The organism is Acetobacter sp. DmW_125128 (assembly GCF_008704325.1).
GTDB lineage: Bacteria > Pseudomonadota > Alphaproteobacteria > Acetobacterales > Acetobacteraceae > Acetobacter > Acetobacter oryzifermentans.
This window is the reverse complement of the sequence record NZ_VHOP01000020.1, coordinates 1-57,671: the sequence shown is the minus strand read 5'-3', so window position 1 is coordinate 57,671 and position 57,671 is coordinate 1. Positions and strand designations below refer to the sequence as shown.

General features: G+C 51.2%; 54 protein-coding genes and 3 tRNA genes. 24 read left to right on the top strand and 33 right to left on the bottom strand.

Annotated elements, in window-relative coordinates; all coding sequences use genetic code 11:
- Positions 1–141 precede the first annotated feature (141 nt).
- The 16 genes from glmM to secA all read right to left on the bottom strand — a co-directional run bounded on the left by glmM (position 142) and on the right by secA (position 17,642).
- Positions 142–1,500: a phosphoglucosamine mutase gene (gene glmM, locus FKW19_RS08525; protein ID WP_006115634.1), complete on the bottom strand. Its 1,359-nt coding sequence runs from the start codon at positions 1,498–1,500 to the stop codon at positions 142–144.
- Positions 1,501–1,633: 133 nt separating this feature from the next.
- Positions 1,634–2,668: a dihydropteroate synthase gene (folP, locus tag FKW19_RS08520; RefSeq protein ID WP_006115635.1), complete on the bottom strand. Its 1,035-nt coding sequence runs from the start codon at positions 2,666–2,668 to the stop codon at positions 1,634–1,636.
- Between the two features lie 74 nt (positions 2,669–2,742).
- A complete protein-coding gene (gene ftsH, locus FKW19_RS08515) occupies positions 2,743–4,680 on the bottom strand; it encodes an ATP-dependent zinc metalloprotease FtsH (RefSeq protein ID WP_089179806.1) in 1,938 nt (645 codons plus the stop codon).
- Positions 4,681–4,817: 137 nt separating this feature from the next.
- On the bottom strand, positions 4,818–6,125 hold the full coding sequence (gene tilS, locus FKW19_RS08510; protein ID WP_089179807.1) for a tRNA lysidine(34) synthetase TilS: 1,308 nt from the start codon (positions 6,123–6,125) through the stop codon (positions 4,818–4,820).
- A gap of 8 nt (positions 6,126–6,133) precedes the next feature.
- Positions 6,134–6,898, bottom strand: coding sequence for a tol-pal system YbgF family protein (locus FKW19_RS08505; RefSeq protein WP_039891593.1), 765 nt, complete (start codon positions 6,896–6,898; stop codon positions 6,134–6,136).
- A gap of 118 nt (positions 6,899–7,016) precedes the next feature.
- A complete protein-coding gene (pal, locus tag FKW19_RS08500) occupies positions 7,017–7,499 on the bottom strand; it encodes a peptidoglycan-associated lipoprotein Pal (RefSeq protein WP_006115640.1) in 483 nt (160 codons plus the stop codon).
- 323 nt (positions 7,500–7,822) lie between these two features.
- On the bottom strand, positions 7,823–9,187 hold the full coding sequence (gene tolB, locus FKW19_RS08495; RefSeq protein WP_089179808.1) for a Tol-Pal system beta propeller repeat protein TolB: 1,365 nt from the start codon (positions 9,185–9,187) through the stop codon (positions 7,823–7,825).
- A 23-nt stretch (positions 9,188–9,210) separates the two neighbouring features.
- Entirely contained in the window at positions 9,211–10,218 is a 1,008-nt protein-coding gene (locus tag FKW19_RS08490; RefSeq protein WP_089179809.1) for an energy transducer TonB, read from the bottom strand.
- A gap of 30 nt (positions 10,219–10,248) precedes the next feature.
- Positions 10,249–10,680 carry a protein TolR gene (tolR, locus tag FKW19_RS08485; protein WP_006115643.1) on the bottom strand — a complete coding sequence of 144 codons (432 nt, stop codon included), beginning with the start codon at positions 10,678–10,680 and terminating at the stop codon, positions 10,249–10,251.
- Between the two features lie 3 nt (positions 10,681–10,683).
- Positions 10,684–11,424, bottom strand: coding sequence for a protein TolQ (tolQ, locus tag FKW19_RS08480; RefSeq protein ID WP_006115644.1), 741 nt, complete (start codon positions 11,422–11,424; stop codon positions 10,684–10,686).
- 98 nt (positions 11,425–11,522) lie between these two features.
- Positions 11,523–11,936 carry a tol-pal system-associated acyl-CoA thioesterase gene (gene ybgC / locus FKW19_RS08475; RefSeq protein ID WP_006115645.1) on the bottom strand — a complete coding sequence of 138 codons (414 nt, stop codon included), beginning with the start codon at positions 11,934–11,936 and terminating at the stop codon, positions 11,523–11,525.
- The gene (gene ruvB / locus FKW19_RS08470) at positions 11,933–13,009 is read right to left on the bottom strand and encodes a Holliday junction branch migration DNA helicase RuvB (RefSeq protein WP_006115646.1); all 1,077 of its coding nucleotides are present in this window, start codon (positions 13,007–13,009) and stop codon (positions 11,933–11,935) included. The genes ybgC and ruvB overlap by 4 nt, the downstream gene beginning before the upstream one ends.
- On the bottom strand, positions 13,006–13,617 hold the full coding sequence (ruvA, locus tag FKW19_RS08465; RefSeq protein WP_063354778.1) for a Holliday junction branch migration protein RuvA: 612 nt from the start codon (positions 13,615–13,617) through the stop codon (positions 13,006–13,008). The genes ruvB and ruvA overlap by 4 nt, the downstream gene beginning before the upstream one ends.
- Positions 13,614–14,120, bottom strand: a complete 507-nt coding sequence (gene ruvC / locus FKW19_RS08460) for a crossover junction endodeoxyribonuclease RuvC (protein WP_006115648.1) — start codon at positions 14,118–14,120, stop codon at positions 13,614–13,616. The genes ruvA and ruvC overlap by 4 nt, the downstream gene beginning before the upstream one ends.
- Before the next feature lie 6 nt (positions 14,121–14,126).
- Positions 14,127–14,876, bottom strand: a complete 750-nt coding sequence (locus tag FKW19_RS08455; protein ID WP_006115649.1) for a YebC/PmpR family DNA-binding transcriptional regulator — start codon at positions 14,874–14,876, stop codon at positions 14,127–14,129.
- A 39-nt stretch (positions 14,877–14,915) separates the two neighbouring features.
- Complete coding sequence (gene secA, locus FKW19_RS08450) at positions 14,916–17,642, bottom strand: preprotein translocase subunit SecA (RefSeq protein ID WP_089179810.1); 2,727 nt, start codon at positions 17,640–17,642, stop codon at positions 14,916–14,918.
- A gap of 226 nt (positions 17,643–17,868) precedes the next feature.
- Here secA and FKW19_RS08445 point away from each other — a divergent pair, with 226 nt between their 5' ends.
- The 5 genes from FKW19_RS08445 to FKW19_RS08425 all read left to right on the top strand — a co-directional run bounded on the left by FKW19_RS08445 (position 17,869) and on the right by FKW19_RS08425 (position 24,220).
- The gene (locus FKW19_RS08445; RefSeq protein ID WP_089179981.1) at positions 17,869–18,789 is read left to right on the top strand and encodes a peptidylprolyl isomerase; all 921 of its coding nucleotides are present in this window, start codon (positions 17,869–17,871) and stop codon (positions 18,787–18,789) included.
- Between the two features lie 78 nt (positions 18,790–18,867).
- Positions 18,868–20,115, top strand: coding sequence for a bifunctional glutamate N-acetyltransferase/amino-acid acetyltransferase ArgJ (gene argJ / locus FKW19_RS08440; protein ID WP_089179811.1), 1,248 nt, complete (start codon positions 18,868–18,870; stop codon positions 20,113–20,115).
- Between the two features lie 57 nt (positions 20,116–20,172).
- Positions 20,173–20,802, top strand: a complete 630-nt coding sequence (locus tag FKW19_RS08435) for an RDD family protein (protein ID WP_006115654.1) — start codon at positions 20,173–20,175, stop codon at positions 20,800–20,802.
- Positions 20,803–20,952: 150 nt separating this feature from the next.
- Positions 20,953–23,475, top strand: a complete 2,523-nt coding sequence (locus FKW19_RS08430) for a mechanosensitive ion channel family protein (protein ID WP_039891599.1) — start codon at positions 20,953–20,955, stop codon at positions 23,473–23,475.
- Entirely contained in the window at positions 23,468–24,220 is a 753-nt protein-coding gene (locus FKW19_RS08425) for a 2OG-Fe dioxygenase family protein (protein WP_089179812.1), read from the top strand. The genes FKW19_RS08430 and FKW19_RS08425 overlap by 8 nt, the downstream gene beginning before the upstream one ends.
- A gap of 30 nt (positions 24,221–24,250) precedes the next feature.
- Here the strand turns inward: FKW19_RS08425 and FKW19_RS15425 are convergent, their stop codons facing one another.
- The gene (locus tag FKW19_RS15425) at positions 24,251–24,415 is read right to left on the bottom strand and encodes a hypothetical protein (protein ID WP_006115656.1); all 165 of its coding nucleotides are present in this window, start codon (positions 24,413–24,415) and stop codon (positions 24,251–24,253) included.
- A 167-nt stretch (positions 24,416–24,582) separates the two neighbouring features.
- Between FKW19_RS15425 and FKW19_RS08420 the strand changes: the two genes are divergently transcribed.
- On the top strand, positions 24,583–24,996 hold the full coding sequence (locus FKW19_RS08420; RefSeq protein WP_089179813.1) for a hypothetical protein: 414 nt from the start codon (positions 24,583–24,585) through the stop codon (positions 24,994–24,996).
- Between the two features lie 66 nt (positions 24,997–25,062).
- Here the strand turns inward: FKW19_RS08420 and FKW19_RS08415 are convergent, their stop codons facing one another.
- A complete protein-coding gene (locus tag FKW19_RS08415) occupies positions 25,063–25,995 on the bottom strand; it encodes a DnaJ C-terminal domain-containing protein (RefSeq protein WP_150150551.1) in 933 nt (310 codons plus the stop codon).
- Positions 25,992–26,162, bottom strand: a complete 171-nt coding sequence (locus tag FKW19_RS15420) for a hypothetical protein (RefSeq protein WP_162853384.1) — start codon at positions 26,160–26,162, stop codon at positions 25,992–25,994. Before FKW19_RS15420 ends, FKW19_RS08415 begins: the two co-directional genes overlap by 4 nt.
- A 279-nt stretch (positions 26,163–26,441) precedes the next feature.
- On the opposite strand from FKW19_RS15420, the gene FKW19_RS08410 reads away from it, so the two are divergent.
- The 6 genes from FKW19_RS08410 (at position 26,442) to FKW19_RS08385 (ending at position 30,531) form a co-directional block, all read left to right on the top strand.
- A complete protein-coding gene (locus tag FKW19_RS08410; RefSeq protein ID WP_089179982.1) occupies positions 26,442–26,744 on the top strand; it encodes an accessory factor UbiK family protein in 303 nt (100 codons plus the stop codon).
- Between the two features lie 57 nt (positions 26,745–26,801).
- On the top strand, positions 26,802–27,302 hold the full coding sequence (locus FKW19_RS08405; protein ID WP_035353015.1) for a YbjN domain-containing protein: 501 nt from the start codon (positions 26,802–26,804) through the stop codon (positions 27,300–27,302).
- A complete protein-coding gene (gene proC / locus FKW19_RS08400; RefSeq protein ID WP_089179814.1) occupies positions 27,302–28,123 on the top strand; it encodes a pyrroline-5-carboxylate reductase in 822 nt (273 codons plus the stop codon). Before FKW19_RS08405 ends, proC begins: the two co-directional genes overlap by 1 nt.
- Before the next feature lie 57 nt (positions 28,124–28,180).
- On the top strand, positions 28,181–28,822 hold the full coding sequence (locus FKW19_RS08395) for a TetR family transcriptional regulator (protein ID WP_089179815.1): 642 nt from the start codon (positions 28,181–28,183) through the stop codon (positions 28,820–28,822).
- An 89-nt stretch (positions 28,823–28,911) separates the two neighbouring features.
- Positions 28,912–28,986, top strand: a tRNA-Gln gene (locus tag FKW19_RS08390).
- 264 nt (positions 28,987–29,250) lie between these two features.
- Complete coding sequence (locus tag FKW19_RS08385; RefSeq protein ID WP_089179816.1) at positions 29,251–30,531, top strand: MFS transporter; 1,281 nt, start codon at positions 29,251–29,253, stop codon at positions 30,529–30,531.
- Between the two features lie 72 nt (positions 30,532–30,603).
- Here FKW19_RS08385 and FKW19_RS08380 read toward each other — a convergent pair whose 3' ends face one another.
- On the bottom strand, positions 30,604–30,873 hold the full coding sequence (locus FKW19_RS08380; RefSeq protein ID WP_003623313.1) for an HU family DNA-binding protein: 270 nt from the start codon (positions 30,871–30,873) through the stop codon (positions 30,604–30,606).
- 111 nt (positions 30,874–30,984) lie between these two features.
- On the opposite strand from FKW19_RS08380, the gene FKW19_RS08375 reads away from it, so the two are divergent.
- Positions 30,985–31,944 carry a rhamnan synthesis F family protein gene (locus FKW19_RS08375; RefSeq protein WP_089179817.1) on the top strand — a complete coding sequence of 320 codons (960 nt, stop codon included), beginning with the start codon at positions 30,985–30,987 and terminating at the stop codon, positions 31,942–31,944.
- On the opposite strand, the gene FKW19_RS08370 is transcribed toward FKW19_RS08375, so the two are convergent.
- Entirely contained in the window at positions 31,941–34,760 is a 2,820-nt protein-coding gene (locus FKW19_RS08370; RefSeq protein ID WP_089179818.1) for a glycosyltransferase, read from the bottom strand. The two genes, FKW19_RS08375 and FKW19_RS08370, sit on opposite strands and share 4 nt — an antisense overlap.
- 130 nt (positions 34,761–34,890) lie before the next feature.
- A complete protein-coding gene (locus FKW19_RS08365; protein WP_089179819.1) occupies positions 34,891–36,312 on the bottom strand; it encodes a hypothetical protein in 1,422 nt (473 codons plus the stop codon).
- Between the two features lie 318 nt (positions 36,313–36,630).
- Between FKW19_RS08365 and FKW19_RS08360 the strand changes: the two genes are divergently transcribed.
- Complete coding sequence (locus FKW19_RS08360) at positions 36,631–39,828, top strand: glycosyltransferase (protein ID WP_089179820.1); 3,198 nt, start codon at positions 36,631–36,633, stop codon at positions 39,826–39,828.
- A gap of 139 nt (positions 39,829–39,967) precedes the next feature.
- On the opposite strand, the gene FKW19_RS08355 is transcribed toward FKW19_RS08360, so the two are convergent.
- Positions 39,968–40,042 (bottom strand) — tRNA-Gly (locus FKW19_RS08355).
- A 196-nt stretch (positions 40,043–40,238) separates the two neighbouring features.
- On the opposite strand from FKW19_RS08355, the gene FKW19_RS08350 reads away from it, so the two are divergent.
- From FKW19_RS08350 to ubiM, 9 genes are all read left to right on the top strand, one after another.
- Positions 40,239–42,266: an NAD(+) synthase gene (locus FKW19_RS08350; protein ID WP_089179821.1), complete on the top strand. Its 2,028-nt coding sequence runs from the start codon at positions 40,239–40,241 to the stop codon at positions 42,264–42,266.
- 75 nt (positions 42,267–42,341) lie between these two features.
- Complete coding sequence (hisB, locus tag FKW19_RS08345; RefSeq protein WP_006115677.1) at positions 42,342–42,938, top strand: imidazoleglycerol-phosphate dehydratase HisB; 597 nt, start codon at positions 42,342–42,344, stop codon at positions 42,936–42,938.
- 154 nt (positions 42,939–43,092) lie between these two features.
- Positions 43,093–43,749, top strand: coding sequence for an imidazole glycerol phosphate synthase subunit HisH (hisH, locus tag FKW19_RS08340; protein WP_063354791.1), 657 nt, complete (start codon positions 43,093–43,095; stop codon positions 43,747–43,749).
- Positions 43,749–45,074 (top strand): 1-(5-phosphoribosyl)-5-[(5-phosphoribosylamino)methylideneamino]imidazole-4-carboxamide isomerase, encoded by a 1,326-nt coding sequence (hisA, locus tag FKW19_RS08335; protein WP_089179822.1) that lies wholly within the window; start codon positions 43,749–43,751, stop codon positions 45,072–45,074. Before hisH ends, hisA begins: the two co-directional genes overlap by 1 nt.
- Positions 45,074–45,850, top strand: a complete 777-nt coding sequence (gene hisF, locus FKW19_RS08330; protein WP_089179823.1) for an imidazole glycerol phosphate synthase subunit HisF — start codon at positions 45,074–45,076, stop codon at positions 45,848–45,850. The genes hisA and hisF overlap by 1 nt, the downstream gene beginning before the upstream one ends.
- A gap of 8 nt (positions 45,851–45,858) precedes the next feature.
- The gene (locus tag FKW19_RS08325; RefSeq protein WP_089179824.1) at positions 45,859–46,293 is read left to right on the top strand and encodes a phosphoribosyl-ATP diphosphatase; all 435 of its coding nucleotides are present in this window, start codon (positions 45,859–45,861) and stop codon (positions 46,291–46,293) included.
- Between the two features lie 6 nt (positions 46,294–46,299).
- Positions 46,300–46,674 (top strand): histidine triad nucleotide-binding protein, encoded by a 375-nt coding sequence (locus FKW19_RS08320; protein ID WP_089179825.1) that lies wholly within the window; start codon positions 46,300–46,302, stop codon positions 46,672–46,674.
- Between the two features lie 33 nt (positions 46,675–46,707).
- On the top strand, positions 46,708–47,304 hold the full coding sequence (locus FKW19_RS08315) for a nitroreductase (RefSeq protein WP_089179826.1): 597 nt from the start codon (positions 46,708–46,710) through the stop codon (positions 47,302–47,304).
- Positions 47,301–48,485: a 5-demethoxyubiquinol-8 5-hydroxylase UbiM gene (ubiM, locus tag FKW19_RS08310; RefSeq protein WP_089179827.1), complete on the top strand. Its 1,185-nt coding sequence runs from the start codon at positions 47,301–47,303 to the stop codon at positions 48,483–48,485. The genes FKW19_RS08315 and ubiM overlap by 4 nt, the downstream gene beginning before the upstream one ends.
- A 19-nt stretch (positions 48,486–48,504) precedes the next feature.
- Here the strand turns inward: ubiM and FKW19_RS08305 are convergent, their stop codons facing one another.
- The 9 genes from FKW19_RS08305 to mnmE all read right to left on the bottom strand — a co-directional run bounded on the left by FKW19_RS08305 (position 48,505) and on the right by mnmE (position 56,471).
- Entirely contained in the window at positions 48,505–48,921 is a 417-nt protein-coding gene (locus FKW19_RS08305; protein ID WP_089179828.1) for a DUF4186 domain-containing protein, read from the bottom strand.
- 47 nt (positions 48,922–48,968) lie between these two features.
- Positions 48,969–49,523: a phosphate-starvation-inducible PsiE family protein gene (locus FKW19_RS08300; protein ID WP_006115687.1), complete on the bottom strand. Its 555-nt coding sequence runs from the start codon at positions 49,521–49,523 to the stop codon at positions 48,969–48,971.
- A gap of 206 nt (positions 49,524–49,729) precedes the next feature.
- Positions 49,730–50,425 (bottom strand): glutathione S-transferase, encoded by a 696-nt coding sequence (locus tag FKW19_RS08295; protein WP_089179829.1) that lies wholly within the window; start codon positions 50,423–50,425, stop codon positions 49,730–49,732.
- A 377-nt stretch (positions 50,426–50,802) separates the two neighbouring features.
- Positions 50,803–50,878: transfer RNA gene (locus tag FKW19_RS08290), tRNA-Lys, on the bottom strand.
- A gap of 69 nt (positions 50,879–50,947) precedes the next feature.
- Entirely contained in the window at positions 50,948–51,871 is a 924-nt protein-coding gene (locus FKW19_RS08285) for a ParB/RepB/Spo0J family partition protein (RefSeq protein WP_089179830.1), read from the bottom strand.
- The gene (locus FKW19_RS08280) at positions 51,868–52,665 is read right to left on the bottom strand and encodes a ParA family protein (RefSeq protein WP_006115701.1); all 798 of its coding nucleotides are present in this window, start codon (positions 52,663–52,665) and stop codon (positions 51,868–51,870) included. Before FKW19_RS08280 ends, FKW19_RS08285 begins: the two co-directional genes overlap by 4 nt.
- Complete coding sequence (gene rsmG / locus FKW19_RS08275) at positions 52,658–53,254, bottom strand: 16S rRNA (guanine(527)-N(7))-methyltransferase RsmG (RefSeq protein ID WP_006115702.1); 597 nt, start codon at positions 53,252–53,254, stop codon at positions 52,658–52,660. Before rsmG ends, FKW19_RS08280 begins: the two co-directional genes overlap by 8 nt.
- Positions 53,238–55,118: a tRNA uridine-5-carboxymethylaminomethyl(34) synthesis enzyme MnmG gene (gene mnmG / locus FKW19_RS08270; protein WP_089179831.1), complete on the bottom strand. Its 1,881-nt coding sequence runs from the start codon at positions 55,116–55,118 to the stop codon at positions 53,238–53,240. The genes rsmG and mnmG overlap by 17 nt, the downstream gene beginning before the upstream one ends.
- A 21-nt stretch (positions 55,119–55,139) precedes the next feature.
- Positions 55,140–56,471 carry a tRNA uridine-5-carboxymethylaminomethyl(34) synthesis GTPase MnmE gene (mnmE, locus tag FKW19_RS08265; protein WP_089179832.1) on the bottom strand — a complete coding sequence of 444 codons (1,332 nt, stop codon included), beginning with the start codon at positions 56,469–56,471 and terminating at the stop codon, positions 55,140–55,142.
- Between the two features lie 161 nt (positions 56,472–56,632).
- Here mnmE and FKW19_RS08260 point away from each other — a divergent pair, with 161 nt between their 5' ends.
- Positions 56,633–57,097 (top strand): methylated-DNA--[protein]-cysteine S-methyltransferase, encoded by a 465-nt coding sequence (locus tag FKW19_RS08260; RefSeq protein WP_089179833.1) that lies wholly within the window; start codon positions 56,633–56,635, stop codon positions 57,095–57,097.
- A 46-nt stretch (positions 57,098–57,143) separates the two neighbouring features.
- Here the strand turns inward: FKW19_RS08260 and FKW19_RS08255 are convergent.
- On the bottom strand, positions 57,144–57,671 hold a 528-nt coding region (locus tag FKW19_RS08255; RefSeq protein WP_150395943.1), incomplete at its 5' end, for a hypothetical protein.

The following is a 57,671-nucleotide window of genomic DNA, read 5'->3' as shown; positions in this document are numbered from 1 at the left end:
TATTTTGGTAATTTATAAGAATAAAAGACGCTCGATTGTTGCTGTGCAAAATGAAGCATGGTTGTTCAAACATGCCCCAAATTTTGACATGCACATTCTAGGGAAAAGAATTTTCAAAAACTCCTTTCCCTATAGTGTATTTTATGCAGGAACACGCACCTGCTCAAGCACATCGCACATCTGATCAACAACCTCATCAACCAGATTTGCGTCTTCTGCTTCTGCCATCACTCGTACCAAAGGTTCTGTACCGCTTTTACGCAGCACCAAACGCCCTCGGCCAGCTAATTTGCGCTCTACATCAGCCTGACGACTTTTTACTTCATCAACATCAAGCGGGCAGACACCTTTGTATCGAACGTTTTTTAGCTTTTGGGGAAACGGTTGAAACAACCGGCAAACTTCACTAGCTGGGCGACCATCCTGCACAAGCACCGCCAGAATCTGCAAAGCGGCAATCAGCCCATCTCCTGTTGTTGCAAAATCTGTCAGCACCATATGGCCAGACTGTTCACCGCCTATATTAGCTTGCCGTTCCAACATGCGTTCTACAACGTAGCGATCCCCCACTGCCGTACGTTCCAGATTTAAGCCCAGATTTTCAAGAAACCGTTCCAGCCCCATATTGGACATAACGGTTGCCACAACAGCCTTGCCTACCAAGCGCCCTTCACGCGCCCAAGACTGGGCAATAAGAGCGAGAATCTGGTCACCATCAATCAGGCGGCCAGTTTCATCTGCAATCAGCACACGGTCTGCATCTCCATCCAGGGCAATACCCAAATCCGCCTTATGTTTTACAACTGCGGCGCATAGGGCTTCAGGATGTGTTGAACCACATTTTTCATTAATGTTTACGCCGTTAGGTTCACAACCTATCCGGATAACTTCTGCGCCCAGCTCCCACAATGCGGTTGGCGCAACCCGATAGGCAGAGCCATTGGCACAATCAATAACAATCTTCATGCCATCCAGCCGCAATTTACGCGGGAAGGATGCTTTGGCACTTTCTATATACCGACCAGCAGCATCATTCAGCCGAGAAGCTCGGCCAATATGTTCAGGCGTTGCCAGATATGCGGTAAGATCTTTTTCCATCAGGGCTTCAATTTCGCTTTCATCCTGATCAGAAAGCTTAAAGCCATCTGGGCCAAACAGTTTGATGCCGTTATCCCCAAAAGGATTATGAGAGGCAGAAATCATAACACCCAGATCTGCTCTAAGAGAGCGCGTGAGCATGGCAATCGCAGGGGTTGGGAGCGGACCAACCAGCGTGACATCCATGCCAGCAGACAAAAAGCCCGAAACCATGGCGCTTTCGATCATATATCCAGAAAGCCGCGTATCCTTCCCCAACAGAACGCTATGCCGGTGATCCCCCCGCTTAAAATGCAACCCCGCAGCTTGCCCCAGCTTTTGGGCAATTTCCACCGTCATCGGTGCAACGTTAGCAGTGCCACGAATACCGTCTGTTCCGAAAAAACGCTTCATTCTGCTCATTCCATTCTGTCCGCCTCAGACAGAAAAAGCCCATCCTGCATAAAGAACGGAACTGCCTTCTTGCGGTTTTCTTTTATTTCCTAAAACGGTTTCAGGCTGGAAGAAACCTTGTTCAGCCCGGAAACTTACTTTTTTAGCTCTGATATATTTCTCGCCATACGTTTACAGCCTGCATCATGCCTTTAACATCATGCACGCGCAAAACCGTGCTACCCAAAGCCATAGCAGGAAAAGATGCCGCCTGCGTTCCGGCATCACGCAAATGTGGCGTAGTTTCTCCCGTAAGGTTTCCAATCATCCGCTTGCGGGACACACCAAATACAACCCGGCAGCCCAAATTGGTCAGAAGCAGAATATGCCGCAATAATTGCTTATTCTGTTCAAAGTTTTTTGCAAAACCAAACCCCGGATCTACCATAATCCGATGTCGTGCAATGCCTCCTTTCACGGCAACCTCAATCCGTTGTGCGAGTTCACGCACCACGTCTATACTCACATCTTCGTACACGGCATGTTCTGCCATGGTTTGAGGTGTGCCGCGCATATGCATCAGCACAACACCACAATCTTGTACAGCCAGAAGCGGCAAAGCTGCCGCATCATGCACAAGAGCTGTCACATCATTGATAATATGCGCCCCAGCCGCCAAAGCTTGCTGCATGACATAACTATTCCGCGTATCTACAGAAACAGCCACGCTTGGCAATTCTGCCTTTAAAGCCACAAGAACCGGGCCAATACGCTTCCATTCTTCTACTGGTGTAACTGTCGCTGAACCGGGCCGTGTACTTTCTCCCCCTATGTCCAGCACGGTTGCGCCAGCGCGCACCATTTCATGCGCTTTTAAAATTGCCTCATCAGCGCTTGCCAGTTTACCGCCATCGCTAAAGCTATCTGGCGTGATATTCAGGATACCCATAATCTGAAGACCTGCTGGTAATCCAACTGATGGTACAGAACGTGTTATCCGCTCAAGTTCCAGCGCCCATTCCTGCGGTACTTTCTGCACAGGCATCAAGCCGATTGTCTGGTATCCCTCTATCAAACGCACATACGTAAATGCCACAGGACCACCGCATAAAGGTAAAGCATCACCCTGCTTGATAGCTGCTTGCGCTATGTTGCCATAGACAAGCCCCAAAGGTTCAACCAGCCGTACATACGTCATCTTATCTGCCTATCCCAAACAAAAAGAGGCGGCATTTCTGCCGCCTCTTTCCACTCTACATCTTTATTAGAAAGTTAGCTTGGCTGAGGCACAGGAGCTGGGCCCCCGTTTTCATTTTGCGGTTTATCCAAACCCTGCGCATCTGACCCACCAACCTGAGGCACAGAAGAACGCCTGTTAACTGGCCCGCTTTCTTCCTCTTCCTTACGTTCGATAGGCTGCCCCCGCATGATCTGACGAATTTCTTCACCGCTGAGGGTTTCATATTCCAGCAGGGCTTCTGCCAGACGGCGCAGTTCATCAATATGATCATGCAGATAGTTCCGAGCCTGCACATAGGCTTCATCTACAAGCCGGCGAACTTCCTCATCAATCTCACGGGCTGTTTCCTCCGAGAAGTTGCGAGAGGCCCCGGCAAAGAAACCACCATTCTGATCATCATCTGCGTAGGCAATCATGCCCAGCTTGTCACTCATCCCCCATTCGGTCACCATGCTGCGGGCCACGCGGGTTGCCATTTTAATGTCACCCATTGCGCCGTTGCAGACGTTATCCTTACCGTAGATAACTTCCTCCGCAACACGGCCACCCATAGCCACTACAAGATGCGCAAATGCGTTTTTCTTGCTCATGGACAGGCGATCATCTTCTGGCAGACGCATCACCATACCCAGCGCACGACCACGCGGGATAATGGTTGCCTTATGAATGGGCTCACTTTCCGGAACCAGAACAGCCGTAATAGCATGCCCTGCCTCATGGTAAGCTGTGCGCCGCTTTTCATCATCGCTCATAACAAGGGAGCGACGTTCAACACCCATCAGCACCTTGTCTTTGGCATCTTCAAACTCACGCATGGAAACAGTGCGACGCCCCAGACGTGCAGCAGATAGCGCGGCTTCGTTTACCAGATTGGCAAGATCAGCACCGGAGAAACCAGGGGTACCACGTGCAATAATGCGTGGATCCACATCGGATGCCAGTGGCACTTTGCGCATATGCACACGCAGAATTTTCTCACGGCCAGACACATCAGGGTTTGGCACTACAACCTGACGGTCGAAACGACCGGGGCGCAGCAATGCCGGGTCAAGCACATCCGGACGGTTGGTGGCGGCAATCAGGATCACACCTTCATTGCTTTCAAAACCATCCATCTCAACCAGCATCTGGTTCAGTGTCTGCTCGCGTTCATCATTGCCGCCACCCATACCTGCACCACGATGGCGACCAACGGCATCAATTTCATCAATGAAGATAATGCAAGGAGCTGATTTTTTACCCTGTTCGAACATGTCACGCACACGGGATGCACCAACACCTACGAACATTTCCACAAAGTCGGAACCAGAGATGGTAAAGAACGGTACATTGGCTTCACCTGCAATGGCGCGGGCCAACAGGGTTTTACCAGTGCCCGGCGGCCCCACAAGCAGCACGCCTTTGGGAATTTTACCGCCCAAGCGCGTAAACTTCTGTGGGTCTTTCAGAAAATCCACGATTTCCTGAAGTTCCCCTTTAGCTTCATCAATCCCGGCTACATCATCAAACGTGACGCGACCATGCTTTTCTGTCAGCATTTTGGCGCGGGATTTACCAAAGCCCATGGCCCGGCCACCAGCGCCCTGCATCTGCCGCATCATAAACAGCCATGCAGCCACCAGCAGAATAATGGGCAAGGAATTCAGGAAGTAACGCAGCAGCGGGCTACCTTCCTGCTCCAGCGGCTTGGCCACAACTTCCACCCCTTTGCCCACCATGCGGGTGACAAGGGAAGGATCAAGCGGCGCATAGGTTTCAAAAGCCGTGCCATCAGTCAGCGTGCCGGAAATATTGTGATTTTGCATCACAACAGACCGAACATGCCCTGTATCCACATCAGCAATGAAGTCCGAATACGCCAGTTGCTGTGCAGCGTGCTGCGTGCTCCCCGGCTGGAACATGTTCACAAGCAACAGCAGCAGCAGGATAATGCTGACCCACAGCGCCAGATTGCGGCCTAAATTGTTCATCTTGCCCGTATATCCATACCTAGTGCGAGAATGCCGGAAGAGTCTTTATCTGACCGGCTGCCGCAGAAAAAAGCAACCTCTCCCTTTATTAAATGGGAGGCCACCTGCGTATTCCTAGTCTGCGAGCCGCACATATTTTAAGAATCTTGTGCAACTGCACCATACACGCTGCTGCTGGTAACCGAAACCATAGGGCGAAAAATGAACTCTGCCCCATGCAAATCGGGCTCATCTTCCACTACCCAGCCCAAATGCGGTACAGCAACGCGTTTGCCTGCACGCCACAATGCAGGAAGCACAGCACAAAACTTTGCTTGCTGCCCATTACGCATTTTGCGCGCCAGCCCATACCCTGCCGCTGCAACCATCAGCCCTTCTTTCTGAACTGATGTAGGAAGGCGCAACACAAACCGGTTGTCCCATACTGTGCCATTTTCTGCCTGCACGGCAGAAGCCATTGCAGCTTCTTCACGTAGCAGAGCCCATTGCTGTTCATGCCGGATCAGCCTCGTTCCAGCTAACGTGGCTTCTGCTGCCATATCTTTCAAGCGCGCCACAGCAGATTGAGAGGGCGGATATTCAGCCCCACCAATACTGCGGATAAGAGCCGCAAGCACATCAACATCTGGCAACTCCGGCCCCAGAATGGCCCATCCTTCTGGTCGCATCACAATATGCTGCGCAAGCTGCGCGGTACGTTCACGTTCCCTGCACATCCGAAATTGGCCGGATTGCATGCCGAGTTGCCAGAAATGCGCACGTTGATCGTTTTTTTGCAGCAAGTAGCGCAAACGCACACGCTCAGCGCGCTGATCTTGATTGGAGGGATCATCCACCCATTCAACATGCGCTTGCCGTAAAGTATTTCGCAGTGCCTGCCGAGAAAACCCAAGCATGGGACGAATAAGACGAATATCCGGCCGCACAGTTATCCAACCCATACCGGCCAATCCTTCTGGCCCACTGCTGGAGTTTTGACGCATCCAGACTGTTTCAGCCAGATCATCCGCCTGATGTCCTAGCAAAAGATCTGTGCATCCATGTTCCTGGCAAGCAGCTATCAGACGCGCATAACGGGCCTCTCTGGCTCTGTGCGCCATGGCCGAGCCTTTTTTGAGATCTGTAAGCACTAACAACTGCGCTGGAATATTCATTGCCTGTAGGCGGGCAAGGGTCTGATGCGCTTCCAACCCAGATTCAGGCCGCAAACCGTGATCCACAACCAAAGCCAGCAGGTTTTTCCGCCAAAAAGAGGCCAACCACGCAAGACATAAGCTATCGCCGCCGCCAGAAACAGCCATAGCAACCGGAGGACAATCGGATTGATCAGGAAAAAACGGCCCTAACTGGGCCATACATTGCGCAAAACAAACCGGAGAAACGGGCTGATCGGAAAAAACATCACGCCCAAAAAATACAGGAGCAGACACTTTTCCCGATACCACGCTAACCGTTATTCGCAGCCGCCTCGTTTGGCATAGACTTCTGCTGCGTGTGCAACACGTGTGGAAGGTGTGGGGAATTCTGTTTTCAGCTTGGAAAGCGCTTCACACGATGCCTTTTTATCCCCCAATGCCAGAAGGGAAGCCGAAACGCCTAGCAACGCATCTGGGGCACGCCCACTTTTGGGGGCCTGCCGGTAAGCATCATAATATGCCACGGCAGACTGACGATACTGCTTTTGGCCAGCCAAGGACTGTGCCAGCAGAAATTGTGCATCTACCTTAAAAGCACCTTTGGCATTCTTAAGCGCTGATTCAGCATCAGACTGCGCTTCTGCATAATCTTTTTTCTGCAAAGCGGCCTTCCCGCTGGCAAGCAATCCATCTGGCGTGGTGGGCTTTGCAGTTTCCTTGGCTGTTGCATCTGTTGAAGCTGCGGCAGCCGTAGAAGCACCTGCGCCGCCAGCACTTGCCTGAGCTGCAAACTGATTATCTGCTATCTGCTTGGAAAGGGCCGCTGTTTTCTGTTGCAGTTCATTGGTCAGCTGGTCAATTTCACCACGCATATCGCGCTGCTGCTGCTCTAACGTGCTCACCCGGTCCAGCAACTGGGCAATCAGATCATTCGTGCCTGCGTTTGCAGTATCCCGCGCCCATGCAACTGGCACGCACACACTGCTTATTGCGGTTGCCATTGCCAACGCCACAAGCCCTGTGCGGACATGCCGCGATGCTTTGAAGCAGATTTTCATCAGGTTCTTACCCTTCCACAACATATAGGCAGAAACATCATACCACTTTGTTCTGCAAGACAAGTGCTTACAATACAAAACAGGCCGGGCTTTAACACCCGGCCTGTTTCTGCTCTGTCAGCTTTCAGAAAATTCTGAAATCTTATTTAACAGAGGTAATGGCGTTACGGTTCTGAGCCCATGCATCTTCATCATCACCCAGAGCGGTCGGACGATCTTTACCGTAGGAAATGGTGGAAATACGGGAAGAAGCTACGCCCTTGGCAACCAGGTAATCACGCGCTGCATTGGCGCGGCGCTGGCCCAGAGCAATGTTGTATTCTTCGGTGCCGCGGTCATCGCAATTACCGGCAACTTCAACATTAACCTGCGGGTATTTTGCCAGCCAGTCAGCCTGCTTCTGCAGGGTGTCCTTGGCATCATCGCGCAGGCCGCTTTTGTTCAGGTCGTAGAAAACGCGGTCACCCACGTTTGCAACCAGATCAGCTTCACTGCCGGGAACGGGGCCGCTGATGGTAGGCTGCGTGGTAGCAGCACCATTGGAGGCACCAGTGTTTGCGTTATCGTGGGCGCAGGCTGACAGCAGGGCAACCATACCAAGCGCGGCAACTACTTTTAGTCTCATGTGTCGGATCCTGAGAATTGGTTCCTTGCGGAACTATTCGGGAGAAAAGAGTTTTAACCTTGTATCTCCGCGTCTTCTTCTGCTCCTCTCCGAACCCTTCGAAGAGCCGACGAATTTTGGAGACCAACTTGCCCTAAGCCATAGCTTATTCTGTGGGTCAAGTTGCATCTCTGTATCTCATACCAGCCATACACTGAGTGAGACGAAAAAGACACACTTCTGCTTATTGGTCTTATACGCCTTTATTGCGGCCAAATTATGGACAGCAAAAACCCCACATCACATTTTTGTGATGTGGGGTTTTCTTCACAAACAGCCGTTTTTTAGCCGTTTAATGGAGACCATGCCGGATCTGACGCCGCTTCTGGCGTGGGCAGAACGCGGTCATTAAAGCCCGTAATATCCACCATTCCAATGGTAGAACTAAAGCCCGCACCACCTGCACCTGCGCGGCTCTGGCGGCAATATGCCAGCACGCGCCCATTGGGGCAGAAGCTTGGGCTTTCCACCGTAAAGCCCTGCGTCATGATTCGCTCACCAGTGCCATCCGGCGCCATAACACCAAGCGAGAACATACCCCCGGCAATACGGGTAAACGCAATCAGATCCCCACGCGGAGACCACACTGGAGACCCATACGTGCCCTGACCGTAAGAAATACGGCGTGCACCACCACCGGAAGCCGACATGATATAAATCTGCGGGCTGCCACCACGATCCGAGTTGAATACGATCTGTGATCCATCCGGGCTAAAGCACGGGCTGGTATCAATAGCCCCAGAAGACGTGATCTGACGGCGCGAGCCAGAGGCCAGATCCACAACATACAGATCAGACCCGCCATTACGGGTGACTGACAGCACAACAGAACGCCCATCTGGTGAGAAACGTGGCGCGAAGGAAATACCTTCAAATTCACCCAGAATCTGCTGACGGCCACTGGTCAAATCAAACAGATAAACCCGAGGGCGGTTGTTAGCATAGGACATGAAGGCAATCTGATCCTTCACCGGGCTAAAGCGCGGTGTCAGGGTCAGCCACTTGCCAGTTGTCAGCATCCGAGCGTTTGCACCGTCCTGATCCATAACGGCCAGACGCGTACGCTGGTGCCCACGTGGGCCAGAACGGGAAATAAAGGCGATCCGGGTATCAAAATACCCTTTTTCACCTAACATTCGCTGGTAAATAACATCGCCAACAATATGGGCAATTCGCCGCCAGTTGGCAGCAGAGGTGGTATAAGCCGTGCCTTGAATCTGCTGATGGCTCAACACATCCCACAAGCGCATTTCCACCCGCACAGAGGAACCACCACCAGAAACGGAACCCGTTACCTGCGCGTGTGCGCCCATGCTTTTGGAAGTCGCAAAATCTGGCGTGCCAGATGTTGTGCTGCCCGGCATAACCTTGAACAAACCTGTATTGTTCAGATCATTCGTCAGCACTTCGGCAATTTTCTCGCCCAAGCCACCGCCAAAATTGGGGATGATGATGGGAATAGGCGCTGTGCGGGCCTGATCAACGGTAATTTCAGCTTCTGGGGCGCTGGCAGCCGCAAATGCGCCAACAGGCATGGCCATAATACCGCCAGCAGCCACACTGGCCCCCAGCAGGCTGCGTCGGCGCAGCGCGCCAACCAGCACATCGGCTTCCTGATCGGAAATAAAGGGGCGGGTACTCATCACCATGTGTTTTTCTCCCTAAGGCCTGCTCAAGGCCTGAATACAAACTTCAGTTGCCGTGGCTGCCCCAGCAGTTCCTTGGGAATTGGCAGCTTGGCACATGTTGGGCTTAGAACAGCGGCCCGAGCTCTTTCAGCCAGCGCACGATACGAAGAATCCGCATTCATACGGGCCTGTGTTTCTGGCGCAAACTGCACAATGCGGGCTTCACCCGTTCCATCTACCGTAACCACCAAATGCGCCACAAAACTGGCATAATCTTTGGCGGCAGTATCCTCTGTGTAGCAGCGCCTTACCGCAGCCCCGATAGCTTTTTGCTGGCCAGCACTCAGGCTGCCCGTAATGTTACTACCCACGGGGGAACCACCACCTTTGGGCGAACCGCCAGCAACCGGATTAGCGCGTGCCTTGGGTGCATGCGTCTGCTTCTGATCCGACCGAAACGTATCCAACGTTTCCAGCAGGGAATGAGACTCTGCCTGGCTCTTCTTCGCCTTGTTCGGCTGCGTGATATGAGACGGAACCGCTGCATCCGGCAGGGTATCCGTGGGCTGCGTAATGGGCGAAGGTGGCGCCACACTATTCGTCGGCTGCACCGGAGAAGGTGGAAACGGCGGTGTTTTCACGACCTCAGGAGATGGCTCTTCCGCCTTGGGGGGCAGAGGCACATCTGGCAGCTTTTCAGATTCCGGCACGGGCGGCGGCGGAACAGGCTGTGGCGGCGGAGGTGGCGGCGGGGCCTCCTCATTCGGCACATCCTTCGGAGGCTCTGGCGTTGGCGGAGCTTCCTTTTCTTCCGGCGCAGGCGGTTTGGGTTCAGCCGCAGCCGTTTCTGCCTTGGCGGCAGGGCCGCCTTCCTGTGCATCCGACTGCTCGAACTGCATTTCAATCGTAGGCTGTGGGGGCTCTTCCGGCGGCTTGGGCGGCGGAAGAGTGATCAGCAGCGCCAGCAGAAGCGCGACATGCGCGCCCCCTGACAGATAAAGCGATCGCCGGAGTATAATCTGATCAGACCGGCGTGGCCTTGCCATGGGCATTGTTCGTACCTCTCCACCCTATCGGATGGCTTAATGCCCACTGCTGGCAGGTTGCTGCGCCAGCAGAGCCACATGCGTAAAGCCGCCTTCCGTAATCTGCCCCATAACCTGCATGACCTGCCCGTAATCAATATGGGCATCCCCACGTACAAAAATACGGTGGGATGGATCATTGTTGGAGGCAGCCTTCAACTGGGCCACAAGCTGATCTGCCGTAACGGGGTTGTCCCCCAGATACAGCGTGCCATCAGACTTGATGGAAACGGTAATGGGCTTGCTGTCTGAATTAACCGGGCGCGCATCTGTTTTGGGCAGATCAACATTCACACCGCTGGTCATCATTGGAGATGTCACCATAAAGATGATCAGCAGCACCAACATCACGTCCACCATGGGAGTGACGTTAATTTCGGCCATCGGACGCCTGCGGCGGCGTCCGCTTCCTCCCGACGGCATTGCCATATCTCAGGTCCTCTCTTCGGACTGGCGAGAAAGAATGGCAGCAAACTCGGTACCAAAACCTTCCAGACGATCCTGGAAAAGATCCATGCTGTTGCTGATGACGTTATACGCCACATAAGCTGGAATAGCCGTTAACAGGCCAATAGCCGTTGCAAACAGGGCTTCGGAAATGCCGGGGGCCACAACGCTGAGGTTTGTATTGTGTTCAGCCGCAATGGAGCTGAAGGAATGCATAATCCCCCATACCGTGCCAAACAGACCAACAAACGGCGCAACAGGTGCAACCGTTGCCAGAAAAATTACCCAGCGGCGCAGGCGGTCCATTTCACGCGTGATGGTAATACCAATAGCGCGGTCAACACGCTCCTTAACGCCACCACGCACCAGATCCACACCGGGAATGCGGGCTGAGCGCCGCCATTCCCCCATAGCTGCGCCAAATACGGCAGACATTGGGTTGGTGGGCTTGGCGCCATCACTTTCATACAGATCATCAAGGCTACCACCAGACCAGAAGCGATCTTCAAACCCTGTGGCTTCACGATTGATGCGACGCAACGTGACAAACTTGTCCAAAATAATTGCCCATACCATCACGCTGCAAATCAGCAGCCCAAGCATGACAATTTTGACAACAAGCGAGGCGTGCATGAACAACGCCCATACTGACAAATCTCCCGCCGCATTTACGCCGAGATTTGCCGCATCAACCGCACGATCCAATAAAGCCTCCTGCCTCTGCACCCCTTACGGGCGATCTGTCTCCGACTCGGTCGAGACACATGCTTTGCCCGACGCTCCTGCTTCTTACTTGGTTCCTCAAAAAAGCAGAAGAGGCGCTTTCATCCCTTTGATGCCAATTTCTGCAACAAATCACGCCATAACGGCGGAAATCGGGCAGGACGGCCATCTGATACCTTCACGCAGGCCAGACCAACTTCAACCTGAGCGCATATATCATCACCACGCGTGCAAAGCTGATCCAGCCGGCAACTGGCCGCTCTCAAGTCAATCAAACGAGTGGTAACTGTTACAATATCATCCAGTTTTAAGGGCATTTTGTAGGCAAGGCGGGCATCACGCACTACAAAAACAAGCCCATATTCTTCCTGCAAACTGGATGCCGGCATACCCAAGCTCCGAATCGCTTCGGTGCGCGCACGTTCTGCAAACGCAAGATACCGTGCATGGTAAACAATGCCGCCCGCATCTGTATCTTCGTAATAGATTCTGAAATCTATGGAGTGGGTGGTCATTCTTCCCCCTCATCCTCGCCTGCAAGAAAATCCATTTGCTGGTTGCCCCCCGTAGCCGAAGCCGGAGGAGTAAGCCCCAGATGCCGCCAGCCGCGTTCACCAAGAACACGACCGCGGGTGGTACGCAGAACCAGACCTTCCTGGATCAGGTAAGGTTCAATGACATCTTCCAATGTATCGCGCGATTCGGCCAGAGCTGCCGCCAGCGTTTCCACCCCGACAGGGCCACCATGATGATATTCGGCAATCCGGCGCAGATAGCGCCTATCCATGGCATCCAGCCCAAGTGCATCAACCTCTAGCCGCTTGAGAGCCGCATCCGCCACTTCCGTTTCCACAGGCACCCCGACAGGCACGGTTACAGATGCAAAATCCCGCACTCGGCGCAGCAACCGTCCGGCAATACGTGGCGTACCGCGTGAACGACGGGCAATTTCCATTGCACCACCTTGCGTAAGGGCAAAATCCAGCTTTTCTGCCCCTCGTGCCACAATTTTACACAGTTCTTCCGGCGTATAAAAAACCAGCCGAAGGGGAATACCAAACCTGTCCCGCAATGGCGTGGCCAAAAGGCCTGCGCGCGTGGTAGCTGCCACAAGCGTAAAGGGCGGCAGATCAATACGGACAGACCGCGCAGCCGGGCCCTCACCAATAATCAGATCAAGCTGGAAATCTTCCATCGCAGGATAGAGAATTTCCTCAATCGCGGGCTGAAGGCGATGGATTTCATCAATAAACAGCACATCGCGGGGCTGTAGGTTGGTAAGAATTGCTGCCAGATCACCCGCACGCTGGATAACGGGGCCAGATGTGGCCCGAAAACCCACCCCTAGTTCGCGCGCAACAATCTGGGCCAAGGTTGTTTTACCCAACCCCGGCGGCCCATGCAGCAGAACATGATCTAAGGCATCACCACGCTGTTTGGCGGCCTTGATAAAGATGGAAAGATTTTCCCGACTAGCCTTCTGGCCTGTAAAATCATGCAGAGTTTGCGGGCGAAGTGTGGATTCGCCAACATCTTCCTCCCGCCGTGCTGCATCAATTTCCCGATCAGGCGTAAACTCCGCACTCATCGGGCAAGATCTTTCAGGCTGTCACGAATCACCAGATCCAGTGTGGCGGCAGCCCCGTGCGTATCCATCACTTTCCGCACCACAGGCGCCGCTTCTGCCCGACGGAAACCCAAGCCTGCCAGCGCCATAAGAGCATCTGCTTCTATGCTACCCGCAGGGGTTGCCATGGCCGGAATAGTAATACCACCGCTCCCACCACCAGGCATTTTACCAGCTTTATCACGCAGTTCTGTCAGAATCCGCTCTGCCAACCGACCACCCACACCGGGGGCACGCGTAAGGCTGGCTTTATCGGATGTCATCAACGCGGCCACCAACTCTCCCGGTGAAAGGGTGGACAAGATACCAAGAGCAACCTTTGCCCCCACCCCTTGTACACTTGTAAGCAACCGGAACCATTCACGCTCTGCGCTTTCCATAAAACCGTACAGAAGAATAGCATCTTCGCGCACAACGGTTTCTATCAGAAGCCGTGCTTTTTCTGGAGGATTGGGTAAGGCGGCCAAAGTGCGTGTAGATGCAGCAACAAGATAGCCAACACCGTTTACGTCTATAACGCAGCTCCCCAGATCAACTTGAATGACCAATCCGCATAAAAACGCAATCATGCCATTCTTACCCCGGCTGCAATATGACGTGCACTGGCACGATGATGCGCATGGCAGATAGCAACCGCCAGTGCATCCGAAGCATCTGCACGGACAATTTCTGCTCCGGGCAAAAGCCGCCGCACCATCATTTCTACCTGTTTTTTATCTGCTGATCCGGTACCAACAACCGATTTTTTAACAGAAAGTGCGCCGTATTCCGCCACACTTACCCCTACCAATGCGGGCACCAACAACGCCACGCCACGCGCATAACCCAGCTTAAGGGTGGCCGAACCATTACGGTTTACATAAGTTTCTTCAACCGCTGCTTCTGCAGGTTCCAACCTGTTTATCAGCATCAGCAGGTTGTCATGCAGCACCTTTAAACGGTCTGGCACGCTATCGGCACTATTGGTTGCAATAATGCCATTTTCAACATGCCGGAGCCGATTGCCCTCGACATCAATCACGCCCCACCCCGTAAATCGCAGGCCGGGATCAATGCCGAGCAGACGTACCATTATACTCTAGGCCGAAAGTTTTTCGGCCAGATCATCCGGCAGGTCAAAATTGGCGTACACATTCTGTACGTCATCATGATCTTCAAGCGTATCCAGTAGTTTGAACAGGCTACGCGCTTTATCTTCATCCAGCGTTACAGTGTTTTCCGGGCGCCAATCTAGCTTGGCGCTTTCTGGCTCACCAAAGCGCGCTTCCAGCGCATCCTTCACCGCAAAGAAGGATTCTACTTCACACGTCACTTCATGCGATGTTTCTGTAGAAACAACATTTTCTGCGCCAGCCTCAATAGCTGCTTCCAGCATTTCATCTTCAGAAGCTACAGACGCCGGATACGCAATCACACCCAACCGGCGGAACATGAAGGAAACGGAATTGCTTTCCCCCATAGACCCGCCGTGTTTGGAGAAAGCAGCGCGCACATCAGATGCCGTACGATTGCGATTGTCGGTTAGGCCTTCAACAATAATCGCCACACCGGCAGGGCCGTACCCTTCGTAGCGCACTTCCACATAGTCATCACTACCTGCGGCACCAGATGCCTTTTTAATGGCGCGTTCGATCGTGTCTTTAGGCATATTGACTTCACGCGCAGCTGAAATAGCTGCACGCAAGCGCGGGTTTGCTGCTGGATCAGGCAAGCCTGAACGCGTTGCCACCGTAAGTTCCCGAATAACCTTACCAAACTGCTTAGAGCGTTTTGCATCCTGCGCACCTTTACGGTGCATAATGTTCTTAAACTGGGAATGACCAGCCATCTTCCTTACCTTGTCGTCTGCAACAGTGCCGGGCGGGCTTTAGACAAGCCGCCCGTGACAATGCTTGTATTTCTGGCCCGAACCACATGGGCAGGGCGCGTTACGAGGTGTCTCACCCCAGCTTGAAGGATCATCCGGCATAATGGCGCTACCACCGATAGGCGTAGCCATTTCCGGCGATGCACCGGGTGAAAGACCAGGCCCCGGTTCCGAGGCGTATCCCTGCACTTCCGGATCAGCATGGATTTCTGCCGTATCGGCAAACGGATCAACAGCCGCTGGCGGAGGCGTTACTTCCACCCGCGCCATCAGCCCAACCACACGCTGGCGCATTTCTTCCAACATGAATGTAAATAGCTGGAAAGCTTCGTGCTTATATTCGTTCAGCGGATCTTTCTGGCCATAAGCACGCAAGCCAATGCCCTGCCGCAACTGATCCAGCGCATGCAGATGCTCTTTCCACACCGCATCATATGTTGTCAGCAAGATCTGCTTTTCAATAAAGCGCATTAAGTCTGGGCCGATATTGGCGGCTCGGGCAGCTTGCGCCTGTGTGGCTGCTTGGCTGATCCGATCCGCCACAGCCTCGGCGTCCATGCCGTCTTCCTTGGCCCAAGCTGCTATCGGCAGATCCAGACCGAAGATTTTTTGCACATCTTCCGTCAGGCCAGCCACATCCCATTGTTCCGCAAAGGATTTTTCTGGGATACGGCGCGCTACCATCGCATCAATAACATCTTCCTGCGCTTCCGTCACAATGGAAGATACATCCTCAGTCGCCATAAACTCACGGCGCTGGGCATACACTTCCTTGCGCTGATCATTCATCACGTCATCATATTTGAGCGTGTTCTTGCGCATATCGAAGTTGCGGGCTTCGACTTTTCTTTGTGCCCGTTCCAGCGCCTTGCTCAACCATGGATGAACAATGGCCTCGCCTTCCTTCATGCCCATTTTCTGGAACATTCCGCTCATGCGGTCTGAACCGAAAATACGCATCAGGTCATCCTGAAGCGAGATAAAGAATTTGGAATTACCGGGATCACCCTGACGGCCAGCTCGACCGCGTAGCTGGTTATCAATACGCCGGCTTTCATGCCGTTCCGTGCCAACAACGTACAGGCCACCAGCCTGCTGCACGATATCATGATCTCGCGCAACGCGATCACGGATTTCTTTTTCAGCCGCATCACGCTCTGGGGAATCTTCCATTTCTCCCAAGGTTTGGGAGATCAGCATTTCCACATTGCCGCCGAGCTTAATATCCGTGCCGCGGCCAGCCATGTTGGTGGCAATGGTAATGGCACCCGGCGCACCTGCCTGCGCCACAATCTTGGCTTCCATCTCATGGAAACGGGCGTTCAACACGTGATGTGGGATAGCTTCGCTTTTCAGCAGATCTGAGAGCGCTTCACTTTTTTCAATAGACGTGGTGCCGACCAAAATCGGCTGGCCACGTTCATGCACATCCCGAATGAGTTTAACAACAGCAGCAAACTTTTCCTGCTCTGTCAGATAAATCTCGTCGTCTTCATCCTTACGCGCAACCGGACGGTTGGTGGGAATAGCCACCACATCCAGATTGTAGATTTCTGCAAACTCATCCGCCTCTGTCATGGCGGTGCCGGTCATGCCGGAAAGCTTGGGATAAAGGCGGAAATAATTCTGGAAGGTAATGGAAGCCAGCGTCTGATTTTCCTGCTGAACCTCCACGTGTTCCTTGGCTTCCAGCGCCTGATGCAGGCCGTCGGAATACCGGCGGCCTTCCATCATACGGCCAGTGAATTCGTCAATAATCACCACTTTGCCATCCCGCACGATGTAATCCACATCCCGCGAGAATAACGTATGCGCGCGCAAAGACTGCTGAACATGATGCACCACAGCTACGTGCTGCAAATCGTAAAGGCCGCCTTCATCCAGCACACCTGCCTGACGCAGCAGATTTTCCACATGGTCAGAACCTGCATCCGTCAGAATAACAGTGCGGAACTTTTCATCTTTTTCAAAGGTAGTGGGGTCCTGCACAAGCTGGGCGACCACGGCATCTACTGCGCGATATAGATCTGAACTGTCTTCCGCCGGCCCGGAAATAATCAGGGGGGTACGGGCTTCATCAATCAGAATCGAATCCACTTCGTCCACAATGGCGTGGTAGAAGGGACGCTGCACCATTTCGCCCAACTGGTACTTCATATTATCACGTAGATAATCGAAGCCGAATTCGTTGTTTGTGCCGTAGGTAATATCAGACGCATAAGCTTGGCGGCGCGCATCATCGGGCATATTGGGCACAATCACGCCCGTTGTTAGGCCCAGAAAACTGTAAAGCCGCCCCATCTCTGCCGCGTCACGCGCGGCAAGATAGTCGTTCACAGTCACAACATGCACGCCCTTGCCCGCTAGCGCGCTGAGATACACAGCCAGCGTGGCCACCAGGGTTTTACCTTCCCCGGTGCGCATTTCTGCAATTCGGCCAGAATGAAGCACCATGCCGCCAATCAACTGCACGTCAAAATGCCGCATCCCCAACACCCTGCGCGAGGCCTCACGGCACACAGCAAAGGCTTCGGGCAGCAGATCATCCAGACTTTCGCCTTTGGCGATCCGATCTCGGAATTCCTGCGTTTTGCCGGAAAGGGCGGTATCATCCAGCGCCTGTACCTGTGGTTCAAGCGCGTTGATCTCCGGCACCCGGCGTTGAAATATCTTAAGCGTCCGGTCGTTGGCGGTGCCGAACAGGGCGCGGACAAAGCGTGAAAGCATGAACACCTTTCCGGAACAATGCGGCCCCTTACCCCTGCACTACCCCAAATGGTAATGCAGCAAGGGACACTGGCATGGCTGGCTTGCCGTGCAAAATAGGACCGGGGCGGGTTGCGGTCAACCAACCGTACCGGTGGAAGCAGGATTGAAACAGGGGTTGCCGGGTGGAAAGCCCTCCTTCATACAGGATAAATAGGTTTTAATGGCTTTAAAGGTTTTAATACACATGCGGCTTATTCCCCACGCGTTTGGCCTGGCAGCAGCAGCTCTTTTTGCTACCACCACCCTTTGCACGCCCTCCTTTGCAGCAGACCCCGCTCCCGCAGCTTCGGCCGCACCTGCAAAGCCAGCAGACCCCAACGCTGTGGTAGCCACCGTGAATGGTGAAAAAATCACGCTGTCTGATGTGCAGACGGCCATGATCTCTTTGCCACCGCAGATGCGCCAGCTTCCCCCGAACCTTATTTTCCCCATGCTGGTCAACCAGTTAGCAGATCAGAAAGCCATTCTGATTACGGCGCAGAAAGAAGGGTTGGACAAAAAGCCTGAAACCCAGCAGATGATGGTGAATGCTTCCAACACCGCATTGCAGAATGCGTGGTTGTCTGAGCAGGTTATGCCACACCTGAATGATGATGCCATTAAGCAGTATTATGATCAGAATTACGCAGGCAAGCCAGCCGAAAAAGAAGTGCATGCCCGCCATATTCTGGTGAAAACCGAAGCAGAAGCTAATGATGTTATCAAGAAGCTGAAGGCTGGCGCAGATTTTGGTAAATTGGCCGCAGAAGTTTCTACCGACAAGGGCAGCGCCCAGCAAAACGGTGGTGATCTGGGCTGGTTCAAGAAAACAGACATGATCCCGGCCTTCTCTGATGCTGCATTCGCCATGAAAAAAGGTGAAATCAGCAGCACTCCGGTAAAAAGCCAGTATGGCTACCATGTCATTCAGGTGCTGGACACACGCACAGACCCGGTTCCCACACTGGATTCTGTACGGGACAAAATCCGTCAGGCTCTTATCCAGAAATATGTACGTGAAGCTGTGGATAAAGCCACCAATCAGGTTAAAATCGTGCGTTTTGACCCCAATACCGGCAAGCCGCTAGCTGATGCACCAGCACCGGCTACCGCACCCAAGAAATAAAACCATTAAACCGCAAACCTCGCCCTTAGATATGCAGGGCGAGGTTTTTGCACAGATACCCTTTAAGGATACCGCCAGATGGCGCAGACAATCCCCGTTTCCCCCCTGGCCCTGCCAATGCCGGAACTTGGTGTTGTGCGTGGGATTCGCCTTGGCGCTATTGCAGCTGGTATTCGTTATAAAGGCCGCACAGATCTGGTTCTGGCTGAAATGGCCCCCGGCACCACAGTTGCGGGCGTATTTACCAAATCCAAATGCCCCGGCGCACCTGTAGATTGGTGCCGTGCTATTCTGCCCAAAGGGGAGGCCCGCGCATTGGTTGTAAATGCCGGGAACGCCAACGTATTTACTGGCCAAGCCGGACGCAAAACATGTGAAGCCACAGCAGAAGCCGCAGCCAAACTGGCAGGCTGTTCTGCCAAAAATGTTTATTTAGCTTCTACCGGTGTTATTGGGGAAATTCTGCCTGCTGAGCGCATCACCTCTGCGCTTCCAGCACTGCATACCGCCCTTTCAGAAAACGGGTGGGAAGATGCCGCACGCGGGATCATGACCACGGATACCTTTCCCAAAGTGGCCGTGCGCAAGGCCACACTCAAAGGCACGGAAGTTATTATTCAAGGTATCGCCAAAGGCAGTGGCATGATCGCGCCAGACATGGCCACCATGCTTGCCTTTGTTGCAACCGATGCAAAGCTGCCTGCATCTGTGCTGCAAACCCTGTTGATTGCAGGTATCCAAAAAACCTTCAATTGCATTACGGTGGACTCGGACACCTCAACGTCTGACATGGTGCTGCTGTTTGCAACCGGGGCCGCGCAGAATCTTGATATTGCCGCCACCACAGATGCTCTAACAAACCCAGAACTGGCTGATTTCCGCACCGCGTTGAACGCCGTTCTGCATGATCTCGCCCTGCTGGTTATTCGGGATGGTGAGGGCATTACCAAGCTGATGAGCATTCAGGTCAGCGGCGCTGTATCCGATCAATCTGCATGGCGTGTTGCCATGGCTATTGGCAATTCCCCACTGGTAAAAACCGCCGTAGCAGGGGAAGATGCCAACTGGGGCCGCATTGTGATGGCTGTTGGCAAATGTGGGGAACCCGCAGACCGCGATACGCTTTCTGTCTCTATTGGTGGTGTCTGCATTGCCCGTAATGGCACCGTTGTAGAGGGATATGACGAAACCCCCGTGGTGGCGCATATGAAAGGGCAGGAAATCGATATTGCAGTTGATCTTGGCCTTGGCACAGGCACCGCTCAGGTTTGGAGCTGCGATCTGACCCACGGCTATATTGATATCAACGGATCTTACCGCAGCTAAGCGCCACTATCTGCCCCAACTGTTTATTTACTTATCTTTCCTGCGGAGCAGGCCCTTATGTCCAATTCGGCACCGCCCCCTGGCTGGGGGGCTCCTTCTGGCGATTTTTATGGAATGCAGCCCGGCACGCCCGCTCCTGTATGGATTTACGCTGGCTTCTGGTGGCGGGTATGGGCCTTTCTGATTGATGGCATTATTCTTGGGGCCATAGAAACCGTTCTGGGGTTTTTTGTTGCACCCAATGTCACTGTTAATTGGCAGGAACTTCCCCTTGATGGCTCTGGGCAAAGCATGAATGTGGTGGATGTTGCCTCCTTCGTGCAGCCTGAAAATATCTCCGTTCTTATTCCGCACATTCACACAGGGCCTTGGCCACTCGCCAGTCTGCTGCTCGCCCTTATTCCGGCAATCTATTACGTGTTATTTGAGGCATCTTCCCTCCGTGGCACACCCGGCAAACGGGTATGCCGGTTGGAAGTCGTCACACTTTCAGGCGGGCAGATCAGCTTGGCGCAGGCTATTCTGCGCTTTGTCATTAAGGCGTTTATTTCTTTCCCACTGCTGTATATCGGCGTCATTATGGTTGCGTTTACGCGGCGCAAGCAGGGGCTGCATGATCTTATAGCTGGCACATTGGTTATCCGGGCAGAAACACAGCAAGTTGCGCCCTTCCAACCACACCGGTAGTTTATCCACTCCCTTCTGAACAACTGCTATCAGCACGCATCATCTTGATACCGCCCAATTTGCCTCCTACCCTAGAGGCAGACTGGGCATGGCTGTTGCTTGCGTGCCCTTGGATATTTTTACCCGTTCAGCAAAGGATGCAGCGCCCCCATGGCGGCCAATAGTCCGGATCAGAGTCTATCCTTTTCACCCTCTCCGCCTCAGTCGCCTTCCTTGGCTGCATGGCTTTGTCGGCTTTTTTGCCTGTTTGCGTTGGGATTGGGGTTTCTTTTCCCTGTTACGCATGCGCGTGCGGATACGGCAGCAACTGTTCCTCAAACCACCGGTTTGACACAACAGGACGCGCAGCAGTTACTGAACGTTCTGAACGATCCGCAAAAGCGGGAAGATTTTTCTAAAACCCTTTCCCTTATGGCCAAGGGCTTACCTGCCGCCACACCTAAAGCGGCACCTGCCCCAGCGGCTGCCAAACCACAGGCAGATAACGCTGTTATAGACAGCGATGTCCATTCAGAATTGGATACTCTGCAAAGTTCGATTCATGGCTACCTGAACAATTTTACCAGTCTTTTTAAAGATTTGAGTATTGTTGGCCCGTGGTTCAAAAACGAAATCCGCAACCCGGCCTCTCGGCAGACCCTGATTGATGCGTTTAGCCGTGCCCTGCTGATTATTGGCCTTGCTCTGGTTCTGGAACGCGCCACCAGCATTGCAATGCGCAAACCGCTGAACTCTGTAACGCAACATGCAGAAAACCGAGAAAAGCGGCTAGAGGCCTCTGCCGAATCTGCTGCCGCAGCTGATAGTAGCGATGCCGCAGCAGCAAATGATGCGAATACCACCCAAACGCGTGAAAATGACCAGCGGCGTGGCACCGAAGTTTTACGCTATTTAGTTCGCGTACCGTATAATGCACTGCACTTCCTTATCAAACTTCTGCCTGTTGGGGTGTGCCTGCTTGTTGGTTATTTGGGCGCAGAATTTTTAACCACCACAGCGCAAGCTCATACTGTTTCTCTCACCCTTATTAACGCTTACGCCATTGCGCGTGGGCTATATCTGGTTGTGGAAACAACATTGGCACCCCGCTCCTACGCTATCCGCCTTATTCCTGCATCGGATGAAACGGCACGCCTGCTCACACGCTGGTGGAACGTGCTGGTGGCTGCCCCTTCCATTGTGATCTGCCTATCTACCTTGGGGAGTGAGTTTGATCTCAGCCCTCGCGGTGTAGATGCCATGCAACGTGCTGTGGTGCTGATCCAGCATCTAATTATTGCAGCCTTTATCTGGCGGCTCCGCCATATTGTGGCACGGGCCCTGCAACCCTCCCCCAACATGCGTAAAAATGCCCTCTGGGCTTTTGCCGGCACGCTGGCGCATGTGTGGTGGGTGCCCGTGATGTTCCTGGACATGGCGCTGTGGTTTGTCTGGGCCGCACATCTTAAAGGAGGCTATCAGTGGATCCTGCGCGGAACACTGTTGACCTTCCTCTGCCTGGTGCTTTCCCGCGTTATTGCCCTGTTGGCTTATGGTTTGCAGGATAAGCTATTCCGTATCAGCCCCACGTTGGAAGCCAGTTATCCGGGCATGCAAAAGCGCGCGGATTTCTATTACCCGTTCGTGCGCCGGATTATTACCATTGCCATTATTTTTATTACCGCCATCTGTCTGGCACAAAGCTGGAGCATTCCCAGCTTCCGCTTCTTCTTTAGTTCTGCGCTGGGTGAACGTCTGATTGGTGCCGCCATCTGCCTGCTTATCGGCATGACAGTTGCTGCTGTTGCATGGGAGGTCGTAAACGGCCTGCTGGAAAAACAGATTACCCGTTACACATCCAGCGCACAGGCTGCGCGCGCGGCACGCTTGCGCACTGTGCTGCCTATTATCCGTACCGTTTTGCTGGCCGTTATTATCATTTTTGTAACAGTCACCACGCTGTCTCAGATTGGTATTAACGTTACCCCCCTGCTCACAGGCGCTGGTATTTTGGGGGTTGGTCTTTCCTTTGGTTCACAGAGTCTGGTTAAAGACGTTATCACCGGCTTCTTCATGCTGGCAGAAGATGCCATTCAGGTAGGCGATTGGGTAACTACCGGCGGGATTGCTGGTATTGTTGAGCATCTTTCCATCCGTACATTGCGCGTTCGCTCTGTGGATGGTGACTTGCATATTATCCCCTTCTCATCCGTAACCTCCATTGCCAATACTGCCCGTGGGTTTAACCAGGTTATTGTGCATCAGACGGTGGATCTGACCGAAAGCAGCGAACGAGTTGCCAAGATCATGCAGGACACCGTTCAGGAAATGCGCAAGGAAGACGCTTACAAGAACATCATCTTGTCTGACTACGTTGATCTGGGTGTTGATAGTTCGGACGGAAACGGCGCTGTGCTGGTTGGCTCCATCAAAACCGCACCTATGATGAAGTGGAAAGTGCAGCGCGAATTTTACCGCCGCATTGCAAACCGCATGGCTGCTCAGGGCGTAAAATTCTATACCCCAACATCCTACTCCACCACGCCGCCTGGCACCCCGGTCCATTTGGCAATGGATACAATGCCGCCAGAACTGCTTGAAAAAATTAACCAACGGGCCGCTCAGGTGCAGGAAGAAGCCAAATCTTCTGCTCCAGAAGCACCGCCTGCAGCAAAAGAACCACCACATGCCTGAAACAGGGTTGAACCTTTCAGGGGGGACAGCCCCTCTTGATTGTATTGAAAAACCGCTGGCGCAGGAGGGCTTCGCCTTCCTGCAAGCAGCAAGTATGCGCCCCATCCTGCAAGGTTTTGGGTTAGCTGATTGGGACCAGTTTGCCGCAAGCTGGAATGATCTGGGGTGTGACCGGTATATGGCGGATGGCGGGCGCTATCGCCGCCGCCGCTATGCCACGTTCTCACTTTCTGATCAGGAAATTCTGCGTAAACCACATCAACCCCATTACCAGAGCCGTGATTACAATACGCTGAATGGGGGGATTGAACGTTGGTTTCAACCGGTATTACCAGAAATTGGTAAGAACCCGGCTTTACTGTCCATTCTAAAACTTATGCACCAGCTGGCCGTGGATATGACGCCAGCCAAACAGCGCCCTCCGGCATGGCATGCAGAAATTCATCAGTTCCGAATTGAAGCCAGTAAAAATGCTGCCGGGCAACCCACGCCGGAAGGTTTGCACCGAGATGGCGTGGACTGGGTATGTGTTGTGATGATCCGCAGAGAAAATATTGCTCGCGGAGAAACATCCATTCACGATCTCAACCGCCAACGCGTGGGGGGCTTTACGCTCACCAACCCGCTGGATACAGCTTTTGTAAATGATAGCCGTGTGTATCATGGGGTTACCCCCGTACAGGCCGTAAACCCTGCCTTACCGGCTTATCGTGATGTGCTTGTTGTGACGCTTCGCCACGAGTAAAATAAAAAGGCCGGGGAACCGGCCTTTTTGTTAATACCCTGCGTAATAAATAGCGTGCAGCCCCAAAGCCAGACAAGAAAATACAAAAAACATGGCACCAGCCATCTGGCAGCATTCTTTAAAAGAAATGGTATTGTAAGCAGAAACTGCAGAAGCAGAAGAAACCACACTATTTTGCTGTTCTGCTTCGCTCATACCTGTGTCCTTTTCGTTTTATGCAATGCTGATTTGTTCATAGCACTTATCTGGCTACGATTGTCTCTTTCGTCAAGGGCCATAGGGTTGCCCCATTCCCTAAAATGGGGTGGACGCCACCCCTGCCCGGGGTTCACATAAGAAGAAATTCATTTGGAGTTTCAGACTTGAAACAGATTGCTTCGGCCCTTCTTGCCACCAGCCTCCTTGCCTCCCCCGTGTTTGCCCAAACCCCAGAGAAACCGGCTACAACAGAAAAAGCTGCACCAGCCCAGCCTTATTCCATTGCAAGTTTTATGGGTAAGTGGGCTGTCACAATGGTTATGGAACCCATTACCATTATGGGTAACCGCGCTGTTGGCCCCGCAGCACGCTTAATGGTTGTTGTACCGGACAACATTAGCAAAGTTGTAAAGCAAAACCACTTTGCCCTGGCGCGTAAATCCAACGAGGTATGGGAAGGACAGCAAGAAGACGTAACCGCTACGCTGACTCGTCTTTCAGAAAATACAGCTCAATTGGTTCTGGTTCAAAAAGATGGGCATAAAATGGAGATCCCACTTTACCGCGATGACGGCTGATATCTGAATTTCCGCCACTTTCCCCGCCCAAAATATAATGGGCAGGGAAAGATTTATCGGCCTGAATTACTTTTCTTCTGCAGGATTCCAATTTTTCAGGAACTCCTGCAAATCGGCATCTGGCTTGCCAATTTTCACTTGCAACGTCACATACAGATTACCTGCTGGGCGGGCCCCGTGCGCCTGCACGCCTTTGCCACGAAGCCGCAATACGGTGCCCGTATCTGAACCTGCAGGCACATTCATCTTCACCGTGCCTGTTGGGGTTGGCACCATGATAGCCCCACCCAGCACAGCGGTTTTAAGATCTACATCCAGATTTTCCCGCAGATCATTCCCTTCCCGCGTATATGTGGGATCAGACATCACGGTAACGGTAATAAGCGCATCTCCGTCTGGGCCACCTTGCACACCGGGGGCACCTTGCACACCGGGGGCACCTTTACCACGCAGACGCAACACTTTGCCGTCTTCTATCCCCGGAGGGATTGTCACATTCAGCGTGCTGCCTTCTGGCAAGGTAATACGAGATTTACCGCCGTTTACAGCGTCTAGAAAACTGACCTTAAGCGTATAGGATCGATCTTCCCCTTTACGTGGGCCAGAACGCCGCGCCCGGCCACCCCCACCAAACATGCCTCCAAACAGATCGCTCAGATCTTCTTCTGTAAAGCCGCTTGCACCACCGGGGCCGCCACTATAGCGGAAGCCACCCGCACCCCCGCCAAAATCGTTAAACCCGCCTCCGCCGCCAAAACCGGGGTGCCGTTCCTGCCCGGCAGCATCAATTTCACCGCGATCAAAACGTGCGCGCTTTTCTGGATCAGACAGTAGATCATTAGCCTGATTAACGGCTTTGAATTGTTCTTCGGCCTTTTTATCATCAGGGTTCAGGTCGGGATGGTATTTTTTGGCTAATTTACGATAGGCCTTGCGCACATCATCTTGGCTGGCACTTTTAGAAATACCTAGCACGTCATACGGATCACGCACGCTCATGCGGCACCTCCCTGCTGAGCAGGGCGGGAATCGGAAAAATTATCCGTATCCAGCAAACTCATAAGCAGAGCAATCACAACATCACGGGAATACCCGGCCTGTTCTGCCTCTTTCACAAAAGCTTCCAGACGGGGTTTAAGATATGCCTCCGCCGTTAAATTGTTCATAAATCACTTTCTCCATATCCCTGAAGGCCGCATAAAAGAGCATGCGCATGCCCACAGTTTTTTCATGACATTACTTATAATAATGGGAACGCTCAAAGGCACGGTCAATGGATGCCCGGCACCATATGAATAGCTGATACCCATATATCCCGCAGCCGCTAAAAGTAAGGCGTGGCATCTGGCGCTCATACTCTTTATAAAGCCCAGAATGTAAGATAACGGCATAAACACACTTTGCTAACGTTTATGCCGCAAACCAGAATGATGGAGAAACCGGCTATGGCTGACAAACCGCGCTTTTTTGATGATCTTGCCGGCGTGGCCGGTGGAGCTTTTTCCGCCCTTACAGGTGTGCGCGAAGAAATTAACGCTATTGTTCGCAGCCGTGTAGATGAAGTGTTGACTGGCCTACAGGTTGTGCGCCGTGAAGAATTTGAAGTGATGCGTGACCTAGCCGCCCAGGCGCGGATTGGCCAGGAAGATGCCGAACGCCGCTTGGCTGCGTTGGAAGAACGCGTAACGGCTCTGGAACACAAGCTGGCCCATAACAACAACGATCATGGGCACCAGCACCACGGCTGAAGCCGCACTTCCCCTTAAATATTCTTTTCTGCCTTCCCGCAGGCACGGAGCACCCCCATGCCAGCATTGACCTCTGAAGCATCCTCCATGCTCACCAACCCGCTTGATCTCATGGAACAGGTAATTGGTGGGCATGGCTGGACATTTGAACGCTGCACCCCAACGGAAATGGCAGCAGAAGCCCCTTCCCGCTGGTGTGATTACGGGCTGTTTTTTTCATGGTCAGCCGAACTGGGCGCTATTCTGTTTACCTGTGCGTTTGATCTTAAGGCAGCCCCCACACAGCACCCCGATCTGTACGAACTGATCGGGCTAGCGAATGAGCAGATATGGGTTGGCCATTTCAGCCTGGATACAGAAGACGGCGTTCTGCTCTTTCGCCATGCTCTGCTGTTGCGCGGTACACCATCCGTTACCGATGTATTCGAAGATATGATCGACATTGCATTGGCTGAATGCGAACGTTTTTACCCTGCTTTTCGTTTTTTTCTGCACGCAGGGTTGGATGCCAAAACGGCACTCGCAACAGCCATGATTGATTGTCAGGGAGAAGCATAATGACAAACACCCCCCTCCTGCCCTCCATCCTTCTCGTCGGTTGCGGTAAAATGGGTGGTGCCATGTTGGAAGGCTGGCTAGCGCATGGGTTAGCCCCTTCTGTAGTTATAGACCGGCACCTGGCAGAGCTTCCTGCTCCCCACCGTGTTGTGCGCTCTCTAGAGGCCATTCCGGCAGATTTTGCGCCAGATATTATTCTGGTTGCCGTCAAACCCCAAAAAGCCAATGGCGTTCTGGCAGAACTGGCCCAACACTTCCCTAACGCCACACTGCTTTCCGTTATGGCTGGCCGCACCATTGCCAGCCTACTGGCAGCTTATCGGGAAGGGAACACTTCGGCCTCTCCTATTATTATCAGAAGTATGCCCAACACTCCCTCGGCTTTAGGTGCAGGCATGAGCGGGCTTTATGCACCGCCCGAAGCCTCCGCAGAGCAGAAAAAGCAGTGTGATCAACTCCTCAGCGCTGTGGGTAAAACCGTATGGGTGGATCAGGAAGGGTTAATTGATTCCGTAGCCGCTATTTCTGGCAGCGGGCCTGCTTATGTTTTTCTTCTAGCTGAACTGCTAGAACAGGCTGGCATAGAACAAGGGTTGGACGCACCAACCGCCCGTGCGCTGGCGCGCGGCACCATTTATGGTGCGGGGCAGATGTTGCATCAGCTTCCCACAGATGCCGCAGAGTTACGCCGGAACGTTACAAGCCCCGGTGGCACTACAGAAGCCGCATTGAAAGTTCTGATGGCCTCCGATGCATGGCCACAGGCCGTTTCAACCGCCATTGCTGCTGCCGTTAAGCGCGCCAAGGAACTTGCATCCTGATTTTTGCCTTTATGCCCATTGATTATATTTTCTCTTTCTTCTCGCGCAGGTTTTTAAATGGACAATGATGATTTTGATGCAGCGCTGGTTTCATCAGCTCTAACACTTTCTGCAGAACGTGGTTGGTCGCACATTTCTGTATTGGATGCCGCGCGTGATGCAGGCCTTTCCCTGCGTGAGGCGCGGCAGCGCTTTCCGCTTAAGGCTTCCATCTTGCTTCGTCTTGGGCGCATGGCGGATGATGTCGCGTTGGCTGATGACACAGTAAGCGGCAACACCCGTGAACGCCTGTTTGACCTGTTGATGCGCCGGCTGGATGTATTCCAGCAATACCGTGAAGGCCTCAGTTCTGTGCTGCGTAGCCTGCCGATGGATCCTCCCCTAGCTATCATTCTAGGTGGTGCCACGCTTGAAAGCATGCGCTGGATGGCAGATGCCGCAGGCATTAGCGCCAACGGGCTAGGCGGATTTGTACGCGTGAACATGATTGTGGGCATATGGGCCCACACTTTGCGTGCATGGGAAAAAGATGACAGCCCCGATATGGGCAGCACCATGGCGGCTCTGGATCTGGCGTTAGACAAAGCTGGCCGTTTTGGCCTCTTTCCCGCAGGTGATGAAGCGGCCTCTCTGGATGACGGATTGCCAGATCTGGAGGCTCTTCCGGATGCAGATTCTAGCTTTGCAGAAGGCCATTAATTTTTTTCTTCTGACAAAGATATGAAAAACAGACTTTACGAAAGCTGTCAGTTTGCCTTAAAAGAGCGGCACTGGCAGCTTAATGCTGATGGGGCGTAGCCAAGCGGTAAGGCAGCGGATTTTGATTCCGCCATGCGGAGGTTCGAATCCTCCCGCCCCAGCCAGAACCTAATCTCTTTAAAAAATATTCGTGTTTTTATTTTTATAAAAATTAAATGAATATATTCACCCGCAATGTATTGTTGAAATTTGTATTTTATAGAAATAATCATAAATAAATTCTATATTTATTTATATGACTTTAACATTCACCATACTTTCAGAATACTTTATCATGAAATGTAAAACTATTCTGAATAAGTTTTCTGATACTCACACTTACTCTTGACGTTACGGAATATTCCTTTCTCTGATAGAAAACGCCATTAGTGCTTTTTCTTTTGCTCTATCAGACTGCCCCCGTTCTCATGACACCCCCTTCTGCGCCGCCTCCCTCGCTTTTGAAGCAACAGGGTATTCCTGCTGTTCTGGGAGGAAGAACACTTTCTGCCTTTGCATCTCAAGTACAGGCAGTAGCTGTAGGGTGGCAGGTTTATGCTCTTACCCATAGTGCAGCCGCATTGGGTTTTGTGGGGCTGGCACAATTTCTACCTATGGTGCTGTTTATATTCCCTGCCGGGCACGCAGCAGACCAGCATAACAGGCAACGTATTGTTATCTCGTGCCAGGTGATCGAGGCGCTTGCTACGGCGTTCATGGCGTATGCTTCATTCTCGCATCACCTCACCTCCCTCATGATTTACGGGCTTGTGGTGGTATTTGGCATCTGCCGCGCCTTTGAAGCACCCGCGCAGCAAACGTTTCTGCCTTCTCTGGTTCCTCCTGCACTCTTTCCACGTGCAGCGGCTCTTTCTTCCTCTCTGTTTCAGGTTGCCTGTATCGCTGGGCCATCTTTGGGCGGATTGCTATACGGTTTGGGCGCAGGGGTATGTTATGCATTGTGCGCGCTTAGCTTTGCTATTGCCGCATTTTGTACTTTTTCCATGAAATTGCAGTTTCCAACCCGCGCCAAACAGCCTGCAACCCTAGCCGCTGTTTTTGGCGGCATTGCTTTTCTACGCCGCAAGCCCACTATGCTAGGCGCTATTTCTCTAGATCTATTTGCTGTGCTGTTGGGCGGGGCGACAGCCATGCTTCCCATTTTTGCAAATGATATTTTGCATGCAGGCCCTTGGGGATTAGGCTTGCTGCGGGCTGCTCCTGGTATTGGTGCATTATTGGTGGCCGCTATTTTAGCCCGTCATCCTTTAGGGCGACATGCTGGATTGTGGATGTTTGCAGCCGTTGCCATTTTTGGTTTTGCCACCATTGCCTTTGGTTTTTCTCGCTCCATCGCCGTTTCAGTTATCATGTTGGCAATATTGGGCGGAGCGGATGTGATCAGCGTTATGGTACGCGGAGCACTGGTTCAATTAGGCACGCCAGATGAAATGCGTGGCCGCGTTTCTGCGGTGAATATGCTTTTTATTGGTTCATCCAACCAGTTGGGGGAATTTGAAAGCGGTATGCTGGCCGCTGCTATTGGCCCCATTCCTGCCGTTGTATTAGGCGGTATTGGCACATTATGCATTAGTGGAATCTGGATGATGCTGTTTCCCGGCCTGCGCAAACTGGATAGGCTGGAAGACATTACCCCAGAGCATTCCTGATAAAAAAAGCCTTACGGAACAATATCCGTAAGACTTTTTCCAAAGCTTATGCAGCTACCCGATTGTTCAGGCTTAAACAGCCTTTTTCAGATTCGGGCTTGCTTTAAAACGTACCGTTTTGCCAGCTTTGACCTTTACCTGCTCACCCGTGCGAGGGTTCAAGGCCTTACGAGCTTTGGTCTTACGCACTGTAAACGTTCCGAAAGAAGGAAGTGTAAAACCACCTTCACGCTTCAGTTCTTCTACAATCGCATCAATAAGGTCATTCGCTGCCTGATTGGCGGCAACGCCGGTGCAGTTGATCGAGTCCTGGATCACTGCTGCAATAAAGGCCTTGCTCATGAAGTACTAACTCCCTTTCAGACAGAACTGTATGCACAAGAATTATTTGGCTATCATGCCTATGCTTTAAGGGCTTGTAGTCACATTTTGATGAAAAAACCAACTTAAAAAATGCAGCATCTTTTAAATCCTTCCGATCCTGTCAGCAAAAACGGATCATGTGGCTTTTCAGACACAGGTTTACCGGTGGGGTCTGTATGTCTTTTTGCTGCATTCGCACCAGACGGTATTTTACCGATTTTTACACGGTTTTACCTAAAAAACATTTTGGATTGCGGTTTTATTCTGCATCTGGTTCTTTCTGGTGAAACCCCAATAGATAAAGAAACCATTGTTTTCTGTAAAAAAAATAATATTCACGTTTGGCAACGCCCTAACGGAGGAATGGACTTTGGAGCATGGCGTTTCTTGTTCCAAAAAAACGTTGCAGATCAAGCTCCTTACGTACTTTTAGCGAATGACAGTGTCTTCGGGCCATTTCGACCTCTTGCCGATGTAGTAAAACAAGCACACGCATATACGTTACCTGCTTGGGGGCTTGTTGCCTCCCGCCTTATCACACCACATTTGCAATCATGGTTTGTTGGGCTTTCGCGGCACACACTGCAAGCAGCACCAGTGCAGCGTGTTTTTTCCCTCCCATTTGAACAAATGAGTCGGAATGAAATTATCTGGCATGGGGAATTAGGGTTATCCGTTGCGCTGCAAGAGGCCGGAGTTCCTCTTCAGGCAGCCTGGAGCGATCTACAGTCACCTCTAGCTCGCTTTCTCCCCACCAACCCTATGCACACGCACTGGTATTCTGTTGCTGCTTCTGGGCAGGTGCCTTTTATCAAGCGGGAACTCTTACGGAACAACAGCTTCGCTATCTCGAACTTACACCGGTGGCCAGAGGTTATTCCCCCAGCGTCCGACTTTGATCGCCAATGGATCATGGATAGCTTTTGCAAAAACGAATCCAGATCAGCCCCTGCTGCCACAACAGCAAAAGGCCGAGCGCTTTATAACGTTATCAGCACAGCAGATAGCCTACGCTGGAAGATAGGCCATCTGAAACGTTCAACGCGTTAACCTGAGACTTGCGCCACTTCGTACAGCCATTTTTCCAGCTCTGCACTTTGCTGTTCAAATGTGGCAAGGGTCGCTTTATGAGGATTTACATAGTCCTGCATAAATCCGGGTGTATCCAAAAGGTTTTCCACCGCCATATGCAGGGTTTCTGGCCTGCCATCTATCGGAATAAGGGTGCCATTCACTCCATCCTCAATATCCTCCGCCTGACCACCCGGAGCGGTAGAGATTACCCATACATCGCGCGATAACGCTTCACGCACGGTCAGGCCATAGCTTTCCTTCCATTGCGAAGGAAACAGCAGCACATCAATGCTATTGAAAAAGTCGTCTATTGTCTCACGCGTATAGGCTGGAATTGTGGAAACACGCCCCTGTGTTTTCCATGCTCCTGTGTAAACAGATTTGATACCCAGATTCAGCTTGTTATCAACGATAACCAGTTCCCAATCATCTCGTTCCAGCGCTTCAAATGCGCGTTTTACAAGAGAGTATCCTTTTATTTCTTCTGTACCGCCTACGTAGCCAAAGCGTAGTTTTTGGCCGGGAAGACGTTGTGGATGAGAAGATTTGGGCCACAAAAAACCATTCCGGTTTACCCGAATTTTGTCTGCCGGAATTCCATTTGCAACAAAAAGTGCACGATGCTCGGCACTAGGGGTCAGCAATAGTGCGGCATGCTGCATGGCCGTTATCATCAATATCTGACGTTCCGCCAGATGACGTGCATGCGGCACACAAAGCTGGCACGTATGCAGATTGATTTTTTCCTGAAAGCAATAATGTCCATCGGCTTTCACCATGAACTGCCGCTCACATAACCACCATGCATCATGCAGTGTAATGACGTAAGGAATGTTTTTTTCCATACATACCCTTACACAACCTAGCCCCAACCCTTGTGTTGCATGAAAATGCACAATTGAAGGGCGGAATGCCTCCACCCACTTTTTAAAGGCTTGCGTGGCATCGGCATTATCCAACCCTGCTACGGCATCATGATCTGGGGGCGTGATAACACCCAAAATATCTGTGCCTTCCATACAATAGCGGATACTCGCCTTGCCGCGCTGCGCCAAAGGAGGGCGTGATGTAAACACGGCAACCTTTGTGTTTTCCTGCTGCTGAAGCCTGCGAGCCATTTCCTCTGCAACAAATGTTGCGCCGCCAAAAGAGCGTGGCTCGTAATAAATATTCGCACATAAAATGCGTAATTCTGATGACTTCTGAACTTCTGGCTTGCCGAACGCTGGCAAAACCTGATTTTTCACAATGGCTTCTGGGCTATAATGGTTCAGAACATCCTTACGGGCTTGATCGCCAAGTGTTTTTCGTAATGTGCTGTCAACGGCCAGCTTTAAAATGGCATCACACCATTCTGTATCGGTCTGTGCGACAAGCCCATTTTTACCATCCTGTACAATCTGCATAAACGCATCGCGCGGTGAGCAGACCACAGGCAAACTTAGAACAGAGGCTTCCAGAAATTTGATATTGCTTTTGGCATCATTGAAAATCGTAGGTTCTAATGGGGCAATCGTAATATCTGCCTGCGCCAACAATTGCATATAAGCTGCGTAATCTAACCCTATCTGGGTTTGCACTCGCCCACCCAACGCATCAAACTCTGATGGCAGAGTAAGATCTCCGATAATATGCAGTGTAAGGCGTGGGTCTGCTTGCATGGCTGCAAGAATACCTGCTGCCGCCAGCTTAAAATCTGCATCATGCGTACGTGTGCCAGAACCATACACAATGCGTATCTCGCGCTGCGTATCATGCTGGGGCACACCATTTTGCCGGATGTCCGCCACCACATCCAATGTCTGCTGATCCAGCGCGTTTTCTATAACAACGGTATGCTGAATGCCGGCTTTCTGCATAGCCTGCGCCAACACACGTGTAGAGGCAATGGCCTTATCGCAAGACAACAAACATCTACGAAAAAGCCGAACGCCAAACAGAAGCTCTTCTTGCTCCTGTTTGTCCAAAGTGGCCAAATTGCCATTCTGCTTATAATCTTCTGCAGAAAAGATAAGATCATCCACTTCCCACCAAGGGGAAAGCTCTAACCGCCTTGTTTCCTTAAGGAGTGTTTCAACCGCAGGAAAAGCGGGAACACGGTAAAAAATAACCTCTGTGCATACCTGAAGAGCTGAAAGAGCTTCTTCTGTTTCTCGCCAATCAACAACCTCTACAAGCCACCCTAAAGACCGTAGTTGCTCTTCTTTCTGCCAAACGCGATATTTGGCACATTGGCGCAGAGATAACTCTGCAATAATCAGAACCCGAGGCGTCAAATCTTTTAAGCGTTCCTTGCCAACATTTGCAGAATAAACCTGATTTATTTTTTCTTCATGCGTTAAAATACTTGTATTTTTCTTGTCCCCACCCTCAACAGTAGTACCCACTGTGGCGGGCTTACGTTCAAATAGACGTTCAGCTGCACGGCCAATGGATGAACGTGCCAAACGATGAGAGATACGAAACCGCACCCCTGCCACACCTTCATCCTGATAAATTTCTTGCAGCCTATGGTAAACGTCCGAGATTTTTCGGCCTGTTGGTAGCTGCCCTTTACTTAAATGCCGAACCACCCTTAACGGAGCCGTAAGACGCCAGGATAATGTATGCTGCCAGATACTAAGCTGACGTTGTGACTGTGAAAGTTCATGCCGAAGGTAAGAGGCTTCATGGACTATGCCATCCATGCGCATAGCCTGAATACGCATACTGGCCCGATAACTAGCGGTAAGGGCTTCTTCGGTAGATTGCTGCTTTTCTGGCGTGTCACACGGCAATTTAGAATACGCCATAAGCTTTAATTCTTTCACAATACTTTAGAAATATCACACAATCTTTTTATACAACCTATTTCAAAAAGAAAAGCCGGACCCTAAGGCCCGGCTTTCCTCTTAAGCAAGAACGTAAACCTGTTCTAAAGACTTACTTCAGACCAGAAAACTGGTTTTCGTTCAGGGTATCAACGTTCACAAATGTAATCTGGCTGTGGTCAGACAGAGTAATTGTGGTGTTGTTACCGTTGTGTGTTGCTTTATCCAGAACGTCTGTCTGGAAAGAAGCCTTGGTGTAGTCGTAGTCAACCAGCAGAACAGAGTTGTTAGCAGCGCTACCAAAGTCCTGAATGGTGTAATCTGCGCCAGCAACACTGTTACGGAAACCGAACACGTTAGCTGCACCACTACCACCTTCCAGGGTGGCATCGCCTACACCGGCAACCAGCGTATCGGAAGCAGTGCCACCGATGAAAGTCTGGGTGCCTGTTGTGCCTGCGTTGTTACCGAATGCCTGGAACCCGAATGCAGAAGACGCACCATCCAGCGTTTCGTTACCATCGTTTGCAACGAACAGGTTATTCGCGCCAGAACCATCGATAAAGCCCTGCTGGCTTGCAGCAACATGGATATCCAGACCGTTGGAACCGAAGATCGTAGCGTGACCAGCCGTAATGGTGGTTTCGCCCGTGCCGCCAATGAAGGTAAGATTGTCGGAAACGTTGATCAGTGCAGAATCGGTGTTTTCGGTCTGCAGGTTGCCATGAGCAGCGGAAATCGTGCTGTTCTGGCCACCTTCAACAGTGCCTGTAGCACCGGAGAAGTTGATGTAATCCAGAGAACCACCGGTAACGGTGGAAGCACCACCAACCGTGATCTGCTGGCTACCATTGGCATCCACAACCAGAGAGTTATCAGACAGCTGAACCGTAGAGCTGCTGCCAGACAGGGTAACGCTCTGACGACCAGCGGTTGCTGTAATGGTGTCCTGACCATCGGAATGAACATAGTTCATGCCCGAGCCCAGATCGATGGTGTTGTGGCCCTGACCTGCAGAGATGGTGTTGTTACCTGCACCACTGTTCACTGTGTCATCACCGTTACCGGCCATGATGTTCCAGTTACCTGCGGTGGACAGGCTGTTGCCTTCGAACAGGTTATCACCAGACCCAGCCAGGAACTGGCCGCTCTGATCACCTGCACGGAAAGCAATACCTGTGTTGGTGCCGCCAAGAACGGTCATGCTGGAGGCAGTGCCACCGTATGCATTAACGTTCACCCAGCCATCAAGAGCCGTACCCGGCTGGCTGTTGGCATCGGAACCGATGCTCAGGTAATCAACATTACCAGCAACGCGGTAAGAACCAGCTGAGGTAATAACCCCGTAGCCTGCCTTATTGCTATCGCTAAAGGTTGTATCCCCAGCAGAAAGATTCTGTGCATCAAGAGTGCTGATGACTGAATTCAACTGGTTCGACAGGTCAGTGGCCTGGTTGTACAGGGCCGAATTCTGTGCGCCGTCTACGGTAACCTGAACATTACCGGACGCACCGACAACCGTGATAATCGGCATGTATCCGTCCTTTTTCTTTACATTTTGCCGCGCCAGCCAGAAATTCCAACCCGCCTACGGCAATCTAACGCTATCCTTTCCTGCTTCGCAAAATACTGCACGAAACGCAAGCAGATTATAGCGTTATTACTTCGCTAACGGCCAACATTGCACAGCGTTGCCAGCCGTTAGCACTGTAAGAAATTTCTCTCTTTGATGAAATAAAAAATACCCAATCTATAATGGTAAATATTTATAATTTTCCTGATAGTTGTATAGAATAACCCTCTAGTGTTGTTTGTTATTTTTCATCACCGCAACTGGACTCGTGCCGGACACATGCCTGTAGTGCCTTCCTCCCTCGCAGAATCTCTTTCATCATTGGAAGACTCTCCGCTTTTCACCCCAACTATACTCATACAAAATAGTACATTTGGATGTGAAAACATACCTTTCCTATCATGGATTCTTAAGGAAGCATTTTTTAGCGGGTTATTACTGGTTGGAAGCAGCCTTTCCATTAAGGAGACACTGAGCTTTCACTTTAATATTCATCCCTCATCTTTCCAACTTACATTTCAGGCAGAACTTCCATCTTCAATCACTCATAACAATCAGGTTATTTATATAGCTGCCAGAATGTGGCAGTCGGCAGAATCCATTCAGCATCTTCTAAATACTGCCCCAGAAGGCACGCTCCTTCTATTAGAAGGGATAAAAGACTCGCGGCGTGCAGAAGCATGGGAACATCTTTCTGCTCTTTTTCCTGCCTTTATGTTCCCTCAAGGAACAGGATTAGGCATTCTAGCAGCAACAGAGGTTGCCTGCCTGTTTCCCCTACTCACACCGGATTCCCGCCTTTCGGACACAGAAAAAACCACCAAGAGCCTACTGCGTGAACGCTTCGCTTTTGCCGGAGAATTCTGGTTTAACAAGGCGCTCCTCACTGCTGCTCATGCCCAGATAAATACGCTCAAACAGGATCTGGTACAAACGCGCAGTCATGTTTTTTCCCAGCAAATGCTGACGCACCACGAGAGCGACCAAAGCGCACAGAAAATCGACTCGCTACAAAAAACCCTTCAACAAACCCAGAAAAACGAACAAGCTCTTATTCAAGAAAAACAGGAAATTACAGACCGCTTAACTGGCTTTATCAGCACAGTAAAACAGAGAGAGTTTTGTTATCAGCAACAAACAAAAACCCTTAACAACCACATACTCACCCTGTCTGCATATATAGACTCCTTGAAACAAACGTATTCTGCTTACTCCCAGCACATTCATGATCTATGGGGCAGATTCGCGCAGGAAGTTCTTGACCGAACCGAAGCGCAAGATGCTCTCAAAACGTATCTTTCAACACCTTCCGGCGTTATCCGTTCTATTGCTCGCGCTTTGGTAAAAGGTGTTGTTGTTCCCTACGTGCCAGACCTACCTCAACCACCCCTAGTAGAATCCCCTCCGCAACTCCCTCCGGCTCCGCCTCCACTTTTGCTGGAACACAGCTCAGCCGCGCCACTTACTTTTCCTGAAGTTCCAGAAGCCGCTTCAATTTCCATTATTGAACAACCTTCACAACCTTCCGGATTCAACGTTTTTTTTGTTGCGGGTGAGCCAGATTCCCCGGGTGTAAATTACCGTTGCATCCGCAATGCGGCTGCCTGTTCTCTTGCTGGTTTTCCCGCTCAGTGGAAGCGCTGCGCAGACGTTGGCCCCGATGATATCAACTGGGCGGATGTCATGATTTTATGGCGTGTTGAATTCAGTGGCCATGTAGACATTATGCTACGGCTGGCGCGGGAACAAAACATGCCGGTTATTTTTGATACAGATGATCTCACGTTCATTCCTGCCCTTGCACGTATGGATATTATTGATGGCATACGCAGCATTGGCGCCACAGAAGAACGTATTGAAACAGTCTTTACTGATATGCAGCGCACCCTTTTACGCACAGATATCGGGTTTGCCCCAACCGATGCTTTAGCGGATGCTATGCGGGTTTATCAGCCCGTTACTTATACTGTACCTAATATATATAATACAGAATGTCTGGCCTTAAGCCGCAAAGCGTATCGTATGCGCCAGCTTAACCCGGATGAACAGATTATTCGTATTGGCTATGCAACAGGCTCCCGCACACACCAAAAAGACTTTGCTCAGGTGAGTAGTGTTCTCGCCCGCTTGTTGCACGAAAAACCCAATCTTCGGCTTGTACTATTCCGCGAAACAGGGAATCATCGCCCAGTTCTGCTCATGAACGAGTTTCCTGAATTTGAACCCGTGCGTGATCAGATAGAATGGCGAGACATGTGCACCTTGCCTGCCCTTCCTTCTGAACTGGCCCGTTTTGATATTTCAATTGCACCACTGGAAACACAGAATCCATTCTGTAACGCCAAAAGTGAATTGAAATTTTTTGAGGCCGCTTTAGCTGGCGTGCCTTCCATTGTTTCTCCAACGGCACCCTTTCGCCAATGCGTGCAAAACGGCCGCACCGGGTTGTTTGCCACCACACCTGAAGAGTGGGAAACCGCGTTACGCACACTTATTGAAAATCCGGATTTGCGCCACCGCATGGCACGAAATGCGTATCATGCTGCCTTGTGGCACTTTGGCCCACAACGCCAAGCCATTCTTTTAGGTACGATTATGGAAAGCCTGAAAGGAGAAAAACAGGCAGCCCAAACCGCTGAAATACAAATTGCACGCGGCCATTATCTGGCACGCAATCTACCGGATATTCCTGATTGCAGCGTAATGTTCCTGCATGATGCCCTGCAAGAAGCAAACGTTACCGTTATTATTACATCTTATAACTACGAAAACTTCATTCTTGAGGCATTAGAATCCGTTCGGCTGCAAACCATTCCAACCCTTGATCTTGTTGTTGTTGATGATGGTTCTACAGATGGATCACTCAACCAGATCAAAAGCTGGATGGAAAAACAGACGGCGCGCTTTAATCGCCTTATTTTACTTCAAACCAATTCCAATGCAGGGTTGGGTGGCGCGCGTAACTGTGGTGTTGCCTATGCTGAAACCCCATTCTTCCTGCCATTGGATGCAGATAACCGGCTTTTACCACATGCATGTGAAACACTTTTAAGTGCGACAGATGAATTAACAGCTTACGCCTACCCAATTATCCAACAGTTTGGAAATCCCGCCCAACATCCAACGTTAGGCCATGAACCTTTCCGCCCCATGCAACTGGTGGCAGGCAATTATATTGATGCCATGGCTCTGGTAGCCAAATGGGCATGGGCCGCCGCCGGTGGGTACTATGTAAGCCGTGACGCAATGGGGTGGGAGGATTACGACCTTTGGTGCACCATGGCCGAATACGGTTTGCGCGGCACCCATGTACCGGAAGTGCTGGCTGAATATCGTGTACACCAAACATCCATGACCAACAATGTGACGGAAAAAATGGCACATAAACAGCGCGTAGTCTCACTGATAGAAGAACGCCACCCGTGGATCAGATTGGTGCAAAAAAGCGCCAAACAGCGTGAAGTCACAACAAGCTAAAAATGACCGATAAAAACGCTAAGCCCGCAAACAGACATACTGTTTGTGCGGCTTGGTATTTCGACACCGTGAAACGCGCACAAAAAACAGAACCCCATTTCTGGAATTCTGTAAACCGCTCTGATTTTTTAGGAAAATCTGGAGCGGGCGATGGGATTCGAACCCACGACCCCAACCTTGGCAAGGTTGTGCTCTACCCCTGAGCTACGCCCGCATTGGATGGCCTCCTTTTACGGATGATCATTCAGATAGGCAAGAGGGAAAATGAAAAAAAATGCCTGAAATTGCATTTTCTTTCTCCAGCCCTTTCCTACTTGTGTTGGAAAGGGCTGTTGGCGCTTTTCAGCCTGTGCTGATACTGATGCTCAAATGCCTTTACGCAGCAAGGAAGGAAAACCGTGTCTGCTTCCATGTTCCGATCCCTTTATCATCAAGGGTTCGTCCGCGTAGCTGCCTGCACCTTGCCCGTAGCACTGGCAAATCCAGCCATAAACGCGCAGCGTATCCTAGAATCTGCCAAAGCATGTGCCGCAGATGGTACAGTTTTATGTGTGTTCCCTGAACTTGGGCTGTGCGGATATACACTGGAAGACTTGCTACAGCAGGAAACGCTTCTGGCAGAAACCAGAACAACCCTTCTCTCCTTGGCTCAGGCATCTGCCACGTTGTGCCCTGTGCTGGTAGTAGGCGCACCGTTGTTATGGAAGAACGCTCTTTATAACTGCGCTGTCATTATTCACTCCGGCAAAATTCTGGGTGTGGTTCCTAAAAGCTACATCCCAAATTATCGAGAGTTCTATGAGGCACGCCATTTCCGCTCCGGCGCAGATATTCGCGGGCAGACAATCAAGATCAATGGGCACACCGTACCATTTGGCGTGGATCTACTGTTTGAAGCGCAGGATGTGCCCTCATTCAGCCTCAGCGTAGAAATTTGTGAGGATATGTGGGTACCTATCCCACCCTCGGCACACGCTGCACTGGCTGGCGCTACAATTATCGCCAACCTTTCAGCAAGTGACATTACGGTTGGCAAGGCAGAAACCCGGAACATGCTCTGCCAATCCCTCTCTGCCCGCAATATTGTCGCTTACCTTTATGCGGCAGCCGGAGAAGGTGAATCCACCACAGATCTGGCGTGGGATGGCCAAACCGCTATTTTTGAAAATGGCATCCTGCTGGCAGACAGCGAGCGCTTTCCCTCCGGCGCAACCGCTGTAATTGCCGATGTGGATCTTACGCTTTTGCGGCAAGAACGCCTGCGTATGGGAAGCTTTGTTGATGCAGCGCGCCAAGCAGATACATGGCGGCACATTAGCTTCACCCTCACGCCTCCTTCTGCAAACCTTGGGCTCAAACGCCCCCTTGCCCGCTTTCCTTTTGTACCTGCCGCTCCAGAACGCTTGGCACAAGATTGTTTTGAGGCCTTTACCATTCAGGTATCCGCACTCAAGCAGCGCCTTAAAACAAGTGGCGTTAAAACAATGGTGATCGGTATTTCCGGTGGCTTGGATTCTACGCACGCCCTACTGGTGGCCGTGCGTGCAGCGGATGAACTGGGTTGGCCACGCAGTGCTGTGCGGGGTTATACAATGCCCGGCTTTGGCACAACGGACAAAACCCTTGCCAGTGCCAACGCACTGATGAGCCAGTTGAATATCACGCACGAAACGCTGGATATCCGCCCGGCTGCGGAGCTACTGCTACGCACCATTCGGCACCCTTATGCAGATGGGCAACCCGTGCATGACATTACTTTTGAGAACGTTCAGGCTGGCCTACGCACAGATTTCCTGTTCAGGCTGGCCAACCAACATCATGGCATTGTCATCGGCACAGGAGACCTTTCCGAGCTAGCATTAGGGTGGTGCACCTATGGTGTGGGCGACCAAATGGCGCATTACAATGTGAATGCGGGTCTTCCTAAAACCCTTATCCAGCACCTTATCCGCTGGTGCATTGCTTCGGGCCATTTTGCTCCTGCTGTTGGCAAGGTGCTGACAGACGTTCTGGCTACAGAAATTTCTCCCGAGCTTATTCCTGTCGGTAAAGATGGCCCTCAAAGCACGGAAAGCATCATAGGCCCTTATGCTCTGCATGATTTCGCACTGTTTTATATTCTGCGCTACGGTTTCAGGCCGTCCCGCGTGGCCTTTCTAGCGGAACAGGCTTGGCAGGATGCCTCAACAGGCCAATGGCCTCCGGGTTTTCCCGCATCCGAGCAAAAAGCTTATGATCTTCCTACCATTCGCCACTGGTTAGAAATATTTGTGCGCCGCTTTTTTGCAACCAGCCAGTTCAAACGTTCTGCCATGCCAAATGGCCCCAAAGTTATGCCCGGCGGCAGCCTTTCCCCCCGAGGAGACTGGCGCGCACCCTCCGATGGCAACGCCCGCCTCTGGCTGGATGATCTAAAACACAATGTGCCCGAAGCCTGAACCACAAAAGAGGGGTTTAGCCCACTGCTGCCCTCATGGTATTATGCCCCATCTTGGGCTATACTGTTTTCTATTATGAAAGCATCGCGCCAAGCCACCATCCATCGCGTTACAAGCGAAACCGATATCGCCATCACCCTTGATCTGGATGGATCCGGGCAGGCCGATATTCAGACCGGACTCGGTTTTTTCGATCATATGCTCACGGCATTAGCCAAACATGCCCTGTTCGATCTGAAAGTAACCGTAAAAGGTGACCTCTATATTGATGGTCATCATAGCGTTGAAGATACAGGCATTGCCATTGGCATGGCCCTAAAACAAGCTTTGGGGGACAAGCGTGGCGTGCGCCGTTTTGGCCATGCCCTTGTACCGTTGGATGAAGCTTTGTGCGAAGCTGTAGTTGACCTTTCCGGTCGGCCCTTTCTGGCATTTGATGCCACGTTTACGCGTGACCGCATTGGGGATCTGGACACCGAACTGGTGGAAGAATTTTTCCGAGCCTTTGCCATGTCCGCCATGCTCACACTGCACCTGACAGAAAAAGCTGGTAAAAATTGCCACCATATTGCCGAGGCCGCGTTCAAGGCACTTGCACGTGCACTGCGTATGGCTGTGGAACCAGACCCACGGGCGCAAGGCAGCATTCCTTCCACCAAAGGCGTGCTATAATTTTTTATACGGGTTAATAACCCAGCCCTGCCCGATACACCTGTTTTGCAGCGCTGGGCACAACCGAGAAAAACGCAAACCTGTCTGGGCTGCATGCACCTTATTATATTGGTCAGCAGAAATCAGACAGGGTCACCAGCAACAAGAGGGTTCCATGACCCAGCCTCTTTCCATCGCCGTTGTTGATTATGAAGGCGGCAATCTGGCGTCCGCTGCCCGTGCAGCCCTTCGGGCTGCTGAGCTTTCGGGAATTGCAGCCGATGTTGTTATCACCAACGAACCCGCGGCTGTCCTGCAAGCAGACCGTATCATCCTACCCGGGCAAGGCGCATTTGCAGATTGCGCCCGTGGGCTGGAAGCCATCCCCGGCCTGAAAGATTCTATTCTGAACGCCACGGCCAATGGTACACCCTTTTTAGGTATTTGCGTTGGTATGCAGCTTATGGCTGAACGCGGGCGGGAACATGGTGTAACAGAAGGGTTTGGATGGATTCCGGGGGAAATTACCCTCATGGAAGCCACTGGCCTGCGCCTTCCCCAAATGGGCTGGAACGAGCTGGAGCTTCATACACAACACCCTCTTACCCAAGGCTTGGGTAAGGCGCCGCATGGATACTTTGTGCATTCCTACGCACTCCAAAATACTGCGGCAGATGTTCTGCTTGCCACCACAGATTATGGTGGCAACGTGCCTGCCATAGTGTGCAAGGGGAATGTTGCGGGTACACAGTTCCATGTTGAAAAAAGCCAGACAGTTGGCCTCAAGATTCTCGCCAATTTTCTGAGGTGGGATCCGAAAGCTCCCGTATAATGACCCGGAACAAACGCGTTCAACGCATTCTGAACCTAGAAGAAGATGACCTTCAGGCCTTATGTGAAGCCGTAGATGCTTCCATTCTGGATGGTGGCGGCTTTGGCTGGCTTCAGCCACAAGGGCGGCAGGTGCTGGAGCGCTACTTCAAAGGCCTGCTGCTTGTGCCAGAACGTATGCTGTTTGTTATTCGGCATAACGGCGTGATTGTAGGATGTGCACAGCTTGTACGCAGCGCCCGTAATAATGAGCTGCAAGCCATGTGCGTTACTCTGGCACATTTGTTTATTGCGCCATACGCGCAGCGTCAGGGCCTCGGCACAGCCTTGTTGCACGAAGTGGAAAATGCAGCCCGCAGCATGGGCTTTCGGATTATGAATACCGAAGTGCCTGAAACACAGGATGGCGCCATTGCCCTCTTCCGTAAGGCAGGTTTTCTGCATTGGGGCACACACCCCCTCTATACCCGTTTGGGCGACACCTACCAGCGCGGTCTGTACTTCACCAAATCATTAGATACAGACCATCTCCCCCTTTCTTCTTCCTTTCAGCAAACGCGGCCTGAAACCATGACAACAGCACCCTCCATGCACCCCCTTACCCTTTACCCAGCCATTGATCTCAAGGATGGAGCCTGCGTGCGCTTACGCCGTGGGGAAATGGATGATGCCACTGTGTATTCAGACAACCCCGGTGCACAGGCACTTGCATGGGAGGCCGCAGGCTTTAAATGGCTGCATGTTGTGGATCTGAACGGTGCCTTTGCTGGACAATCTGAAAACGCAGATGCCGTACGCTCCATTGTGGAATCAACAGATATTCCCGTCCAGCTTGGTGGTGGCCTGCGAGACATGAAGGCTATTGAAGCATGGTTGGAAGCCGGTATCAGCCGCGTTATTTTGGGCTCTGTTGCCGTAAAAAACCCCGCCCTTGTGCGTGAAGCCTGCCGTGCTTTCCCTGGCCGCATTGTTGCGGGCATTGATGCCCGATCTGGCCGCGTTGCAACCGAAGGCTGGGCCGAAGTTTCTGACATGCAGGCAACTGAATTGGCCCTCCGTATGCAGGAAGCTGGCGTTGCATCCATCATCTTCACGGAAATCAGCCGTGATGGCATGCTGGAGGGACTGGATGTGGAACAGACCGTTACATTGGCCAATACGGTTTCCATTCCCATTATTGCCAGCGGTGGCGTTGGCAGCATTGAGCACCTGATTGCTCTGCGGGAAGCCACGCAGGACGCTCCGGGCATTGAAGGCGTGATTGTGGGCCGCGCGTTGTATGATGGCCGCGTAACCCCAGCAGAAGCCCTGAAGGTATTAAGCTGATGCTGAAACTACGCGTTATTCCATGCCTGGATGTTAAAAACGGCAGAGTGGTCAAAGGCGTTAACTTCGTTTCCCTGCGCGATGCGGGAGACCCTGTTGAACAGGCCGCTGTTTACGATGCCGCTGGGGCTGATGAACTGACCTTTCTGGATATCACCGCCAGCCATGAAAACCGTGATACGATTCTAGAAGTTGTTAGCAAAACAGCCGAAAAAATCTTTCTTCCCCTCACAGTCGGAGGGGGGGTACGCACAACGGATGACATGCGCCGCCTTCTGCTGGCAGGCGCAGACAAATGCGCCATGAACTCCGCCGCGGTCAACCGTCCTGAACTGGTCAATGAAGCGGCCAACAAATTTGGTAGCCAATGCGTTGTTGTTGCCATAGATGCCCGCCAGACAGCACCGGGAAAATGGGAAGTGTTTACCCACGGTGGCCGCACTTCTACCGGGCGAGATGCCATAGACTGGTGCCGTGAGGTTGCAGAACGTGGCGCTGGGGAAATCCTACTCACCTCCATGGATCGGGATGGTACAGGAACAGGCTTCGATCTGGAACTTCTTAAAGCTACAACACAGGCCGTAAGGCTTCCCATTGTTGCATCTGGCGGTGTGGGTAAGCTGGAACACTTTGTAGAAGGCGCCAAAGCCGGAGCAACAGGCCTTCTGGCAGCAAGTGTTTTCCATTTTGGCCAGTTCACTATTCCCCAGGTTAAAGCCGCATTGTCAGAAGCAGGCTTGCCGGTTCGTCCTTCCCCCGCCCCTTTTGCAGGTTAACCCGTATCATGACAAAAAAAACACCTTCTAAAACAGAAGCAAAAACAGACACAAAATCCAAGAAGAATAAAGAGGTTCTTTCTCTTCCAGAAATTTCAGAAGCAGATATTTCCGTTCTGAACCGCCTTTACGATGTTGTGCAAAGCCGCAAAGGTACAGATCCTTCCGTAAGCCACTCAGCCCGCCTGCTTTCCCGCGGTACTTACAAAATTGCCCAAAAGTTTGGGGAAGAGGCTGTAGAATGCCTGATTGAAGCCGTAGCTGGGCGTAAGGATCTGTTAATTGGTGAAAGTGCTGATGTACTCTACCATCTTATTGTTTTGTGGGTAGATGCTGGCATTACCCCAGATCAGGTTTGGGCAGAACTTCAGCGCCGTGAAGGCACAAGCGGTATTGCAGAAAAAGCCGCACGTTCCAAAACAACAAAATCTGTAAAGGAATAATCAGAAATGGCTGTAACAGGTAGAGGGCCATATGACCCGCAAAATGTTTTTGCAAAAATCCTTCGCGGTGAAATCCCCTGCAAGGCTATTTTTGAGAACGAATGGGTGCTGGCATTTTATGATATCGCGCCCAAGGCACCTGTTCATGTTTTGATTATTCCCAAAAACCCTTATGTTTCCTTTATGGATTTCAGCCAAACAGCACCCGCAGAAGAAATTGCTGGTGTTATGCGTGCTACAGGCCAGATTGCGCTTGATCTTGGATTGGAAGAAAACGGCTATAGGTTGATTACGAATGCGGGCCTCCATAGTGGGCAGGAAGTGCCTCACTTCCACATACATCTTCTTGGTGGACAAGCATTGCCAGCCTTCCCGGCCTGATCTTTTGTTTCTTATCCAGACGGACATATCCCTATGACACCCATGGACATGCTTTTATCCCGTGCATCAACGGATCATCTTCAGGCTCCGGCACCATCTGAAGCGCAAATGGCCGAGGTTTTAGCTACCGCTATGCGGGCTCCAGATCACGGAAAGCTACGTCCATGGCGCTATGTTATTGTAAAAGATGATGCACGTTCGCTACTGGCTGAGCGTATTGTTACCAGTATGGTTCGACTTGACCCGGACGTACCCGAATTTAAAAAAGAAAAGCGCCTTAAAAGATTTTCCACAATTCCCATGACACTCGTTTTGGGCATGCACCTACGTCCAGGACATAAAATTCCTTTATGGGAACAGGAAATGACTGTAGCCGCAGGCGCCATGAACATCCTGAATGCATTGCATGCATTAGGATTTGGTGCAGTTTGGGTTTCTGGTGATGTTGTGAATGACCCTGTTCTTGCTGAAGAACTCGGCTTTCCTGCACCCCATAAATTAGCAGGTTTTTTGTTTATCGGCACGCCAGATACACCGCTTCCCACACCCAAGCGCCCAAACCCGGCTGAGTTTACAGCTACATGGCAAGGTCAGCCGGTAAATTTTGCAGCTGATGGAAAAACACCATGACACATATAACAGACGCCGTTGTTATTGGTGGTGGTCCGGTTGGGTTGGCAACAGCCCTTTCATTGGAAAAAGCCGGCCTTTCTGTAACCGTAATAGAACGTTCTCCACTCCCTGTATGGGAAGAACCTTCCTTTGATGGGCGGGAAATAGCCCTTACGCATTATTCTATGCGTATTCTTAAAGAATGCGAAGCATGGGATCATATCCCGCAAAGCGTTATCTGCCCCTTACGGGAAGCGCATGTGGAAACAGGACGTTTTCGCCATCCGCTTACATTTGATACAAATGGGCGCGGAGAAGAAGCTCTCGGCTGGCTCGTTTCCAACAACCACATTCGGCGTGCCCTCTTTGCCGCAGCAAGCGAGAAAGAACGTATCCACCTACAGCCACACACCAGCGTAGAAACAGTAAGGCAAGGCCAAGATTATGCCGCCGTCCATCACTCAGGCGGACAAATCAAGGCGCGCCTTGTCGTTGGAGCTGATGGTCGCTTTTCTCCTACGCGCAGGCGCGCAGGTATTGGCACTATTGTGCATGATTTCCACAAATCCATGCTGGTTTGCCGCATGGCGCATGAATCTCCCCATCACAACATCGCCTTGCAATGGTTTGATGAAGGACAGACGATAGCTTTGCTGCCAGTGAATGGCATGGCGTCCTCTTTGGTTCTTACGCTTCCTGCAAACGAAATACAGCGCCTGCTCGCAACACCGCGCGATGAATTCAATGCGGAAATTACCCAACGTGTTGGGGCTAGATTAGGACAAATGCGCCTTGTCAGCACACGCCATGCTTATCCACTTAAGGGTGTATATGCGCATCGCTTTGTAGGTCGGCGTTTAGCTTTGGTTGGAGATGCCGCCGTGGGGATGCATCCCATCACAGCACACGGTTTCAACCTGGGGTTGAAGGGGCAAGAAACGCTGGCACAATGCATTGGCGCAACCTTTAACGCTCAGGCAGATGCCGGGAATGCACGCGCCTTGCAGCAGTATGAACGGCAACATAGGCGTGCAACTGCTTTGCTATTTGCCGGCACGAATGGCATAGCCTCCCTTTACACGCATGATGCGTTGCCATTTAAACCCATTAGGCAAGCGTGTATCCGGCTGGCAGACAGGTTTACGCCCTTTAAACAGGCAGTCACTACGCTTCTGATGGATAAAAAAACAACGGCTTGATTGTAAAAAGGCAGCCTAATTAGAGGCTGCCTTTTTTATTTTCACGTTCTAATTCACGTTCCAGCCACCCCATAATAACAGCAAGCACATAGCTCTGCTGTATTGGAGAAAGAGGCTGGTGTTTTACGAAACCATGCCATTTTTCCAAGCATGATCTACAACACGTGCCCGTAGCATGTTGCGCTACAAAAACAGGATGACCCTTCCATGGAGTTTGTTTGCCATCTTTTTTCGGATTTGCTGGAGCAAGGCGCCGAGCAATAAAGTCCCGTCCATGCTCAGCCACCACAGGCAAACCTTTGTCTGTCAGATATGTCATATCCTGACAGTTTAAGTGAAACCTACTCCGAAAAGATGACCTTGCAAGCCGCCCCCACAAAGCGTCTGATACCGCAGGAAGCCTTTGCTCCTGCGGAAAAAGCTCACCCTGCTGCACTGTTATGGTGTTCCTGAAAAGCAAAATACAACATTACAACAATGTGGCTATTGCTCATCTGTTTTTACAGGGGGAACAGGTGCCTGTGCAATGAGCTCCCCCTTACCAGTTGCAACACGAATATCTTGTTCACGGATCAACCAGTAAACAACACCCAAGGCCAAAACAGCCGCAGAAAACGCCAGCATCTCAGCAGGCCTTACTTCGTGCAGATCCAGAATAATAAACTTACGAGAAACAGCCAGAAGCGCAATGAGCACAATTGTACGTACACGCACCACATCCCGACTATGCGACAAACTGATACGCAGCGAACTTTTAAACTCCAGAGCAATAATCACCGTAAAAATATTGCCAAACACTTCCTGAAAAGCTGGCATGTTTGAAGCATCTATTTGCGATGACATCACCAGATACCAAACTTCCTTGGTAAGGTGCCATGTTGCAATGGTTGTAATAACCATGATCAGGCCAGTAAGAACCAGCATGATCAGAAGTTCAAATCCTTCATAAAGATTCATCTCGAAAAAGCTTTTCCGCAACCGCGATGCTTCACGAGAAAAAGGATCTTGGGATATCTGATTATGATCTGGACTGCTCATGTTTCTCTATACGTTTGGTAAAAAAGGATTTGCACTTCCTATCAGAATATTCTGAAGAAGTTTCAGTTATGATGATTATTCCCTTTTTCAACTTAATCCCAGAGGCTTCCATAAGGCGCGGAGCGTGAAATCCCCCTTCGGTAAAACACATTCATCCTATGATAAGCCAGATACGCTTTCTGTTGTGGTCAAATAAATGATCGATATCAGGGCACAGACTCGCTGGCATTATGAGCGTAAGTGTATATGCCGCCACGATGTAGGGCGCGCTGATAAGCAGGACGGTTATGAATACGATGCAAGAAACCTCTTACATGAGGCCGATTGTCTGTTGCTCCAGCACGTGCAGTTGCCGCCTCCAGAGGAAAACTCATCTGGATATCTGCTGCGGTAAAGTTATTCCCAGCAAACCATTCATTTTCAGACAGGCTGTGTTCCCAATAATCCATATGCAATTTGAGCTGCGGATTTATAAACTGTGCCTGCGCTCCTTTTGAAATCAGAAAAGCAAACGGGCGGAAAGGTAAAGGCGCCTGTTTAGGCAGCATACTGAATATCAATTTGAGTAAAAGTGGTGGCATGGCAGACCCTTCCGCATAATGAAGCCAGTATATGAAGCGGATATATTCGGGTGTGTCACACGCCGGTGCCAGTCGGCCATGACCGTATTTATTGATAACGTATTCGATAATCGCTCCGCTTTCTGCCAGCGTTACGTTCCCATCCGTATCTGTTATGACCGGAGCCTTGCCCAATGGATGAATGGCTTGCAGGGATTTGGGGGCCATCATGGTTTTAGGATCGCGTTTGTAAAACTGGATATCGTAGGGAAGTTCCAGTTCTTCCAGCAGCCACAGCACCCGTTGTGAACGGGAATTATCCAGATGATGCACGGTTATCATTACATGCGGCCCTTCTTTTAACTGAAATAAATCTCCCGCCCGGCCTTATCTGTCCTGATAGACTGGTTATGGCGTATAAGCCTCGGGGCAGAACTGCTTATCAGCTAAAAGAAGAATTTTTGAACTTTAGTTCCCATGTGCCAACCGAGCACAACAAGAATAATGGCAACATCCATTCCTTGCTTTTCCCTTTGCTATAAAAACACGTGGAAGCTCTTGATAATAGAGGAACAAACCGCGCAAGTCGCTACAGGCTAAAAACCTCCAGCCCTGCCAGCAATGGCACTATCTGTTTCAAATAACTGCGGATTGAATCTGGAAGGCTGGATTGCTTGCCAGCCTTACACTTAAAGACCACCAAAAATTTTAGAAAAGATTGGTGGGCGCACAAGGGCTCGAACCTTGGACCCGCTGATTAAGAGTCAGCTGCTCTACCAACTGAGCTATGCGCCCTTACAGCATATAACTGCTGAAGTGAGGCAGTTTTTACCACCTCTAAATCATTAAGACAAGTATGAAAATTCAGGTTTTTAACATAGCTAGCACAGCATCCAACTGATCCAGGCTTTTGTAATGAATTTGCAAAGAGCCACCTTTGCGTCCATCAAAATGAACGTGCACCTTCAGCCCTAAGCGCGTGCCCAAATCCCGCTCTAAGGCAGAAATTTCGGGATCTTTCATCACTTTAGGTTCTTTGGTTTCAACTTTTGTATTTTTTGCCTGCTCAAGGGCTTTCTGAACCAAAGCCTCTGTTTGCCGTACAGATAACCCTTTGGAAATAACCTCTGCTGCGGCCTGTATGGGGTCTGGATGCGCTAGCAACGCACGCGCATGCCCAGCAGAAAGGGTGCCCTTTTTAAGCTCCTGCCGCAGCACATCAGGCAAACGCAACAAACGCAGCGTATTGGCAACATGGGGGCGAGATTTGCCTATAGCCTTTGCCAGTTCATCCTGGGTCAGGCTATATTCTTCCATCAGTCGGCTAAAACCTTCAGCTTCTTCAACCGGGTTCAGATCTGCTCGCTGGAGATTTTCAACCAGAGCAGCTGCCATAGCATCTGCTTCTGAGAGATTCCTGACATGCACAGGCACATCATGGCACTGCGCCAACTGTGCAGCACGCCAGCGACGTTCCCCCGCAATAATCTGATAATGCCCCGTTTTATGAGGGTCTGGCCGCACCAGAATAGGCTGGAGAATACCCCGCTCCCGGATAGATTCAGCCAGTTCCTGTAATGCTTCTGGCTCCATATCCTGACGTGGCTGAAAAGGCCCTGGCGCCAGAACCTCAATCGGTAATGAGCTTGCTGTAGGCGCAGCCTTACTGGCGGATTTATTAGCAGAAGATGCAGGTTCATCTACAGAAGCGACATCACCCAGCAACGCAGCCAATCCACGCCCAAGCTTAGGACGAGCGGAAGATTTACGTGATGATTGACCACTCATGATACCGATGCCCTCTTCATGACTTCTGCTGCCAATGCCTGATAAGCGGTTGTTCCACTGGCTCTGGAATCATACAGCATAACAGGCTGACCATGGCTTTGGGCTTCTGAAATACGAATATTACGTGGGATAACCGTTTCCAGCACATCTTTACCAAAGAAGCTTCGCGCATCCGCAGCCACAAGCTCAGACAAATTATTTCGTCTGTCATACATGGTCAGCACAATGCCTGCCATTTTCAGTTCTGGGTTCAGGTTTTTCTGCACCCGCCCAATGGTCTTTACCAGATGCCCCAAGCCTTCCAACGCAAAGAACTCACACTGTAGCGGAGCCAGCACACCATCTGCCGCCACAAAAGAATTCAGCGTCAGCAGCCCAAGGCTTGGGGGACAATCTATAATCACAAAATCCACGGTCTCGCGCAGAGGTTCCAATGCCGTGCGTAATCTGGTTTCTCGGTGCTCAGCATCCACCAATTCAATCTCAGCACCAACCAGTTCTGTATTGGCCGCGATAACTGAAAGATTTTCAATCTCGGTAGGCTGTAAAAGATCATCTGCGACTTTTTCATGCATTAGAAGCGCATAAGAGCCACCTTTGCGGGAATCATAATCAACTCCCAAACCCGTTGAAGCATTCCCCTGAGGATCCATATCCAGAAGCACAACTTTAGCGCCATCGGCCGCCAGAGATGCTGCCAGATTAATGGCGGTAGTGGTTTTGCCTACGCCCCCTTTCTGGTTTGCAACAGCAAAAACGTGGCAGGCTTTCCCGCTTTTCTTAACCTTAGACACGATTAAAATTTCTCACTTCCAGAATCATACCATCAGAACTTGTCTGGCTTGGATATGTTTGCACATCCATTTGCCAAACCTGTTCCGCTTCTTGGATTTCCTGCACAGCCTGTTGCCCCTTAAGAAAAACAGCTTTTCCTTTTGGTTGTAACAGCGGGTGCGCCCACTCCAAAAGTTTAACCAACGGGGCCAAGGCCCGCGCTGTTACTACAGGCGCAGGCTGAACTTTTACACTTTCAAGCCTGCATGGCAAAACTTCCAAATCCGTTTGGGTAAGCCGCGCGGCTTCACGCAAAAAAGCAGCCTTCCTTTGATCCGATTCAATCAATACCCCAGGTATTCCTGTGGCAATCCCTACCACAACAGCCGGGAATCCACCCCCAGAGCCCATATCAATAAATCGGCTCTGGCCTTGTATCAAAGGAACAAGTTGAAGACTATCCAGAACATGCCGGCTCCAGACATTCTCAATATCCTTGGAAGAAACAAGGTTGATACGAGGGTTCCACTTTTCCAGAAGGCTCACAAAGGCGGAAAGTCTTTCTTCTGTTTCACGTGAAACATGAACACCCTCAGGCCACTTGTGCATGATGCTGCCCTTTTTTGAGATAAGCCAGAACAGCCATAAGGGCAGAAGGTGTTATGCCCGGTATACGTTGTGCAGCACCAAAGCTTTCAGGGCGTGCCTGCTCTAACCTTTCCTGCATTTCTGCACTCAGGCCACCTATTTTTCTAAAATCCATATCTTGAGGGAAGCGAATTTCTGTTTCTGCCTCAAGCTGTTTAATCTCGCGCTTCTGCCTTACCAGATAGCCGCTATAACGTGCCTCTGTCCTTACATAACTACGCGCACGTTCAGAATACTCCTGCACCCAAGGTGCCAAGGCTTCTATAGTATTTTCAGGAACTGCCTGCCCGATAACTTCCAAAAGATTTCTGCGGCGGCCATCCTGCGCTACTTTAATACCAACCTGAGCAAGTGCTTGTGGTGACCAACTTTCTAATTCTGCTTTTTGAGTCAATTGTTCTATCTCGCGCATATCTCTCGCAAAGACTTCACGCCTCTCTGCACCGATACACCCCCAATCCAACCCTATTGGAGTTAAACGTACATCTGCATTATCAGCCCGCAATGTCAGACGATATTCAGCACGCGATGTAAACATACGGTAAGGTTCACTCACCCCTTGCGTGGTTAAATCATCAATCATGACACCCAAATAGGCTTTGCCACGATCAAGGCTAACAGCCTGCTGCCCCCCTGCTCTTCTTGCCGCATTTACCCCAGCAAGAAGCCCCTGAGCACCGGCTTCTTCATACCCTGTGGTGCCGTTAATCTGGCCCGCCAAGAATAAATTAGGGCACTTTTTAAGTTCCAAAGAAACCGTTAGTTCACGCGGGTCAACGTAATCGTATTCTACAGCGTAACCATATTGCGCAATAACCGCCTTCTCCAACCCTGGAATGGAGTGGATCATGGCATCCTGCACATCTGCTGGCAGGCTAGTTGAAATACCATTGGGGTAAACCAGATCTCCTCCTTCGTGATTAGGAAGTGCTTCAGGCTCTAGAAAAATCTGATGCCCTGTTTTTTCTGAAAACCGCACAACTTTATCTTCAATAGAAGGACAATATCGGGGGCCACGGCCTGAAATAGCTCCGCCATACACGGCAGACAGATGCAAATGCTCCCTGATAATATCGTGGGTTTTTGGAACTGTTGTCGTTATGCCACACACCATTTGCGGATTTGTGATAGACGCCGTCAATCGGCTAAACGGCTCGGGGGATACATCCCCCCTATCAACAGCAAGAGATGCCCAATCTATTGTATCGCGCTTGAGGCGTGCTGGCGTTCCGGTTTTCAAACGCGCAATTCGCAAGCCCAGTTTTTTTAACCGCGATGCTAATGCAACCGAAGGTTGTTCTCCAATCCGCCCCGCCGGCTGACTTTTATGCCCAATATGAATAACTCCATCTAGGAACGTACCTGTTGTTAAAACAACAGCACCAGCAGCCCATTGGCGGCCATCTTCACAGGCAACACCAGCAACGCGGTTTTGATCATCACAAATCAGATCTGTTACAGCGGCTTCTTCAATATCAAGCCCTGCTGTGTCCGCCAAAATATCCTGCACAGCTTGACGGTATAAAAGACGATCTGCCTGAGCCCGTGGCCCCTGCACAGCAGGCCCCTTGGAGCGATTAAGAAGTTTAAAGTGAATACCGGCCCTATCTGCCGCCCGTGCCATAACACCATCCAGCGCATCAATTTCACGCACCAGATGGCCCTTCCCTATACCGCCTATGGCAGGGTTACAGGACATGGCGCCAACCGTATTTTTATGGTGCGTCAACAAAAGCGTTTTGGCACCACAACGCGCAGCAGCGGCAGCGGCCTCGCATCCAGCATGGCCGCCTCCTACCACAATAACATCGTAAGCCTTGTTCATTGCTTGCCCTTCCTGCACACCTTACTTTCCAATACAAAACTGGCCAAATATCGTATCCAGCAGATCTTCTACACCAACATGCCCGGTTAACCGTCCCAATGCCCGCATAGCTAACCTTAGTTCTTCGCCGCGCAATTCTGGCCAGTCCTGCTGCAACGCAGCATGGAGGCATTGTAAAGCCTCCTGCACACCAGCTTTGTGCCGCGCACGTGTAAGAAGCGGTGCGCCTGATATAGATGCCGCCGTTAGTTCCTCAACTTTTCTTTGCAGAAAAGTGTAGAGTTCCGGCAGCCCTTCTCCTGTTTTCAAACTGATAGCACGAACATTCTTACCTTGAATGACTTTTGGAATTTCTCCGATATCAGCTTTGTTCCCTATCAAAACCGCATCGGGGAAAACATCATCCGGCGGCTCATTCGCTGGGAACATTTGTAACACACAGTCAGCCTGTTTCACGTGAAACAATGCGCGGCGTACCCCTTCAGCTTCAATTTCATCATCTGTTTCTCGCAAGCCTGCGGTATCAACAAATGTCACCTTTATCCCGGCAAGAATACAGGCTACCTCCAAAGCATCACGCGTTGTCCCCGCCTTGGAAGATACAATGGCGGTATCCCGTCCCGTAAGCCAATTTAACAAACTGCTTTTGCCTGCATTTGGTGGGCCAGTAATGGCAAATACCACCCCTTGCCGTATCCTCTCTCCATGTTCTCCATCAGCTATATGCTGTTGCATTTCAAACTGAAGTTTCTGAATTTCCTGATTGATGCCTTCTTCCACTTCAGGCGGCAAACCTTCATCTGGAAAATCTATAAGGGCTTCCTGAAAAGCGAGCACCTTTTTTAACCGCTCGGACCAGCCGGAATATAAATGGCTTAATGCACCATCTGCCTGCGCCAAAGCTAACTTTCTCTGCCCATCGGTTTCAGCGGCAACCAGATCAGCAATACCTTCGGCTTCAACCAAATCCATACGACCATTTACAAATGCTCGTCTTGTAAATTCACCGGGCTCCGCTGGGCGCGCGCCTAGCTGAACCAAAGCGTCGGAAACAGCACGAATAATAGCTGGCCCTGCATGCAGATGCAGTTCAAACCCATCTTCCCCTGTATAACTCTGCGGCCCGGGAAACCAGAGAACCAGTGCCTCATCTAGCAAGTCATCCTGAGCAAACGCGTTTTTCCAAATTTTGCGAAGAACCGCCTTACGCGCTTCTGGCACCTTGCCACAAAGCTGTAAAAGAATATTACGGCTGCCTGCGCCACTCACACGCAAAACTGCAATTGCCGCACGCTCTATTCCTGTTGAAAGCGCAAAGATTGTATCTTCAGCCTGATACCCCAACGCGGCCATCCTTCCCGTTATCGTATGCCTGTTTCTTCTTGCTGCTTCTAATGCAGTTTTTCATGCAAACGTAGGGTTAAAAAATGATAGCCTCCCTCTTGCCCTCGTGATGAACACACTCTGCTCACACAACACCACAAGATTTTAAACAAAAGTAAGGTTATCTTTTTATGCCCCAACTCTCGCTGCACTCTCCTTTAGGCCCGATCACTTTGTCTGAGGAAGAAGGAAAAATTATCTCTTTGGATTGGGGATGGGGGCGAGATCAAACCGAAACCCCTCTGCTCTGCCAAGCGCGTGAATGGTTAGATAATTGGTTTGATAATCCTCAGGCAGTAGGTGCTTTTCCGTTTCAGCTAGATCCGTATGGAACAGCTTATCAGAAAAAAATTTGGGCAGCATTGCAGGAAATTCCTCTAGGCGAGACAACCACATATGGAGAACTCGCCAAAAAAATCGGCGGTAGCCCTCAGTCAGTTGGTCAAGCTGTCGGGAGAAACCCCATTCCTATTCTTATTCCCTGCCACCGCGTTGTGGGGGCTTCTAGCTTAGGGGGATATTCTGGAGATGGTGGTGTGGATGATAAAGCATGGCTTCTCCGCTTAGAAGGAGCCAAATTTCCATACCACACCTAAACTGTTCTGATACGGATTCTAGCCTTACAGAATAAGCTTCTGTTTCCTATTTTCTGTCACAGCTTTCTGTGCGGGTATTAAAAAATTTCCCGGCACTACATCTAACAACAGACGATGAATCCGCATCATTTCCATAACTTGTGGGGGGTGGATAAGAAGGCACACTCTCCCCCTGCTGCGCACCATTATAATAATAGGATGGCGGGGCATAAATGCTCTGCTGTGGCGCCGAATTATACTCGGATGCCGCAGCACTTCCTATCGCTAGGCCAAGCACAGAACCGAACATAAACGGAGCCCCCCAGCCCCAACCACCACCCCAATAAGGGTATCCCCACGGGCCGCCATAGCCCCAACCATAATACGGATACCCCCAGCCCCACGGGCCACCTCCCCAACCACCGTACCAACCGCCGCCCCACGGGCGCCCTCCCCAGCCGCCGCCACGCCACGGGCCGCCACCCCAACCACCGGGGCCACCCGGACCTCCACGTGGGCCACCGAATCCACCACGAGGAAAACCTCCTCCTGGGCCACCAAAGCCACCATGACCAAAACCGCCACCACCAGGACC

Coding starts and splice junctions, on each gene's coding strand:
- glmM (WP_006115634.1), bottom strand. CDS start 1,500: ATGAGCAGAATGAAGCGTTTTTTCGGAACAGACGGTATTCGTGGCACT.
- folP (WP_006115635.1), bottom strand. CDS start 2,668: ATGACGTATGTACGGCTGGTTGAACCTTTGGGGCTTGTCTATGGCAAC.
- ftsH (WP_089179806.1), bottom strand. CDS start 4,680: ATGAACAATTTAGGCCGCAATCTGGCGCTGTGGGTCAGCATTATCCTG.
- FKW19_RS08505 (WP_039891593.1), bottom strand. CDS start 6,898: ATGTTGTGGAAGGGTAAGAACCTGATGAAAATCTGCTTCAAAGCATCG.
- pal (WP_006115640.1), bottom strand. CDS start 7,499: ATGAGACTAAAAGTAGTTGCCGCGCTTGGTATGGTTGCCCTGCTGTCA.
- tolB (WP_089179808.1), bottom strand. CDS start 9,187: ATGGTGATGAGTACCCGCCCCTTTATTTCCGATCAGGAAGCCGATGTG.
- FKW19_RS08490 (WP_089179809.1), bottom strand. CDS start 10,218: ATGCCCATGGCAAGGCCACGCCGGTCTGATCAGATTATACTCCGGCGA.
- tolR (WP_006115643.1), bottom strand. CDS start 10,680: ATGGCAATGCCGTCGGGAGGAAGCGGACGCCGCCGCAGGCGTCCGATG.
- ybgC (WP_006115645.1), bottom strand. CDS start 11,936: ATGACCACCCACTCCATAGATTTCAGAATCTATTACGAAGATACAGAT.
- ruvB (WP_006115646.1), bottom strand. CDS start 13,009: ATGAGTGCGGAGTTTACGCCTGATCGGGAAATTGATGCAGCACGGCGG.
- ruvA (WP_063354778.1), bottom strand. CDS start 13,617: ATGATTGCGTTTTTATGCGGATTGGTCATTCAAGTTGATCTGGGGAGC.
- ruvC (WP_006115648.1), bottom strand. CDS start 14,120: ATGGTACGTCTGCTCGGCATTGATCCCGGCCTGCGATTTACGGGGTGG.
- FKW19_RS08455 (WP_006115649.1), bottom strand. CDS start 14,876: ATGGCTGGTCATTCCCAGTTTAAGAACATTATGCACCGTAAAGGTGCG.
- secA (WP_089179810.1), bottom strand. CDS start 17,642: ATGCTTTCACGCTTTGTCCGCGCCCTGTTCGGCACCGCCAACGACCGG.
- FKW19_RS08445 (WP_089179981.1), top strand. CDS start 17,869: ATGCGGCTTATTCCCCACGCGTTTGGCCTGGCAGCAGCAGCTCTTTTT.
- argJ (WP_089179811.1), top strand. CDS start 18,868: ATGGCGCAGACAATCCCCGTTTCCCCCCTGGCCCTGCCAATGCCGGAA.
- FKW19_RS08435 (WP_006115654.1), top strand. CDS start 20,173: ATGTCCAATTCGGCACCGCCCCCTGGCTGGGGGGCTCCTTCTGGCGAT.
- FKW19_RS08430 (WP_039891599.1), top strand. CDS start 20,953: ATGGCGGCCAATAGTCCGGATCAGAGTCTATCCTTTTCACCCTCTCCG.
- FKW19_RS08425 (WP_089179812.1), top strand. CDS start 23,468: ATGCCTGAAACAGGGTTGAACCTTTCAGGGGGGACAGCCCCTCTTGAT.
- FKW19_RS15425 (WP_006115656.1), bottom strand. CDS start 24,415: ATGAGCGAAGCAGAACAGCAAAATAGTGTGGTTTCTTCTGCTTCTGCA.
- FKW19_RS08415 (WP_150150551.1), bottom strand. CDS start 25,995: ATGAGCGTGCGTGATCCGTATGACGTGCTAGGTATTTCTAAAAGTGCC.
- FKW19_RS15420 (WP_162853384.1), bottom strand. CDS start 26,162: ATGAACAATTTAACGGCGGAGGCATATCTTAAACCCCGTCTGGAAGCT.
- FKW19_RS08410 (WP_089179982.1), top strand. CDS start 26,442: ATGGCTGACAAACCGCGCTTTTTTGATGATCTTGCCGGCGTGGCCGGT.
- FKW19_RS08405 (WP_035353015.1), top strand. CDS start 26,802: ATGCCAGCATTGACCTCTGAAGCATCCTCCATGCTCACCAACCCGCTT.
- proC (WP_089179814.1), top strand. CDS start 27,302: ATGACAAACACCCCCCTCCTGCCCTCCATCCTTCTCGTCGGTTGCGGT.
- FKW19_RS08395 (WP_089179815.1), top strand. CDS start 28,181: ATGGACAATGATGATTTTGATGCAGCGCTGGTTTCATCAGCTCTAACA.
- FKW19_RS08380 (WP_003623313.1), bottom strand. CDS start 30,873: ATGAGCAAGGCCTTTATTGCAGCAGTGATCCAGGACTCGATCAACTGC.
- FKW19_RS08375 (WP_089179817.1), top strand. CDS start 30,985: ATGCAGCATCTTTTAAATCCTTCCGATCCTGTCAGCAAAAACGGATCA.
- FKW19_RS08370 (WP_089179818.1), bottom strand. CDS start 34,760: ATGGCGTATTCTAAATTGCCGTGTGACACGCCAGAAAAGCAGCAATCT.
- FKW19_RS08365 (WP_089179819.1), bottom strand. CDS start 36,312: ATGCCGATTATCACGGTTGTCGGTGCGTCCGGTAATGTTCAGGTTACC.
- FKW19_RS08360 (WP_089179820.1), top strand. CDS start 36,631: ATGCCTGTAGTGCCTTCCTCCCTCGCAGAATCTCTTTCATCATTGGAA.
- FKW19_RS08350 (WP_089179821.1), top strand. CDS start 40,239: ATGTTCCGATCCCTTTATCATCAAGGGTTCGTCCGCGTAGCTGCCTGC.
- hisB (WP_006115677.1), top strand. CDS start 42,342: ATGAAAGCATCGCGCCAAGCCACCATCCATCGCGTTACAAGCGAAACC.
- hisH (WP_063354791.1), top strand. CDS start 43,093: ATGACCCAGCCTCTTTCCATCGCCGTTGTTGATTATGAAGGCGGCAAT.
- hisA (WP_089179822.1), top strand. CDS start 43,749: ATGACCCGGAACAAACGCGTTCAACGCATTCTGAACCTAGAAGAAGAT.
- hisF (WP_089179823.1), top strand. CDS start 45,074: ATGCTGAAACTACGCGTTATTCCATGCCTGGATGTTAAAAACGGCAGA.
- FKW19_RS08325 (WP_089179824.1), top strand. CDS start 45,859: ATGACAAAAAAAACACCTTCTAAAACAGAAGCAAAAACAGACACAAAA.
- FKW19_RS08320 (WP_089179825.1), top strand. CDS start 46,300: ATGGCTGTAACAGGTAGAGGGCCATATGACCCGCAAAATGTTTTTGCA.
- FKW19_RS08315 (WP_089179826.1), top strand. CDS start 46,708: ATGACACCCATGGACATGCTTTTATCCCGTGCATCAACGGATCATCTT.
- ubiM (WP_089179827.1), top strand. CDS start 47,301: ATGACACATATAACAGACGCCGTTGTTATTGGTGGTGGTCCGGTTGGG.
- FKW19_RS08300 (WP_006115687.1), bottom strand. CDS start 49,523: ATGAGCAGTCCAGATCATAATCAGATATCCCAAGATCCTTTTTCTCGT.
- FKW19_RS08295 (WP_089179829.1), bottom strand. CDS start 50,425: ATGATAACCGTGCATCATCTGGATAATTCCCGTTCACAACGGGTGCTG.
- FKW19_RS08285 (WP_089179830.1), bottom strand. CDS start 51,871: ATGAGTGGTCAATCATCACGTAAATCTTCCGCTCGTCCTAAGCTTGGG.
- rsmG (WP_006115702.1), bottom strand. CDS start 53,254: ATGCACAAGTGGCCTGAGGGTGTTCATGTTTCACGTGAAACAGAAGAA.
- mnmG (WP_089179831.1), bottom strand. CDS start 55,118: ATGAACAAGGCTTACGATGTTATTGTGGTAGGAGGCGGCCATGCTGGA.
- mnmE (WP_089179832.1), bottom strand. CDS start 56,471: ATGGCCGCGTTGGGGTATCAGGCTGAAGATACAATCTTTGCGCTTTCA.
- FKW19_RS08260 (WP_089179833.1), top strand. CDS start 56,633: ATGCCCCAACTCTCGCTGCACTCTCCTTTAGGCCCGATCACTTTGTCT.